Annotated in this window: 58 protein-coding genes and 1 pseudogene (2 of these 59 cut by a window edge); 31 read left to right on the top strand and 28 right to left on the bottom strand. The window is 69.9% G+C overall.

Annotated features, from left to right (window positions below; translation table 11 throughout):
- A protein-coding gene (locus AC5Y5B_RS02200) for a lysophospholipid acyltransferase family protein (protein ID WP_205869017.1) crosses the window boundary here: on the top strand, nt 1–165 show its 3' end. It extends 924 nt beyond the left edge of the window; only the last 165 of its 1089 coding nucleotides appear in the window; its start codon lies off the left edge, out of view; the stop codon is at nt 163–165.
- Nucleotides 166–227: 62 nt separating this feature from the next.
- Here the strand turns inward: AC5Y5B_RS02200 and AC5Y5B_RS02195 are convergent, their stop codons facing one another.
- The 7 genes from AC5Y5B_RS02195 to AC5Y5B_RS02165 form a co-directional block, all read right to left on the bottom strand.
- Nucleotides 228–1157 (bottom strand): cyclopropane mycolic acid synthase family methyltransferase, encoded by a 930-nt coding sequence (locus tag AC5Y5B_RS02195; protein ID WP_112631600.1) that lies wholly within the window; start codon nt 1155–1157, stop codon nt 228–230.
- Nucleotides 1158–1679, bottom strand: coding sequence for an FAS1-like dehydratase domain-containing protein (locus AC5Y5B_RS02190; protein ID WP_112631599.1), 522 nt, complete (start codon nt 1677–1679; stop codon nt 1158–1160).
- Between the two features lie 43 nt (nt 1680–1722).
- Nucleotides 1723–2631 carry an HAD family hydrolase gene (locus tag AC5Y5B_RS02185; RefSeq protein WP_112631598.1) on the bottom strand — a complete coding sequence of 303 codons (909 nt, stop codon included), beginning with the start codon at nt 2629–2631 and terminating at the stop codon, nt 1723–1725.
- A 125-nt stretch (nt 2632–2756) separates the two neighbouring features.
- The gene (locus tag AC5Y5B_RS02180) at nt 2757–3434 is read right to left on the bottom strand and encodes a hypothetical protein (RefSeq protein ID WP_500003161.1); all 678 of its coding nucleotides are present in this window, start codon (nt 3432–3434) and stop codon (nt 2757–2759) included.
- Nucleotides 3435–3531: 97 nt separating this feature from the next.
- Entirely contained in the window at nt 3532–3705 is a 174-nt protein-coding gene (locus tag AC5Y5B_RS02175) for a hypothetical protein (RefSeq protein ID WP_500003867.1), read from the bottom strand.
- Nucleotides 3706–3709: 4 nt separating this feature from the next.
- Nucleotides 3710–4000, bottom strand: a complete 291-nt coding sequence (locus tag AC5Y5B_RS02170; RefSeq protein ID WP_112631597.1) for a WXG100 family type VII secretion target — start codon at nt 3998–4000, stop codon at nt 3710–3712.
- Nucleotides 3993–4301, bottom strand: coding sequence for a WXG100 family type VII secretion target (locus AC5Y5B_RS02165; protein WP_112631596.1), 309 nt, complete (start codon nt 4299–4301; stop codon nt 3993–3995). The genes AC5Y5B_RS02170 and AC5Y5B_RS02165 overlap by 8 nt, the downstream gene beginning before the upstream one ends.
- Nucleotides 4302–4360: 59 nt before the next feature.
- On the opposite strand from AC5Y5B_RS02165, the gene AC5Y5B_RS02160 reads away from it, so the two are divergent.
- The 7 genes from AC5Y5B_RS02160 (at nt 4361) to AC5Y5B_RS02130 (ending at nt 10567) form a co-directional block, all read left to right on the top strand.
- On the top strand, nt 4361–4630 hold the full coding sequence (locus AC5Y5B_RS02160; RefSeq protein ID WP_112631730.1) for a glutaredoxin family protein: 270 nt from the start codon (nt 4361–4363) through the stop codon (nt 4628–4630).
- Between the two features lie 124 nt (nt 4631–4754).
- Complete coding sequence (locus AC5Y5B_RS02155) at nt 4755–6125, top strand: glutamyl-tRNA reductase (RefSeq protein ID WP_112631595.1); 1371 nt, start codon at nt 4755–4757, stop codon at nt 6123–6125.
- Nucleotides 6126–6138: 13 nt separating this feature from the next.
- Nucleotides 6139–7086: a hydroxymethylbilane synthase gene (gene hemC / locus AC5Y5B_RS02150; protein WP_112631729.1), complete on the top strand. Its 948-nt coding sequence runs from the start codon at nt 6139–6141 to the stop codon at nt 7084–7086.
- 23 nt (nt 7087–7109) lie between these two features.
- Nucleotides 7110–8771, top strand: a complete 1662-nt coding sequence (locus AC5Y5B_RS02145) for a bifunctional uroporphyrinogen-III C-methyltransferase/uroporphyrinogen-III synthase (RefSeq protein ID WP_112631594.1) — start codon at nt 7110–7112, stop codon at nt 8769–8771.
- Complete coding sequence (hemB, locus tag AC5Y5B_RS02140) at nt 8771–9751, top strand: porphobilinogen synthase (RefSeq protein ID WP_112631593.1); 981 nt, start codon at nt 8771–8773, stop codon at nt 9749–9751. Before AC5Y5B_RS02145 ends, hemB begins: the two co-directional genes overlap by 1 nt.
- A gap of 13 nt (nt 9752–9764) precedes the next feature.
- Complete coding sequence (mce1N, locus tag AC5Y5B_RS02135) at nt 9765–10310, top strand: transport-regulating membrane protein Mce1N (protein WP_112631728.1); 546 nt, start codon at nt 9765–9767, stop codon at nt 10308–10310.
- Nucleotides 10307–10567: a hypothetical protein gene (locus AC5Y5B_RS02130; protein WP_500003148.1), complete on the top strand. Its 261-nt coding sequence runs from the start codon at nt 10307–10309 to the stop codon at nt 10565–10567. Before mce1N ends, AC5Y5B_RS02130 begins: the two co-directional genes overlap by 4 nt.
- Here the strand turns inward: AC5Y5B_RS02130 and AC5Y5B_RS02125 are convergent.
- Complete coding sequence (locus tag AC5Y5B_RS02125; protein ID WP_112631591.1) at nt 10551–10991, bottom strand: STAS domain-containing protein; 441 nt, start codon at nt 10989–10991, stop codon at nt 10551–10553. The two genes, AC5Y5B_RS02130 and AC5Y5B_RS02125, sit on opposite strands and share 17 nt — an antisense overlap.
- Before the next feature lie 367 nt (nt 10992–11358).
- On the opposite strand from AC5Y5B_RS02125, the gene AC5Y5B_RS02120 reads away from it, so the two are divergent.
- Nucleotides 11359–12594 (top strand): acyltransferase family protein, encoded by a 1236-nt coding sequence (locus AC5Y5B_RS02120; RefSeq protein WP_500003142.1) that lies wholly within the window; start codon nt 11359–11361, stop codon nt 12592–12594.
- Between the two features lie 90 nt (nt 12595–12684).
- Nucleotides 12685–13371 (top strand): Rv0518 family GDSL lipase, encoded by a 687-nt coding sequence (locus AC5Y5B_RS02115; RefSeq protein ID WP_112631589.1) that lies wholly within the window; start codon nt 12685–12687, stop codon nt 13369–13371.
- A gap of 258 nt (nt 13372–13629) precedes the next feature.
- On the opposite strand, the gene AC5Y5B_RS02110 is transcribed toward AC5Y5B_RS02115, so the two are convergent.
- Nucleotides 13630–15753 (bottom strand): acyltransferase family protein, encoded by a 2124-nt coding sequence (locus tag AC5Y5B_RS02110; RefSeq protein WP_500003817.1) that lies wholly within the window; start codon nt 15751–15753, stop codon nt 13630–13632.
- A gap of 51 nt (nt 15754–15804) precedes the next feature.
- Nucleotides 15805–16668 carry an alpha/beta hydrolase gene (locus AC5Y5B_RS02105; RefSeq protein WP_500003138.1) on the bottom strand — a complete coding sequence of 288 codons (864 nt, stop codon included), beginning with the start codon at nt 16666–16668 and terminating at the stop codon, nt 15805–15807.
- 445 nt (nt 16669–17113) lie between these two features.
- Between AC5Y5B_RS02105 and AC5Y5B_RS02100 the strand changes: the two genes are divergently transcribed.
- The 3 genes from AC5Y5B_RS02100 to AC5Y5B_RS02090 are packed head-to-tail and all read left to right on the top strand — an operon-like array spanning nt 17114 to nt 21023.
- Nucleotides 17114–18259: an LLM class flavin-dependent oxidoreductase gene (locus tag AC5Y5B_RS02100; protein ID WP_112631586.1), complete on the top strand. Its 1146-nt coding sequence runs from the start codon at nt 17114–17116 to the stop codon at nt 18257–18259.
- A 7-nt stretch (nt 18260–18266) separates the two neighbouring features.
- Complete coding sequence (locus AC5Y5B_RS02095) at nt 18267–19622, top strand: MFS transporter (protein WP_500003133.1); 1356 nt, start codon at nt 18267–18269, stop codon at nt 19620–19622.
- A 42-nt stretch (nt 19623–19664) separates the two neighbouring features.
- The gene (locus AC5Y5B_RS02090; protein ID WP_500003131.1) at nt 19665–21023 is read left to right on the top strand and encodes an amino acid permease; all 1359 of its coding nucleotides are present in this window, start codon (nt 19665–19667) and stop codon (nt 21021–21023) included.
- A 50-nt stretch (nt 21024–21073) separates the two neighbouring features.
- Here AC5Y5B_RS02090 and AC5Y5B_RS02085 read toward each other — a convergent pair whose 3' ends face one another.
- The 3 genes from AC5Y5B_RS02085 to AC5Y5B_RS02075 are packed head-to-tail and all read right to left on the bottom strand — an operon-like array spanning nt 21074 to nt 23586.
- Nucleotides 21074–21994: a ketopantoate reductase family protein gene (locus AC5Y5B_RS02085; protein WP_500003128.1), complete on the bottom strand. Its 921-nt coding sequence runs from the start codon at nt 21992–21994 to the stop codon at nt 21074–21076.
- Nucleotides 21995–22007: 13 nt separating this feature from the next.
- The gene (locus AC5Y5B_RS02080) at nt 22008–23180 is read right to left on the bottom strand and encodes an enolase C-terminal domain-like protein (protein ID WP_500003124.1); all 1173 of its coding nucleotides are present in this window, start codon (nt 23178–23180) and stop codon (nt 22008–22010) included.
- Between the two features lie 10 nt (nt 23181–23190).
- Nucleotides 23191–23586, bottom strand: coding sequence for a nitroreductase family deazaflavin-dependent oxidoreductase (locus tag AC5Y5B_RS02075; protein ID WP_500003120.1), 396 nt, complete (start codon nt 23584–23586; stop codon nt 23191–23193).
- A gap of 197 nt (nt 23587–23783) precedes the next feature.
- Here AC5Y5B_RS02075 and hemL point away from each other — a divergent pair, with 197 nt between their 5' ends.
- From hemL to AC5Y5B_RS02040, 7 genes are all read left to right on the top strand, one after another.
- A complete protein-coding gene (gene hemL / locus AC5Y5B_RS02070) occupies nt 23784–25133 on the top strand; it encodes a glutamate-1-semialdehyde 2,1-aminomutase (RefSeq protein WP_500003118.1) in 1350 nt (449 codons plus the stop codon).
- The gene (locus AC5Y5B_RS02065) at nt 25133–25741 is read left to right on the top strand and encodes a histidine phosphatase family protein (RefSeq protein WP_500003116.1); all 609 of its coding nucleotides are present in this window, start codon (nt 25133–25135) and stop codon (nt 25739–25741) included. The genes hemL and AC5Y5B_RS02065 overlap by 1 nt, the downstream gene beginning before the upstream one ends.
- Before the next feature lie 70 nt (nt 25742–25811).
- Complete coding sequence (locus tag AC5Y5B_RS02060; RefSeq protein ID WP_165821745.1) at nt 25812–26399, top strand: TlpA disulfide reductase family protein; 588 nt, start codon at nt 25812–25814, stop codon at nt 26397–26399.
- Nucleotides 26396–27175: a cytochrome c biogenesis CcdA family protein gene (locus AC5Y5B_RS02055; protein WP_500003114.1), complete on the top strand. Its 780-nt coding sequence runs from the start codon at nt 26396–26398 to the stop codon at nt 27173–27175. The genes AC5Y5B_RS02060 and AC5Y5B_RS02055 overlap by 4 nt, the downstream gene beginning before the upstream one ends.
- Before the next feature lie 47 nt (nt 27176–27222).
- A complete protein-coding gene (locus tag AC5Y5B_RS02050; RefSeq protein ID WP_165821744.1) occupies nt 27223–28872 on the top strand; it encodes a cytochrome c biogenesis protein ResB in 1650 nt (549 codons plus the stop codon).
- Nucleotides 28869–29852: a c-type cytochrome biogenesis protein CcsB gene (ccsB, locus tag AC5Y5B_RS02045; protein WP_112631573.1), complete on the top strand. Its 984-nt coding sequence runs from the start codon at nt 28869–28871 to the stop codon at nt 29850–29852. Before AC5Y5B_RS02050 ends, ccsB begins: the two co-directional genes overlap by 4 nt.
- 61 nt (nt 29853–29913) lie before the next feature.
- Nucleotides 29914–31221 (top strand): MinD/ParA family ATP-binding protein, encoded by a 1308-nt coding sequence (locus tag AC5Y5B_RS02040; RefSeq protein ID WP_112631571.1) that lies wholly within the window; start codon nt 29914–29916, stop codon nt 31219–31221.
- Here AC5Y5B_RS02040 and AC5Y5B_RS02035 read toward each other — a convergent pair.
- Entirely contained in the window at nt 31218–31379 is a 162-nt protein-coding gene (locus AC5Y5B_RS02035; protein ID WP_085977768.1) for a hypothetical protein, read from the bottom strand. The two genes, AC5Y5B_RS02040 and AC5Y5B_RS02035, sit on opposite strands and share 4 nt — an antisense overlap.
- Nucleotides 31380–31425: 46 nt before the next feature.
- Here AC5Y5B_RS02035 and AC5Y5B_RS02030 point away from each other — a divergent pair, with 46 nt between their 5' ends.
- Nucleotides 31426–31809, top strand: a complete 384-nt coding sequence (locus AC5Y5B_RS02030; protein WP_430917771.1) for a DUF4229 domain-containing protein — start codon at nt 31426–31428, stop codon at nt 31807–31809.
- On the opposite strand, the gene AC5Y5B_RS02025 is transcribed toward AC5Y5B_RS02030, so the two are convergent.
- Nucleotides 31806–32813, bottom strand: a complete 1008-nt coding sequence (locus AC5Y5B_RS02025; RefSeq protein ID WP_112631569.1) for a beta-ketoacyl-ACP synthase III — start codon at nt 32811–32813, stop codon at nt 31806–31808. The genes AC5Y5B_RS02030 and AC5Y5B_RS02025 overlap by 4 nt on opposite strands.
- 97 nt (nt 32814–32910) lie before the next feature.
- Entirely contained in the window at nt 32911–33783 is an 873-nt protein-coding gene (locus AC5Y5B_RS02020; protein ID WP_112631726.1) for a 1,4-dihydroxy-2-naphthoate polyprenyltransferase, read from the bottom strand.
- A gap of 83 nt (nt 33784–33866) precedes the next feature.
- On the opposite strand from AC5Y5B_RS02020, the gene AC5Y5B_RS02015 reads away from it, so the two are divergent.
- Both AC5Y5B_RS02015 and AC5Y5B_RS02010 read left to right on the top strand, forming a co-directional pair.
- Nucleotides 33867–34643, top strand: coding sequence for an S-methyl-5'-thioadenosine phosphorylase (locus AC5Y5B_RS02015; RefSeq protein WP_500003103.1), 777 nt, complete (start codon nt 33867–33869; stop codon nt 34641–34643).
- Nucleotides 34640–35668, top strand: coding sequence for an NAD-dependent epimerase/dehydratase family protein (locus AC5Y5B_RS02010; protein WP_500003102.1), 1029 nt, complete (start codon nt 34640–34642; stop codon nt 35666–35668). The genes AC5Y5B_RS02015 and AC5Y5B_RS02010 overlap by 4 nt, the downstream gene beginning before the upstream one ends.
- Before the next feature lie 3 nt (nt 35669–35671).
- Here the strand turns inward: AC5Y5B_RS02010 and AC5Y5B_RS02005 are convergent, their stop codons facing one another.
- Nucleotides 35672–37390 (bottom strand): DUF7937 domain-containing protein, encoded by a 1719-nt coding sequence (locus AC5Y5B_RS02005; RefSeq protein WP_500003098.1) that lies wholly within the window; start codon nt 37388–37390, stop codon nt 35672–35674.
- A gap of 309 nt (nt 37391–37699) precedes the next feature.
- Between AC5Y5B_RS02005 and AC5Y5B_RS02000 the strand changes: the two genes are divergently transcribed.
- The 3 genes from AC5Y5B_RS02000 to AC5Y5B_RS01990 are packed head-to-tail and all read left to right on the top strand — an operon-like array spanning nt 37700 to nt 40784.
- On the top strand, nt 37700–39460 hold the full coding sequence (locus tag AC5Y5B_RS02000) for a DUF7159 family protein (protein ID WP_500003094.1): 1761 nt from the start codon (nt 37700–37702) through the stop codon (nt 39458–39460).
- A 2-nt stretch (nt 39461–39462) separates the two neighbouring features.
- Complete coding sequence (locus AC5Y5B_RS01995) at nt 39463–40125, top strand: glycosyltransferase family 2 protein (RefSeq protein ID WP_205869249.1); 663 nt, start codon at nt 39463–39465, stop codon at nt 40123–40125.
- Nucleotides 40122–40784 carry a TIGR04282 family arsenosugar biosynthesis glycosyltransferase gene (locus AC5Y5B_RS01990; protein ID WP_112635869.1) on the top strand — a complete coding sequence of 221 codons (663 nt, stop codon included), beginning with the start codon at nt 40122–40124 and terminating at the stop codon, nt 40782–40784. The genes AC5Y5B_RS01995 and AC5Y5B_RS01990 overlap by 4 nt, the downstream gene beginning before the upstream one ends.
- A gap of 4 nt (nt 40785–40788) precedes the next feature.
- Here AC5Y5B_RS01990 and AC5Y5B_RS01985 read toward each other — a convergent pair whose 3' ends face one another.
- The 10 genes and pseudogenes from AC5Y5B_RS01985 to AC5Y5B_RS01940 all read right to left on the bottom strand — a co-directional run bounded on the left by AC5Y5B_RS01985 (nt 40789) and on the right by AC5Y5B_RS01940 (nt 49067).
- The gene (locus AC5Y5B_RS01985; protein ID WP_500003089.1) at nt 40789–42174 is read right to left on the bottom strand and encodes a hypothetical protein; all 1386 of its coding nucleotides are present in this window, start codon (nt 42172–42174) and stop codon (nt 40789–40791) included.
- Between the two features lie 11 nt (nt 42175–42185).
- A complete protein-coding gene (menE, locus tag AC5Y5B_RS01980; RefSeq protein WP_500003812.1) occupies nt 42186–43277 on the bottom strand; it encodes an o-succinylbenzoate--CoA ligase in 1092 nt (363 codons plus the stop codon).
- Nucleotides 43278–43345: 68 nt separating this feature from the next.
- Nucleotides 43346–43648 carry a DUF3349 domain-containing protein gene (locus tag AC5Y5B_RS01975; RefSeq protein ID WP_500003808.1) on the bottom strand — a complete coding sequence of 101 codons (303 nt, stop codon included), beginning with the start codon at nt 43646–43648 and terminating at the stop codon, nt 43346–43348.
- Between the two features lie 56 nt (nt 43649–43704).
- On the bottom strand, nt 43705–44004 hold the full coding sequence (locus AC5Y5B_RS01970) for a hypothetical protein (RefSeq protein WP_112632255.1): 300 nt from the start codon (nt 44002–44004) through the stop codon (nt 43705–43707).
- A 40-nt stretch (nt 44005–44044) separates the two neighbouring features.
- Nucleotides 44045–45245, bottom strand: a pseudogene (locus AC5Y5B_RS01965) (inorganic phosphate transporter); the annotation flags it as partial.
- 97 nt (nt 45246–45342) lie between these two features.
- A complete protein-coding gene (locus tag AC5Y5B_RS01960; RefSeq protein ID WP_112632257.1) occupies nt 45343–45750 on the bottom strand; it encodes a VOC family protein in 408 nt (135 codons plus the stop codon).
- A gap of 52 nt (nt 45751–45802) precedes the next feature.
- Entirely contained in the window at nt 45803–46699 is an 897-nt protein-coding gene (locus AC5Y5B_RS01955) for an SDR family oxidoreductase (RefSeq protein ID WP_112632258.1), read from the bottom strand.
- Between the two features lie 40 nt (nt 46700–46739).
- Entirely contained in the window at nt 46740–47642 is a 903-nt protein-coding gene (locus AC5Y5B_RS01950; protein ID WP_112632259.1) for a 1,4-dihydroxy-2-naphthoyl-CoA synthase, read from the bottom strand.
- Nucleotides 47643–47655: 13 nt separating this feature from the next.
- Nucleotides 47656–48111: a nitroreductase family deazaflavin-dependent oxidoreductase gene (locus tag AC5Y5B_RS01945; protein ID WP_500003083.1), complete on the bottom strand. Its 456-nt coding sequence runs from the start codon at nt 48109–48111 to the stop codon at nt 47656–47658.
- Nucleotides 48112–48125: 14 nt separating this feature from the next.
- Nucleotides 48126–49067, bottom strand: coding sequence for an aldo/keto reductase (locus AC5Y5B_RS01940; RefSeq protein WP_500003079.1), 942 nt, complete (start codon nt 49065–49067; stop codon nt 48126–48128).
- 86 nt (nt 49068–49153) lie between these two features.
- Between AC5Y5B_RS01940 and AC5Y5B_RS01935 the strand changes: the two genes are divergently transcribed.
- Nucleotides 49154–49693, top strand: a complete 540-nt coding sequence (locus AC5Y5B_RS01935; RefSeq protein WP_500003077.1) for a TetR/AcrR family transcriptional regulator — start codon at nt 49154–49156, stop codon at nt 49691–49693.
- 69 nt (nt 49694–49762) lie between these two features.
- On the opposite strand, the gene fadD8 is transcribed toward AC5Y5B_RS01935, so the two are convergent.
- Nucleotides 49763–51364, bottom strand: coding sequence for a fatty-acid--CoA ligase FadD8 (gene fadD8 / locus AC5Y5B_RS01930; protein ID WP_500003075.1), 1602 nt, complete (start codon nt 51362–51364; stop codon nt 49763–49765).
- A 77-nt stretch (nt 51365–51441) separates the two neighbouring features.
- Between fadD8 and AC5Y5B_RS01925 the strand changes: the two genes are divergently transcribed.
- The 4 genes in view from AC5Y5B_RS01925 to menD are tightly spaced (at most 59 nt apart) and all read left to right on the top strand, a layout consistent with a single transcriptional unit that may run on beyond the window.
- Nucleotides 51442–53046, top strand: a complete 1605-nt coding sequence (locus AC5Y5B_RS01925; protein WP_500003073.1) for an amidohydrolase — start codon at nt 51442–51444, stop codon at nt 53044–53046.
- A 59-nt stretch (nt 53047–53105) separates the two neighbouring features.
- Nucleotides 53106–54023 (top strand): o-succinylbenzoate synthase, encoded by a 918-nt coding sequence (locus tag AC5Y5B_RS01920; protein WP_240631695.1) that lies wholly within the window; start codon nt 53106–53108, stop codon nt 54021–54023.
- A complete protein-coding gene (locus tag AC5Y5B_RS01915; RefSeq protein WP_112632266.1) occupies nt 54020–54805 on the top strand; it encodes an alpha/beta fold hydrolase in 786 nt (261 codons plus the stop codon). The genes AC5Y5B_RS01920 and AC5Y5B_RS01915 overlap by 4 nt, the downstream gene beginning before the upstream one ends.
- Before the next feature lie 56 nt (nt 54806–54861).
- On the top strand, nt 54862–55256 hold the 5' end (the start) of the coding sequence (gene menD, locus AC5Y5B_RS01910) for a 2-succinyl-5-enolpyruvyl-6-hydroxy-3-cyclohexene-1-carboxylic-acid synthase (RefSeq protein ID WP_112632267.1). It continues 1252 nt past the right edge of the window; the window shows 395 of its 1647 coding nt (coding positions 1–395); it begins with the start codon at nt 54862–54864; its stop codon lies beyond the right edge, outside the window.

The following is a 55256-nucleotide window of genomic DNA, read 5'->3' as shown; positions in this document are numbered from 1 at the left end:
AAATGGCACATCACCTTCGGTGAACCGATTTACACCGACGACTACGCCGCCTCCGACGCCGACGATCCGATGGTCACCTTCGAGCTGACCGACCAGGTGCGCGAGACGATCCAGCAGACGCTGTACCGGCTGCTCGCCGGCCGTCGCAACATCTTCTTCGGCTGAGCCGCGCAAAAGGAAACGCCATCGCGGAAATCCGCGATGGCGTTGACCTTCTGAGAAGCCGACTACTTCACCATGGTGAATTGGCAGACGTTGGTGTAGCCGTCGCGGAACAGGTCCGAGCAGCCCCGCAAGTACTTCAAGTAGATGTCGTAGGTCTCCTGCCCCTTCAGGGCGATCGCCTCCTCCTTGTGCGCCTCGAGGGCGTCCGCCCAGGCGGTCAGGGTCGGCACGTAGTTCTTGCCGATGAAGTGGTGGCGCTCGATCTTGAAACCCGCGTCGGTCGAGTACTTATCGACCAGGTCGACCTGGGGGAGCTTCCCGCCCGGGTAGATCTCCTTGAGGATGAAACTGATGAACCGCAGCAGGGTCATGTTCACCTGCAAGCCCAGCTTTTTGCCCTCTTCGGCGTTGGGCACCACGATGCTGTGCAGCAGCATCCGGCCGTCGTCGGGCAGCAGGTCGTAGTACTTCTTGAAGAAGGTGGCGTAACGCTCGTACCCGGCGTCGCCCGCGCCGTCGGCGAAGTGCTCGAACGCGCCCAGCGACACGATGCGGTCGATCGGCACGTCGCCCGGGAATTCCTCCCAGCCCTGGATCCGGACCTCTTTGCGGCGGGGGCTGTCCATCTTGTCGAACTCGGCCACGCAGTGGGCGTACTGGTTCTCGCTCAGCGTCAGACCGATGACGTTGACGTCGTACTCGGCCACCGCGTGCCGCATCGTCGACCCCCAGCCGCTGCCGATGTCCAGCAGCGTCATGCCGGGCTCGAGGTTCAGCTTGTCCAGGGCCAGCTTGCGCTTGGCGTATTGCGCCTCTTCCAGCGTCTTGGTCAGATTCTGCGGGTCCGGATTCTCGTCGAAGTAGCCGCAGCTGTAGGTCATCGACGGGTCAAGCCACAGCTTGAAGAATTCGTTCGATTTGTCGTAGTGGGATCGGACCGCTTCGACCGGCGGTTTGAGTTGCGTGCTTCCCGTTTCCCCCTGAGCAGTCATTTACAACGCCCCTAACTTTCCTGCTGATATGGATGCCACTGCCGCGGCGGTAGCTTCGACGTCCTCCTGGTTTGAGGACTCTCCCAACATCGTGACGACACTCGTGACGATCGGCTGTCCGTCGGCGTCGGTCACTTCGCTCCGGATCTCCGCAAGCACGGTGCCGTGCGACTCAATCACCGAGTCGAGGTAAGTGTCGAAGTACAGCCTATCGTGCGCCAGGATCGGCCGGTGGAACTTGAATTTCTGGTCGCGGTGGATGACCCGGGCGATGTTGATGGGGATGCTGAACTTGGTGAAGATCTCCAGCTGCACACGGCGCCCGGCGATCGCGAGGAACGTCAGGGGCGCCACCATGTCGGTGTACCCCGCGTTCGCGGATTCACTCTCGTCGAAGTGCGCGGGGTGGTCGTCCTTGATCGCCCGGGCGAATTCGCGGATTTTCTCGCGACCGACCTCGAAGTAATCCGGCGCGCGGTAATGGCTGCCGATGAGTCCTTCGGCTTCCTTGGGGGTCGTCATGGCGCTATGCCCTCCGTCGATTGTGCCTGCGCGGCGCAGCCTATCAGCGTGATTGTCGCCGAGAGGCCAGCGCGGCCAGCGCACCACCGGCGGCGCCCAGCGCCAACGCCGACGGCACCCCGATCCGGGCCGCCTTGCGGGCGGTGCGGAAATCGCGGATCTCCCAGCCGCGCTCGCGGGCCAGCGCGCGCAGGCGGGCGTCGGGGTTGATGGCGACGGCCGTGCCCACCAGCGACAGCATGGGTACGTCGTTGTAGCTGTCCGAGTAGGCGGTGCAGCGTTTCAGGTTGAGCCCCTCGCGAATTGCCAGCGACCGCACCGCGTGCGCCTTGCCGGTGCCGTGCAAGATGTCGCCGACCAGCCTGCCGGTGAAGACGCCGTCGACCGATTCGGCGACGGTGCCCAGCGCGCCGGTCAGGCCGAGGCGTCGCGCGATGGTCGCGGCGAGCTCGTAGGGCGTCGCGGTGATCAGCCAGACCTGTTGGCCGGCGTCCAGATGCATCTGCGTGAGCTCGCGGGTGCCGGGCCAGATCTTGTCGGCGATGATCTCGTCGTAGATCTCCTCGCCCAGCGCGACCAGCTGTTCGACCGACCGGCCCTCGATGAAGGCGAGCGCCTTGCGCCGGCCGGCGGCGACGTCGTTGCTGTTTTCCGTCCCGAGGATCTGAAACTTGGCCTGCGCGTAGATGAATCCGACGACGTCGCGGTAGGTGAAGTAGTTGCGCGTGGCGAGCCCGCGCCCGAAGTGCACGGCCGACGAGCCCTGCACCAGGGTGTTGTCCACGTCGAAGAAGGCGGCCGCGGTCAGGTCGATCGGCGGCTGGGGGCGGTCCTCGGAGGCGGCGGCTTCCTGCATGCCCTCGATCGCACGCGCGGCGCTGGCGTCCGCGGCCAGCGACTCCGGATCAACATAACCGGCGTGGTCTGCGTTGACCGGGTCAGAGGAAGTCATCGCCAAACCTCCTAGATCGCTGTGGTGCCTGGCGACCCAGCGGGTGCCCGGTCTTCAACCCTATCGGGCAGATGGCGTGCGGGCGTTGACGTGTCCCGGGCCGGCGAGCGTGACGCTGGCAGCTCTTACTCTCGCCAGCGCGTGACCTCAGAGGCGATGCCGTCCGGCATGCCGTCCAGTAAAGCCGTGGTCAGTTCGTCGAACGACAGCGCGAGAACTTCCATAGTGGTTTGTTCCCCGGGTAAGGCGAAACCGTATGAATTGGCGTCATCTTGCAGAACAAATGTTTTTAGATGCGTTTCCGCGTATTTTCTCTGAAGTCCTGGGCTTTCGTGCAACATTAACTCGACAACGTTTTGTTTGGGTGGCGCGATCTTTATGCGGGGATTGAGACCGCGGGCCTCCCATTTGACAGACAGTGTGTCTAAGCCCAACCGATACCGGAGAGAATCGCCAATCTGCAAGATGATGTATTTTCCGGCATCTCCAAAACGCGAGAACACCGCTTGAATGTCTTCGGAGCGCTGTGCTGCTCTCTCGTGTAGTAGCGAATGAACAACACAAAAATATTCATCCTGCGCAGGCGAAATGATCCAGGCTCCCCAATAGCCAGATTCGGCCCACTCGGGCCACTTTTTAACCTTCTCCGAATAATCTGAGCGGAAGTAGAGTCGGCCACCCTGCCAGTCGGGTTCGTCGTAGGGTCCGCCACTCCCTGCCATGTTGGCGACGGTGCGCCACATGTTGTAATTCGAAATTACCTCGGCCTCTAAGTCGCGGGGACCTAGGTGACCATCGCTCATATCCCGAGCCTCTCGTGAATTGATAGCCGCTACCCTAAAGCGAGGTAACCCTTTTTAAGCAAAAAGTCGATCATCACAAATTGGCCGTTAGCATCGACTACTGCCCACTGAGTTCCAGCGCCGCGCCCACCGGATCGTCACCGGCCATCCCCGCAGTGCCGGCCAATGCCGTGGTCAGCGTCGAGATCACCGAGCCCAAGGAAACGCCGGTGGTCAGGATCGTGGCACCGGCGCGGTCTAGGGCAGTCGGGTCACACGCCAGCGGCGCCATGGATTCACGACCACATGCCGAGATTCGTCGACATTGCGCCGGTGTAATTGCCGTGCGCGGTCGTGGCTACCTTCTCCAGTTGCGTCAGCGCTTGGCGCATCATCGCCTCGCCGCGAACCCAGTGCTGATGCGCCTCGGCGTGCGCCGCCGCGGCTTCGCCCGTCCACGATGCGTGCAAACGCGTTACGCGCGAATCGATTTCGTTGATCATGTCTTCGGCATAGCGTTGGAAAGCCGCCATCCGCTGCACCGCATCGGCCAGCGCCTGCGGATCCACCCGAAACGCCTCAGCCACCGCGCACCGCCCGCTCCGCCTGAGTGGATCCGGCCTCGTTGGCCTGATACGCCCCGCCGGCCTGGCCCACCAGATGCGCCAGCATCGACAGCCCCAGCTCTACCTCGCGGGCGCCTTTGTGCCACAGCTCCCACGCGGATCCGTACGCGGTGCCGGCCGCGCCCTGCCAACCGCCCAACAGCTGGCCCACCTGGTCGTCGAGCTGGGACAGCTGGGCCGAAAGCTGCTCGGCCGCACCGGCGAGCGAGACGGCGGCGCCCTGCATCACGACGGGATCGACCCGGAGCGTCTCATCGGCCATAGTCGGAACATAACGCCTGGTAAATGGGCCCACAAGTCACCGATGCCACACTGGTGCCCATGACTGAGGCGACCGGCCGGCCACAGGTGGAGCTGTTGACCCGCGACGGCTGTGCCATCTGCGAGCGGGTGCACGCCCGGCTGGTCGAACTGGCCGCGGAGTTGGGCTTCGAGTTGTCGACGACCGACGTCGACGCGGCCGCCGCGGCGGGTGATCCCGCGCTGCGGGCCGAGTTCGGCGACCGCCTCCCGGTGATCCTGCTCGACGGCCGCGAACACAGCTACTGGGAGATCGACGAGCCGCGGCTGCGGGCCGATCTCGCCCGCTGACCGGTCAGCAGCTGGCCGCCGGCCGGCGGCGGGCAATTATTTGGTAGCCCAGCTGATAAACGTTTACCGTGGACAGCAGTTCAGTTACTGGAGGAAGCAAGGGAGCTGGCCAGGTGATGCTGCCGTGAGCGTCTTGCTCTTCGGGGTTTCGCACCGCAGTGCGCCGGTCTCCGTCCTGGAACAACTCAGCATCGACGAGGCCGATCAGGGCAAGATCGTCGACCGGGTTTTGCAGTCGCCGCTGGTGACCGAGGCGATGGTGCTGTCGACATGCAACCGCGTCGAGGTCTACGCGGTGGTCGACGCGTTCCACGGGGGGTTGGCCGTGATCGGGCAGGTGCTGTCGGAACAGTCCGGCATGTCGATGGCCGACCTCACCAAATACGCGTACGTGCGGTACAGCGAGGCCGCCGTCGAGCACCTGTTCGCGGTCGCCAGCGGCCTGGACTCCGCGGTGATCGGCGAGCAGCAGGTGCTCGGTCAGGTCCGTCGCGCGTACGCCGACGCCGAGGCCAATCGCACCGTCGGCCGGGTGCTGCATGAGCTGGCCCAGCGGGCCCTATCGGTGGGCAAGCGGGTGCACTCCGAGACCGCCATCGACGCCGCCGGCGCCTCGGTGGTGTCGGTCGCGCTGAACATGGCCGAACGCCGGCTGGGCGGGCTGTCCGGCAAGAAGGCGGTCCTGGTCGGCGCCGGAGCCATGGGCGCCCTGGCCGCGGCGCACCTCTCCCGCGCGGGCATCGGGCACGTCCACGTACTCAACCGGTCGCTGTCCCGGGCCCAGCGCCTGGTCCGCAAGATTCGCGACACCGGGATACCGGCCGACGCGTTGCCGTTGGACCGGCTGGCCGACACCCTGGCCGGTGCCGACCTCGTCGTCAGCTGCACCGGCGCGGTGACCCCGGTGGTCTCGCTGGCCGACGTGCACCACGCGCTGGCCGCCGGGCACCGCGACGAAGAGGCGAACCCCCTGGTGATCTGCGACCTGGGCATGCCGCGCGACGTCGACCCGGCGGTGGCCGGCCTGCCCGGCGTCTGGGTGGTCGACGTGGACCGCGTCCAGCATGAGCCCTCGGCGCACGCCGCGGCCGCGGACGTCGACGCCGCCCGCAACATCGTCGCCACCGAAGTTGCTGCCTATCTGGCCGGCCAGCGGATGGCCGAGGTCACGCCGACGGTCACGGCGCTGCGCCAGCGCGCCGCCGACGTCGTCGAAGCGGAACTGCTGCGCCTCGACAACCGGCTGCCCGGGCTCGAGAGCGCCCAGCGCGAAGAGGTGGCCCGCACCGTGCGGCGGGTGGTGGACAAGCTGCTCCACGCGCCGACCGTGCGGATCAAACAGCTCGCCAGCGCGCCCGGCGGTGACAGCTACGCCGAGGCGCTACGCGAACTCTTCGAGCTCGACCAGACCGCGGTGGATGCCGTGGCCGCGGGCGAATTGCCAGTCATCGCAAGCGGATTCGACGCGGGCACTCCGCAGCAAACCGCCGAGTAGCCGATTGCCGAACGTGATCCGGATAGGCACCCGGGGCAGCCTGTTGGCCACCACCCAGGCCGGAACGGTCCGAGACGCTTTGATCGCGCTGGGGCATCCGGCGGAACTGGTGACCATCACCACCGCCGGGGACCGCTCGTCGGCGCCCATCGAAGACCTCGGGGTGGGCGTCTTCACCACCGCGCTGCGTGAGGCCATGGAAGAGGGCCGTGTCGACGCCGCGGTGCACTCGCACAAGGACCTTCCCACCGCAGAGGACCCGAGGTTTGCTCTGGCGGCCATACCGGTGCGCAACGACCCGCGCGATGCAGTGGTCGCGCGCGACGGGCTGGTGCTCGCGGAGTTGCCAGCGGGTTCGCTGGTGGGCACTTCGTCGCCGCGGCGGGCCGCGCAGCTTAGAGCATTGGGTCTCGGTTTGGAAATCCGCCCCCTACGAGGCAACCTAGATACCAGGTTGAACAGGGTAAGCAGTGGTGATCTCGACGCGATCGTGGTAGCCCGGGCGGGACTGGCCCGGATCGGTCGCCTCGACGACGTCACCGAGACGCTAGAGCCGGTGCAGATGTTGCCAGCACCGGCTCAGGGCGCGCTCGCCGTCGAATGCCGTGCCGGTGATAGCCGGTTAGCGGCAGTGCTGGCGGAACTGGACGACGCCGACACGCGGGCGTCGGTCACTGCGGAGCGAGCCCTGCTGGCCGAACTGGAGGCCGGTTGCTCCGCACCGGTGGGCGCGATCGCCGAAGTGGTCGAGTCCATCGATGAGGAAGGCCGGATCTTCGAAGAGCTGTCGCTGCGCGGATGCGTGGCGGCGCTGGACGGGTCTGACGTGATCCGCGCGTCCGGGATCGGCAGTCCCGGCCGGGCACGAGAGCTCGGGCTCTCGGTAGCCGCCGAGCTGTTCGAGCTGGGTGCCCGAGAGCTGATGAGCGGCGCGCGTCAAGACCCGGCGCGAGGAAATTAAATGCGAGTTACGTGGGAGCGACAATGACGACGCGAGGGCGTAAGCCGACACCCGGCCGCATCACGTACGTGGGCTCCGGTCCGGGTGACCCGGGATTGCTGACGACCCGGGCCGCCACGGTGCTGGCGAACGCCGCCCTGGTGTTCACCGACCCTGACGTGCCTGAGCCGGTGCTGGCGCTGATCGGCAAAGACCTGCCACCGGTTTCCGGCCCGGCTCCAGCGGAGCCCGCCGCCTCCACCGGTGACGGCGGTGCCGACCAGGCCAAGGCTCAGCCGGCCGTGATCTCCGGTGGCCCGGACATCCGCCCGGCGCTGGGTGACCCCGCCGAGGTGGCCAAGACGCTGACCACCGAGGCGCGGACGGGCGTGGACGTGGTGCGGCTGGTTGCCGGCGACCCGTTGACGGTCGACGCGGTCATCACCGAGGTGAACGCCATCGCGCGCAGCCACCTGCACATCGAGATCGTGCCCGGGCTGGCCCCCACCGATGCCGTCCCGACCTATGCCGGGCTGCCGCTGGGCTCCTCGCACACCGTCGCCGACGTGCGCGACCCCCAGGTGGATTGGGAGGCGCTGGCCGCCGCACCCGGTCCGCTGATCCTGCAGGCCACGTCGTCGCATCTGGCCGACGCGGCGCGCACCCTGATCGAGCACGAGCTCGCCGAGAACACCCCGTGCGTGGTCACCGCGCACGGCACGACCTGCCAGCAGCGCTCGATCGAGACCACGTTGCACGGCCTGACCGACTCGGCGGTGCTGGGCGGCACCGACCCCGCCGGTCCGCTGACCGGACCGCTGGTGGTGACCATTGGCAAGACGGTGGCCAGCCGGGCGAAGCTGAACTGGTGGGAGAGCCGGGCGCTGTACGGCTGGACCGTGCTGGTGCCGCGGACCAAGGACCAGGCCGGCGAGATGAGCGAGCGCCTGACGTCCTACGGCGCCCTGCCCATCGAGGTGCCGACCATCGCCGTGGAGCCACCGCGCAGCCCCGCTCAGATGGAAAGGGCGGTCAAGGGATTGGTCGACGGCCGCTTCCAGTGGGTGGTGTTCACCTCCACCAACGCGGTGCGCGCGGTGTGGGAGAAGTTCGGCGAATTCGGTCTGGACGCGCGCGCGTTCTCCGGAGTGAAGATCGCGTGCGTGGGCGAGTCGACCGCCGACCGGGTGCGGGCGTTCGGGATCAGCCCCGAACTGGTGCCGGCCGGTGAACAGTCCTCGCTGGGTCTGCTCGACGACTTCCCGCCCTACGACAGCATTTTCGACCCGGTCAACCGGGTTCTGCTGCCGCGTGCGGACATCGCCACCGAGACGCTGGCCGAGGGTCTGCGCGAACGTGGTTGGGAGATCGAGGATGTCACCGCGTACCGGACGGTGCGGGCCGCCCCGCCACCGGCGGAGACGCGGGAGATGATCAAGACCGGCGGCTTCGACGCCGTGTGCTTCACGTCCAGCTCCACGGTGCGAAACCTGGTCGGCATCGCCGGCAAGCCGCACGCGCGGACGATCATCGCCTGCATCGGTCCCAAAACCGCTGAGACCGCAGCCGAATTCGGTCTGCGGGTGGATGTCCAGCCCGAGACCGCCGCGGTTGGTCCGCTGGTCGACGCGCTGGCCGAACACGCCGCGCGGTTGCGCGCCGAGGGTGCGCTGCCGCCGCCGCGCAAAAAGAGCCGCAGGCGCTAGTGTCGTACCCGCGGCAGCGCCCGCGTCGGCTTCGCACCACCCCGGCATTGCGCCGATTGGTGGCGCAAACCTCCTTGGAGCCAAGGCATTTGGTGCTGCCGATGTTCGTTGCCGACGGCATCGACGAACCACGGCCGATCACGTCCATGCCGGGCGTGGTGCAGCACACCCGTGACTCGTTGCGCAGCGCGGCCGCCAGTGCGGTCGCCGCGGGGGTGGGTGGGCTGATGCTGTTCGGCGTGCCACGCGACGAGGACAAGGATTCGATCGGGTCGGCCGGCACCGACGCCGACGGCATCCTCAACGTCGCGCTGCGGGACCTGGCCAAGGACCTCGGCGAGGCCACCGTGCTGATGGCCGACACCTGCCTGGACGAGTTCACGGACCACGGCCACTGCGGCGTCCTCGACGACCGGGGCCGGGTCGACAACGACGCCACCGTGGCCCGGTACGTGGAACTCGCTGTGGCGCAAGCTGAATCGGGCGCTCACGTGGTGGGGCCGAGCGGCATGATGGATGGACAGGTGGGGGCGATCCGCGACGGGTTGGACGCCGCGGGCTTCACCGACGTGGCGATTTTGGCCTACGCCGCCAAGTTCGCCTCGGTGTTCTACGGCCCGTTTCGTGAGGCCGTGAGCTCCAGCCTCTCCGGTGACCGCCGCACCTATCAGCAGGAGGCGGGCAACGCACGCGAGGCGCTGCGCGAGATCGAGCTCGATCTCGACGAGGGCGCCGACATCGTGATGATCAAGCCGGCGATGGGCTATCTCGACGTGGTCGCGGCCGCGGCCGACGTCTCGCCCGTGCCGGTCGCCGCCTACCAGGTGTCGGGGGAGTACGCGATGATTTGTGCTGCCGCCGCGAACAATTGGATCGACGAGCGCGCCGCGGCGCTGGAGTCACTGACCAGCATCCGGCGCGCCGGGGCCGATATCGTTCTCACCTATTGGGCCGCGGATGCGGCAGGGTGGCTTTCGTGAGATGGGGCTTGCGATGACCAGCGACACTGCAGCCAAGCCGTTGTTCTACGAACCCGGCGCTAGCTGGTGGTGGCTGGCGTGCGGCCCGCTCGCGGCGGTCGCGATGATCCTCATCGAAATTTGGAGCGGCGCCCCGGTGTCGCTGGTGGTCCCCGCGATCTTTCTGGTGCTCGTCTCGGCGTTCCTGGGGATACAGGTGAAGGCCGCGCGGATCCACGTGTCGGTCGAGCTGACCGAAGACGCCCTGCGCCAGGGCACCGAAACGATTCTGGTGCGCGAAATCGTCAAGGTGTATCCCGAGCCCGAGAATCACGAAGCCTCCGGGAAAGACCTGGCGCGCTGGCAATCGGCCCGGGCCCTGGGCGAACTGGTCGGGGTCCCGCGCGGGCGCGTCGGCATCGGCCTCAAGCTCACCGGCGACCGCACGGCCCAGGCCTGGGCGCGCCGTCACCGTCAGCTGCGGGACGCGCTGACCCCCCTGGTGCAGGAGCGGGTGGAGCCGACCGGCTCCGACGTCGTCGACGGGGATCGCGACGACGACGCCGGGGCGGCGCAATGAACGCCCGCTACCGCGCGATCGTCGAGCTCGGCCTGGCCTGCGCCGCGTTCGTGTGCTCGGGGCTGTCGTGGTGGCACTCGCATCACACCGTGTCGGTGGCGCCGATCGCGGACGGGCAGCCCTCCACCACGTCGGTGGTCTATGACCCTCAGCTGCTGCTGCTGACGCTGGTGTTGTTGACGACGGCCGGGGTGCTGGCGGTCATCGGCGGTGCCAGGCTGCGGCGCGCGCGCTCGCGCGCTACGACGGCTTCCTGACGAGCGGCAACGCCATCCGGCGGCGCAGAACGATGGCGTCGGCCCGGTCCTGCAGCGCCTCGTGAACCGAGCGCATGATCGGGAAGTTGGCGTCGTGACCGGTGTCGTCGAGCACCTGGGTCACCGCTGAACTGGCGACCAGGGTCCAATCCACCCCGGCGGCGCGACAATCGGCGTCGAACGCGTACAGCAGCGAGATGCCCGCCTCAGCAAATTCGCTGACGTCCGCCACGTCGAGCACCACGGGGTTTTCTCCGAGCGTGAAGCGCGCGATGTGATCGCTGAGGCGGTCGACGTTGTCGTCGTCGATCTCGCCGCGAATGTGCACCACCGTCGCCAGGTGGCGGTAGTGCGCCCGGACCTGTGCGCCGTCGCAGTCGAACACGCAGTTGTCGTGGCCAGTCTGGTTGCCTGCGACCGTCATGCAGACCCCTCACTCTCCGTGGCGTTCGCGCCGGCTTCGGGGGGCGCCTCCACGCTCACCAAAGTGTGATTAAAACGTTACGCCGCAAGCCTAAGGGGACCGGAAGCCGCGTCTAACGCTTTGCTAAGAAGCGGTGGCGGCCCCGCCCCGAATGGGGCGCTGAGCAAACGCCCAGCGGGCCGTCGGGCCCATGTAGTACCCCGGAACCCGGTATGCCACACCACAACCGTCCACCCGTGCCGACGATTGCGCTGCTAGGCTGCCAAAGCTGCCGGTTCTAGTCGGGGGGCTTGTGAAAAGGCGAGGTTTCCCGCTCGGCCGAAGTAGCGGGAGACGGAACGGCCACGATTCAAACGGGAAGAGCAGCGTGCGGGGCGTAGAGATCAGGGGCGAGATCACGGCCCTGACGGGGCTCCGTATCGTCGCCGCCCTCTGGGTGGTGCTGTTCCACTTCCGGCCGATGCTCGGCGACGTGTCGCCCGATTTCCGCGACGCCCTGGCCCCGGTGCTCAACTGCGGCGCCCAGGGCGTCGACCTGTTCTTCATCCTCAGCGGGTTCGTGCTGACGTACAACTATCTCGACCGCATGGGGCGGTCCTGGTCGACCCGCGCGACGCTGCATTTCCTGTGGCTGCGGCTGGCCCGGGTGTGGCCGGTGTACCTGGTTACCCTGCACCTGGCCGCCCTGTGGGTGATCTTCACCCTGCACGTCGGTCATGTGCCGTCGCCGGATGCCACGTCGCTCACCGCCATCAGCTACGTGCGCCAAATCCTGTTGGTGCAGTTGTGGTTTGTCCCGTTCTTCGACGACTCGAGTTGGGACGGGCCGGCCTGGTCGATCAGCGCGGAATGGCTGGCCTATGTGCTCTTCGCCGTCCTGGTGCTGGTGCTGTTGCGGATGAAACAGGCGACCAGGGCGCGCAGCCTGATGATCCTGGCCTTCGCGGCATCGCTGCCGCCGGTGGTGATGCTGCTCGCCAGCGGCCACTTCTACACGCCGTGGAGCTGGCTGCCGCGAATCGTCACCCAGTTCACCGCCGGCGCCCTGGCCTGTGCCGCGGTGCGCAGGTTACGGCTGAGCGACCGCGGCCGCCGCGCCGCCGGATACGTCTCTTTGCTTCTACTGGCCGCGATGGTGGGCGTGCTGTATTGGTTTGGCGCGCACCCGATCTCGGGGGTCGTGGAGAATGACAGCGGCGGCGTCGTCGACGTGTTGTTCGTTCCGCTGGTGATAACGCTGGCCGTCGGGCTCGGAAGCCTACCGCGGGTGCTGTCGACCCGAGTGATGGTGTACGGCGGCAAGATCTCGTTCTGCCTGTACATGGTGCATGAGCTCGTGCACACCTCCTGGGGATGGGCCGTGGAGCAATTCGAGCTCCCCACCCTGGATAACCCGTGGAAGTGGAACATCATCGGCCTGCTCGCGATCGCCCTGGGCGCCTCGGTGCTGCTGTATCACGGCGTCGAAGAGCCCGCCCGCCGCTGGATGCGCAAGATGGTCGATGTCAGGGCCATCAACGCGAGAAGCGATCCCGGCGAGCCGAACAGTAAGCTGCATCCGATCGACCGTCCGCTGGAAGCGGTTTCGGCCCGCGCGGTGTGATGGCCGCCTCAGCGGCCGGCCACGACTCACGGGGAATACTTGATGAGGACGCGGCGGCACCCGACTATGCCGTTGACAGTGGAGGTGAGAGTGAGTCGTCTGGCCACCTTTCTCATTGGGGTGAGTTTTCTGGCGGGCGTAGGCTTGGCATACCCGGCGCAGGTGCGCACCTACGAGACACTGACGCTCGACTTCCGGCTGAATCATGTGGCGGTGGTGGGGGATTCGTATACCACCGGAACCGATGAGGGCGGTCTGGGCTCTCGATCGTGGACGTCGCGCGCTTTTCAGGTGCTCGGCTCACGCGGTTCGCGGATCTCGGGCAGCGTGGCGGCCGAAGGCCGGGCCGGTTACGGCACGCCCGGGGACCACGGCAGCATCTTCGAGGATCTGACCCCCAGGGCGGTGCAGCCCGATGACGCGCTGGTGGTCTTCTTCGGCTCCCGCAACGACCAAGGGGTCGATCCCGGGTACCTGACCGAAAAAACGCACGCCGCTTTGGATCTGGCGCGCCGGCTGGCGCCGGCGGCGCGGCTGCTGGTGATCGGTCCGCCCTGGCCGACCGCCGACGTCCCGCCCTCGATGTTCTTGATCCGCGACATTCTCGGCGCTGCGGCCGGGGCGGCGGGGGCGACGTTCATCGATCCGATCGCCGAACACTGGTTCGTCGGCCGGCCCGATTTGATCGGTGCGGACGGCGTGCATCCCAATGACGCGGGGCATCAGTACATGGCGGACAAGATCGCTCCGCTGATACGCACGCAGCTGTCGACCTGACTCGGATGTGGCGGGCGGCTTGCCGGGCAGGCTGAACCCGCGAGGACACAGCGACTTTGGCCCAGACGTGGGGCTCAGTCGTCCGCGTGCCGCTCGTAGTCCCAGCGCTCCAAGCGGTCCTGCACATGCAGGAAGCCGATTCCGGCGAAGGGCGCGGCTACTGCGATGCAGACCAGCAACAGCGGAGACATGACCCTAAGACCTCCAAAAACCCTTCACTGATTTGACGTTGGTCAGCCATGAGAAGTTCATTGCTTTTCACCCGTTCGTCAGTGCGCGGTCCGCGAGTGCACCCAAAAGCGGTGCCACCAACTGCGCGTACTCGGTTGTCACGTGGTTGTCGTCGCGGAAAACCAGGGTGTTGCCGACGACGATCGGGCACCGGTCGGGGGTGCAGAACATGTCGGTCAGGTCGGCGTAGTGGCCACCGCTGCGGGCCGTCACCGCCTGTTCTGCGGCGATCCCGTCGCCATCCACCGCGGCGACTTTCGTTGGCGTACAGGCAGTTACGTCGTCAAGGTGGGCGGACAGGCAGGCCGGCGCGGACGAATGCGGGTCGGGTGCCGGCCCGAGCACCAGGACGGTCGCGCCGGTGCCGCGCAGCTGGACCACGGTGCGTCCGAGGGTGTCGATCCACGCCGGGTCGTAGGAGGTGAAGCCGAAGTCTCCGCCGTAGCGGCGGCTCATGTCCAGCACGATCAGGCGTGGGTGTTCGGCGTTCATCCGGCCCATGATCTGGGCGCGCCACTGTTCGCATTCGGTGTACTCGCGCCCCAGATACGGGCTCACGATGTGCAGGTCCTGCAGGGGGCAGGTCACCTTGGCCAGCGTCTCCAGTCGCCAGTGCCGTTGCTCGGCGAGCTGCTCGAACGCGGGATTCCACATGGCGGCGTGCGAGTCGCCGATCAGGGCGACGGTGGTCGGCGAGGCGGTGTCGCCCGTCGCGCATTCGCTTTGCCCGACATCGCGCCAGGACCGCACGCAGCCGTTGACGAACACCGCGGCCTTGTCGGCGGGCGCCTTGGCCAGCGGCGGGTCCAGGTTCGACGGGACCGCCCGCAGGCCGACGGCCGCCGCCAACGCCACCCGAGCCTGGTCGAACGCCTGACGGACCGCCGCTTCCTGCGGGCTGACGGCGGGCACGCTGGCCGGAGGAGTGGCGATGATGTTGGCGCGGGGAGCGGCCACCCCGTGGCCCACCGGCGCCGGTATCACGTTGAGCAGCAACATGCATGCGCACGCGGTGGCGGCACTCGCGCCGCCCGCCACCACCAGGCTGACTTTCGCCGACCGGCGCAGCGCGGCGGCGAAGCGGCCGGGATTCTCCACCAAGTGCAGCGTGATGACGGCGAGCCCGGCCGAGACGGCTGTCGCGCTCAGCCGGGCCGGTAGCCCCGCGGGCTCGCCGAGCAGCGCCGGCATCAGCAGCAGCACCGGCCAGTGCCACAGATACCAGGAGTAGGAGATCCGGCCGATCGCGCGCATCGCCGGGCGGCACAGCAGGCGGCCGGGCCCGAGCCCGCCCGTGACGGCGCCGCCGCCGAGGATCAGCGCGGTGCCCAGCACCGGCAACAGCGCCTCGGTGCCGGGATAGGGGGTGTGGGAGTTGAGCTGGGTGCAGGTCAGCAGGATCAACGCCAGCCCGCCCCACCCGACGATCGCCGCCGTTCGCAGCGACAGGCGCCGCCACTGCTGGATCGACAGGGCCACCAGGCCGCCGGCCGCCAGCTCCCAGGCGCGGGTGGGCAGCGAGAAGAACGCCCACGACGGCGAGGTGCGGGTCCACACCGCGCCCGCCGTCAACGACGCCGCCGCCACCACCGCGAGGACCACCGCGTACGGTGTGGCGCGCGTCGCGGCCGCGCGAACGCGTGGAATGCGACGCAGCGCCCAGGCCGTGGCGATGATGAGCAGCGGCCACAGCAGGTAGAACTGCTCCTCCACGCCCAACGACCAGTAGTGCTGGAACGGCGACGGCGCGTCGGCGGTCAGGTAGTCGGTGCCGCGCAGGGCGAACCGGTAGTTGCCGACGTACAGGGCGCTGGCGATGCCGTCGAGAAACACGCTGCGCGCCTGCAGCGGCGGCAGCACCGCGGCCGCGGCGATCGCCGTGATGGTGCCGACGATCGCCGCGGCCGGCAACAGCCGTCGGGCACGCGCACCGTAAAACCGGCCCAGCGCAACGGTATTCGTGGCGCTCGCCTCGCGAAACAGCAACCCGGTGATGAGGAAGCCGGAGATGACGAAGAAGACGTCCACGCCGATGTAGCCGCCGGTGACGCCCGGGACGCCGGCGTGGTAGAGCACCACGGCGATCACCGCGACGGCGCGCAATCCCTCGATGTCGGGCCGGAATCCCCTTCGGGAGGTCCGCCGCTCCACCTGTTGTGGGCTGCTGGCGACCGATCGCTCCCGAAGTGTCATCTGCGTGGGCTAGGTCGCCATCCAGGCCAGCTCGCCGGGCAGTTGACTTCGCCAGAAGGCGATGTCATGGCCGCCCAGCGAGAAGCTGCCCGCCGGTGGGGTCTTCAACTGGTAGACGAATTGCTTTGTGGCGAAATAGAAGCGGTCGAAGTTGCCGCAGTCCACCCGCAGCGGAATCGAATTCAGCGCCGGCAGCCCCAGCACACTGTTCTGCACGAAGTCGTCGTTGCTGTCGAACGCCCCGGGGGCGCTGGTCGCATACGAGGTGTACAGCGCCGGGCTGATCGCGCAGATGCCGGCGGTGCGCGCGGGCCCCAGCTTGGCGCCCAGGCGAAGCGCCCCGTAGCCACCCATCGACCACCCCATGAAGCCGACCCGGGAGGTGTCGAAACCCATCGTCGAGAGCATCGGCAGCAACTCGTCGAGCACCATGGCGCCGGAGTCCTCACCGGAAGTCCGTTTGTGCCAATAGGTGTTGCCGCCGTCGACGCCGACCACCGCGAACGGCGGCCTGCCCTCCTTGACCAGCTGGGCCAGCGCGTCCGGGACGCCCATGTCGAGCATCTGGTTGGCGTCGCCGTCCACGCCGTGCAGGGCGATGACGGGGCGCAGCATCCCGGTCTGACCCGGCGGCACCGCGATCACGTAGTTGGTCTTGATGCCACCCCGGGCGGCGGAGACGAACGAACCGGTCAGCTTGGTCGGCAGGGTCTTGCCCGCCGTCGGCGGCTCGAACGGCGCGGGAGCCTGCGGCAACGTCGCGGCGCGCGACGGGCCGGGGGCCAGCAGGGAGCTGAACGCGAGCACGCCGGCGGCCCCGAGGGTGCCACCGGCGCCCATCCGGAGCACCGCTCGGCGTGTGAGGTCAGGCATGATCGCAATGATGCCGCGCTGACCGGGGATTACCCGCCGAGCCACGCCGTATTGGAAGCATTGTGTGATCCGGCGTGACCTTCCGGTCACGAAGCGGTGATCTTTTTCGCGTGTCGGGTCCGCGCCGGCCGGGGCGATCGTGGCGCCGGGTTGCGGCCTCGCTCGGGGTCGTTGTCATCGTAGCGCCGATGTCGCCGATTGCCGCCGGTCGAATCATTGCGATCGTATTGCCTTCTGGGACAGCCCAGATGCGGTGCGCGCGCGGCGTCGATCCGGTGCCTCCAGGTCGGCGTCCCAGCGTCCGGTGCCGCGGGCCGCCGTGCCGATCGCGGTGTCCGGACGGGGATGCAATCTCGCAGGTTTCAACCCTCGCCTCCCGGCGGCGATTTCAGCAGGATGGGCGATTGCTGCACAGGGCGAAAGCGGAGCGAAAGAGGATTGTGAAGTGAGTCTCGCGTTTCATTGGTTTCTGCCGACCTACGGCGATTCGCGCAATCTCGTGGCGGGCGGGCACGGCACGCCGATGTCGGGCAACCGGCCCGCGACACTGAAATACCTGCACCAGATCTGTACGGCCGCCGAAGACAACGGTTTCGAAGCGGTCCTCACGCCGACGGGATTGTGGTGTGAGGACGCGTGGTTGACCACCGCGATGCTGGTCGAATCGACCGAGACCCTGAAATTCCTGGTCGCGTTCCGTCCCGGGATGCTGAGTCCCACCCTGGCCGCCCAGATGGCCGGGACCTTCCAGCGGCACTCGGACGGGCGGCTGCTGCTCAATGTCGTCACCGGCGGTGAACCGCACGAGCAGCGCGCCTACGGCGACTTCCTGGACAAACAGGCCCGGTATGCCCGCACCGCCGAGTTCTTGCACGTGGTGCGCCAACTGTGGACCGCCAACGAGCCGGTGACCTTCACCGGCGAACACATTCAGGTCGAGGGTGCGCAACTGAACAACCCGCCCGACCCGATACCGGCGGTGTTCTTCGGTGGGTCCTCGGCATCCGCCGGACCGGTCGCGGCCAAACACGCCGACGTGTACCTCACCTGGGGCGAACCGCTGACCGCGGTCGCCAAGAAGCTGGACTGGATTCGCGGGCTGGCCGTCGACGCAGGCCGAATCCTGCAGTACGGCTTGCGGATTCATGTGATCAGCCGAGATACGTCCGCCGAGGCGTGGGCCGAGGCCGATAGGTTGCTGTCCGCGATCGACCCGGCCGACATCGAGCGGGTGCAACACAGCCTGGCGCGCAGCGAATCCGAAGGCCAGCGCCGCATGCGGGAGCTGCATGGCGGTGACAGCAGCAGATTGCTGGTCGCGCCCAACCTGTGGGCCGGGGTCGGCCTGGTCCGTGGGGGAGCGGGCACCGCCCTGGTCGGATCGCACGCCGAGGTCGCCGAAAGACTGTCCGAATACGCCAAATTGGGCATCTCCCACTTCATCTTGTCGGGATATCCGCATCTGGAAGAGGCCTACTGGTTCGGCGAGGGCGTGCTGCCGATTCTGGAGCGAATGGGGTTGTGGCGCCACCCCAATCGCCAGTCGCACCCGGTCGCGGGAACGCCGTTCGCGATCGCCTCGGCGCACTAAACGGATCATGGCAGCCATCCTGCCCGCGTCCGCGCCCGCCGGCCGGGCGCCCGACGCGGACCCGCCTTTGCATGAATCCACCGAGCAGCGGCGCCGCCGGTTGCGCATCGTGGTCGCGGCGAGCCTGCTGGGCACCACAGTCGAGTGGTACGACTTCTTCCTGTACGCCACCGCGGCCGGCCTGGTATTCAACAAGGTCTTCTTCCCCAACGAGAGTTCCTTGGTGGGAACGCTTTTGGCGTTCGCGACCTTCGCCGTCGGGTTCGTCATGCGGCCCATCGGCGGGCTGGTGTTCGGCCACATCGGCGACCGGATCGGCCGCAAGCGCAGCCTGGCGCTGACCATGCTCATCATGGGCGGCGCGACGGCGCTGATCGGGGCGTTGCCGACCGCCGCCCAGATCGGGGTGTGGGCGCCGGTGCTGCTGCTCGCCCTGCGGGTGCTGCAGGGTTTCGCGCTCGGCGGCGAGTGGGGCGGCGCGGTGCTGCTGGCCGTCGAACACAGCCCCGGCGACCGGCGCGGCCGCTACGGGGCCATTCCGCAAGTCGGGTTGGCCCTGGGGCTGGCCTTGGGCACCGGCGTGTTCGCCTTCCTGCAGTTTGTCCTGGGCCAGACGCGTTTTCTGTCCTACGGCTGGCGCATCGGCTTCCTGCTGAGCGTGCTGCTGGTGGCGATCGGTGTGGTGGTGCGGCTGCGGGTCGAAGAGACCCCGGCGTTCCGTGAGTTGGGCGAGCTCGAGGCGGCGTCCACCGTCCCCATCCGGGAGATCGTCCGTGAACCCCGATCCCGGCGAAACACCTTGCTGGGGTTGTTGTCTCGCTGGGCGGAGGGTTCGGCGTTCAACACCTGGGGCGTCTTCGCGATCAGCTACGCCAGCGGCGCCCTGGGCTTCGACAAGGTCTCGGTTCTGGTCGTGGTGACGATCGCAGCCCTGCTGATGGCGGTGCTGCTGCCCGTGTCGGGAGCATTGACCGACCGGTATGGCGCACGCCGGGTGTATCTGGTCGGTGTCGCCCTCTACGGCGTGGCGGCCTTTCCGGCGTTCGCCTTGTTCGGCACCAGGAACCTGGTCTGGTTCGGGCTGGCGATGGTCCTGGTGTTCGGTGTCGTGCACGCGGTGTTCTACGGCGCCCAGGGCACCCTGTACTCGTCGCTGTATCCCACCGGCACCCGCTACACCGGTTTGTCGTTCGTCTACCAGTTCTCCGGGGTGTACGCGTCCGGGGTGACGCCGATGATTCTCACCTCGCTGATCGCGGCCGTCGGCGGTGCGCCGTGGCTGGCCTGCGGGTATCTGGTTGCCACGGCGGTGATCAGCGTGATCGCCACGGCGCTGATCCGCGATCGCGACCTCTACCTGTAGGTCGTTGTTGCTGCGGGCACCAAAGCCCGCTAGCGTCCGGGCATGGCTAGCAATCCGCAACTGCGCCAAGGACTGTCGCAGCGGCAACTCGGCATGATCGCCCTCGGCGGCGTGATCGGCGCCGGCTTGTTCGTCGGATCCGGAGTGGTGATCAAGGACACCGGGCCGGCCGCGTTCCTCACCTACGCGCTGTGCGGTCTGCTCATCGTGCTGGTGATGCGGATGCTGGGCGAGATGGCGGCCGCGAACCCCTCGACCGGATCGTTCGCCGACTATGCGGCCAAGGCCCTGGGCGGCTGGGCGGGATTCTCGGTCGCGTGGCTGTATTGGTACTTCTGGGTGATCGTGGTGGGCTTCGAGGCGGTTGCCGGCGGCAAGGTGCTCAACTACTGGTTCCACGCACCGCTATGGCTGCTGTCGTTGTGCCTGATGGTGTTGATGACGGCCACCAACCTGTTCTCCGTGTCGTCCTTCGGCGAATTCGAATTCTGGTTCGCCGGAATCAAAGTCGCGACCATCGTGATCTTTCTGGCCGTGGGAACGGTCTACGTGCTGGGACTGGTGCCGGGACATCGCGGCGGTCTGGCCAATCTGGAGTCGCACGGCGGGTTCTTTCCGCATGGCGTCGGCGCGGTGTTCGCCGCCATCGTGGTGGTGATCTTCTCGATGGTGGGCGCCGAGATCGTCACCGTCGCGGCCGCGGAAAGCCGCGACCCGCAGCTCGCGGTCCAGAGGGCGACCCGATCGGTGGTGGCGCGCATCGGGATCTTCTTCGTCGGTTCGGTCTTCCTGCTCGTGGCGCTGTTGCCGTGGGACTCCGTGGAACTCGGTGCCTCGCCGTACGTGGCGGCGCTCAAACACATGGGGCTCGCCGGTGCGGATCAGGTGATGAACGCGGTGGTGTTGACCGCGGTCCTGTCCTGCCTGAACTCCGGTCTCTACACCGCGTCGCGGATGCTGTTCGTGCTCGCCGAGCGGGGCGAGGCGCCGATGCGGTTGGTCAGATTGAGCGGGCGCGGCGTTCCCCACGTCGCGATCCTGTGCTCGTCGGCCGTCGGATTCGGATGCGTCATCATGGCGCGGGTCGCGCCCAACACGGTGTTCTTGTTCCTGCTCAACTCGTCGGGCGCCATCATCTTGTTCGTCTACTGGCTGATCGCCTGCTCGCAGATCATCCTGCGCCGCCGCACACCCGCCGAAAAACTGACGGTGAAAATGTGGTGCTACCCGGTGCTGTCGATTCTCACGCTGGCCGGAATCACCGCCGTGCTGGTGCAAATGGCGTTCGACCACGCGGCGCGCAGCCAGCTATGGCTCAGCCTGCTGTCCTGGGCGGTGGTGATCGGCCTGTACTTCCTTGCCCGCTCCCGCGGCCGCATCCGGGTCGCTTCGGGGGATTAGGGTCCTCCCCGCGCCGGTGTGGCCCTTAGCGGTCCGGGCCGCGGCAAAGCTCAGCTGCGCCACTGCCGTTCGATCGACTTGATCAGCGCGGTCAGCGTCGCGTTCACCGGCGCCGCAACCCCGACCCGGGCGCCCTGACGGGGCACCGCGCCGTTGATGACGTCGATCTCGCTCACCCGGCGCGCCTCGTGGTCCAGCAGCGCCGACGGTTTCGCGTCGGGCATCTGCGCGCCGAACGCGCGGACGTGTGCGACGGGGTCGGCGACGGCGATGGCGATGCCCGACGCCCGCGCGACGGTCCACGCCTCCGTGGCGGCGGCCTGGCTGACCGGCGCCATCTCGGGGTCGTCCATCACCTGCCCGACAGTCATGCCGGTGAGCGCGCACGGCGCGCTGTAGGCGGCGTTGCAGATCAGCTTCTCCCACTGCATGGCGGCGATGTCGGTGACCGCGGCCGCGTCGAATCCGGCTTCGGTCCACGCCCTCGCGATCGTTTCGACCGCCGCGAGCGGCAGCGACGAGTGCGCCCCGAACCGCATGGCCTTCATGGCGTTGTGGCGCACGTGCCCGGGCGCCACCGTGGCCGCGCCGAAACCGCTGGCGATGCCGACAACGACCCGCTGGTGGCCGACGACGCCGGCCACGGTCTCCGCCGAGCCCAGGCCGTTCTGGATGGTCAGCACCGGCGTGGCTGCCTCCAGCATCGGAAGCGCTTGCTGCGCACCGGTTGTCACGTCGGCCGCCTTCACGGCGAGCACGATCAGATCCATCGCCTCGGCAGGGGCGGTGGTGCTCGCCCGCAGCGGCACCACCTGGTCGTAACCGGGGCCGGTGACCCGCAGCCCGTGCCGGGCGATCTGATCGATGCTCGGCTGGTAGCGGTCGATGGCCAGCACGTCGTTGCCCGCCGCGGCCAGCCGGGCCGCGTAGATGGAACCCATTGCGCCGCAGCCGATTACCGCGACTCGCATCCGCACTCTCCCGTCAGGTGGTCAGCTCGGCGATCAGGTCGGCCAGGCCGGTCTTCTGCTCGAGCCCGAACCCGGCTGCGTCGGTCGGAGAGATCCGGCCGGCCGTCGGCGCGCAGGCCTCGGGGTAACCGCCGAACGGCGCGAACACGCCGGGATAGGCCTCACAGCCGCCGAGGCCCAACCCCGCCGCGACGTGCAGGTTGATCAGGTGACCGCCGTGCGGGAACGCGAAGGCGCGATCGAAGCCGTGGGCCGCCGCGACGTCGAGCATCCGGAGGTATTCGGTCAACCCGTAGCTCAGGCCCGGATCCATCTGGAAGACATCATGATTGGGCCGCATCCCGCCATAGCGCACCAGATTGGTCACCTCCGGCACCGAGAACAGGTTTTCACCGGTGGCCACCGCGCCGTCGTAGCACTCCGTCACCACCCGGTTCAGCGCGTAATCCAGCGGATCGCCCGGCTCTTCGTACCAGCGCAGCCCGTAGGGAGCCAGCGCGGCCGCCCACCGGGTGGCCGCGTCCCGGTCGAAGCGGCCGTTCGCGTCCACCGCGACCCGGCCCGCGTCGCCCACGACATCGATGACGGCCTCGATCCGCTCGAGATCCTCGCCCAGCGGGGCGCCGCCGATCTTCATCTTGACCGCGTCATAGCCCGCGTCGAGATACCCGCGCATTTCCCGGCGCAGCTGTTCGACACCGCCCTGGGCGTAGTAGTAGCCGCCGGCGGCGTACACCGGCACCGACGGCGCCGGTGTCCGTCCGGCGTGGCGGGCGATGGTCACGCAGACCGGCTCGTCGCGCAGTTTCGCGTTCAGATCCCAGCAGGCCAGTTCCAGGGCGGCGGCGGCCGCGGCCCGGTCCCCGTGGCCGCCGGGCTTCTCGTCGGCCACGGCGCACGCCAAAACCGCGGCGGGATCCACACATCCGGAGCCGTGCAGCAGCTCGTCGGGGCGGGCCGCCAGCACCCGCGGGATCATCCGGTCGCGCAGGATCCCGCCCTGGGCAAACCGCCCGATCGAATCGAACGCCACGCCCACCACCGGCCGTCCGCGCCGGATCACGTCGGTGATCACCGCGACCAGTGAGACGGTGTGGTGGGAGAAGTCGACCACCGCGTTGGCGGGCCCGCCGCGCCGACCGCCGTCCAGGCCGACCGATCGTTCGACGATCGACGTGATCCGCATCACCCGGTAGTCAGGAAGTCCGGGTGAGCAACACCGCCTGCTCGAACGGCAGCCTCGCGAAAACCGGTCGCATCCTGCGTGTTACGTGCGCCGCGGCCTCGTCCTTGGTGACCACGCGCGGATCGGCGATGCCGAATTCCTTGGCCTTGGTGCGCAGTCGGCCGCCGCCAGCGGCTTTCAGGTTCTTCAGCCAATCCCGGTCCGGGCCATAGGTCAGCAGGATGGCCACCCCGGGTTTGCCCCCGACAGTGGTGTTGAACACAGTGACCGGTGTGCGGTACGGCTTGCCCGAGCGCCGCCCGACGTGCTCGACGATCCCGAACGGCGGGAGCCACCCGGCCCACATCCGCTGGATCGGGTTCGTGACGTGCCGGTTGAACCGGGCAAGCCCTTGTGGGAATTGCATACGGCTATCCAACTCGCGGCGCAGGGCCAGGACAACCCACTTGTCGGCGCGGCCGCGCGCCGCCAGTTCATCGCGGCGCGGGAAGCCGGTGGGCAGGACGCCGAGTAACCGGCCACCGGGACCGCCTCGGCTTCGTTCAGCACGGTCTGCTACACCCTGTAGTGGAATGTCGCGCGCGGGCTGGGACACTGGTCGTCATGGGAAGCAGTGATCAGGCGACCGCGCACGCCGCCGGGGCCCGCCGGGCTACGGCGGCCTCGGCCCGGTTGTTCGAGGATGCCTGCGCCGTCATTCCCGGCGGGGTGAACTCCCCGGTCCGCGCGTTCACCGCGGTGGGCGGGACGCCGCCGTTCATCACCGACGCCCGCGGGTACCTGCTGACCGACGCCGACGGCAACCGCTACGTGGACCTGGTCTGCTCGTGGGGGCCGATGATCCTGGGGCACGCGCACCCGGCCGTCGTCGAGGCGGTGGCCAAGGCGGCCGCGTCGGGCCTGTCGTTCGGGGCGCCCACCCCGGCCGAGAGCGAGCTGGCCGCCGAGATGATCGGGCGGGTGGCACCGGTCGAACGGATCCGGCTGGTGAACTCCGGCACCGAGGCCACCATGAGCGCGGTGCGACTGGCCCGCGGCTTCACCGGCCGGGCCAAGGTCGTCAAGTTCTCCGGCTGCTACCACGGCCACGTCGACGCGTTGCTCGCCGACGCCGGCTCCGGGGTGGCGACGCTGGGGTTGCCGTCCTCGCCCGGGGTCACCGGTGCGACGGCGGCCGACACAATCGTGTTGCCCTACAACGACATCGACGCCGTACGACAGACGTTCACCCGGTTCGGCGATCAGATCGCGGCGGTGATCACCGAGGCCAGCCCCGGCAACATGGGCGTGGTCCCACCCGCGCCCGGTTACAACGCGGCGCTGCGCGCGATCACCGCCGAGCACGGCGCGCTGCTGATCATCGACGAGGTGATGACCGGCTTCCGGGTCAGCCGAAGTGGTTGGTATGGAATCGATCCCGTCGACGCCGACCTGTTCACCTTCGGCAAGGTGATGAGCGGCGGGCTGCCGGCCGCCGCGTTCGGTGGGCGCGCCGAGGTGATGGAGCGGCTCGCGCCGCTGGGCCCGGTCTATCAGGCCGGCACGCTGTCGGGGAACCCGGTCGCGATGGCCGCCGGGCTGGCGACCCTGCGCAGCGCCGACGCCGCCGCGTATGCGGCCCTGGACGCCAACGCCGATCGCCTGGCCGGGCTGTTCTCCGATGCGCTGACGAATGCCGGTGTGCCGCATCAGATTCCGCGTGCCGGCAACATGCTGAGCGTGTTCTTCTCCGACACGCCGGTGACGGACTTCGCGTCCGCGCGGGCCACCCAGACCTGGCGCTATCCGCCGTTCTTCCACGCCCTGCTGGACGCGGGCGTGTACCCGCCGTGCAGCGCGTTCGAGGCGTGGTTCGTCTCGACCGCGCTGGACGACGCCGCGTTCGACCGCATCGCCGACGCGCTGCCCGCCGCGGCCAGGGCCGCCGCGCAAGCAGAGGAGGGCAAGTCCTGATGGCCGAGCGCACCCGGGTGCACGTCGTGCGGCACGGCGAGGTGTACAACCCGAGCGGCATCCTCTATGGCCGGCTGCCCGGGTTCCACCTCTCGGAGAACGGCCAGGCGCAGGCGGCCGCGGTGGCCGGGGCGCTGGCTCACCGCGACATCGTCGCCGTGATCGCCTCGCCGCTGCAGCGGGCCCAGGAGACCGCCGCGCCCATCGCCGCCGCGCACGGGCTGGCCGTGGACACCGACCCGGATCTCATCGAATCGGCCAACTTCTTCCAGGGCCGCCGCGTCAGCCCGGGCGACGGCGCGTGGCGCGACCCGCGGGTGTGGTGGCAACTGCGCAACCCCTTCCGGCCGTCCTGGGGTGAGCCGTACGCCGAGATCGCGGCCCGGATGCAGACGGCGGTGGACAAGGCCCGCGCCCGTGCCGCCGGCCACGAGGTGGTGTGCGTCAGCCACCAACTCCCGGTGTGGACGCTGCGGCTGCACGTGACCGGCCGCCGGCTGTGGCACGACCCGCGGCGGCGGCAGTGCGGGCTCGCGTCGGTGACCACCCTGGTCTACGACGGCGACCGTCTTCTCGACGTCGAGTACTGCGAACCGGCGGCGCCTTGATCGCGCGCCGACGACGATGCAGAGCGAAGCGATGAGGAGGAGTGGCGCCTTGGCCCTGCGACCACAGGCGATGGCCGGGGTGGTGCTGGCGGCGCTGCTGCCGGCCCTGCTCGGCGGCTGCTCCGCCGGGCACGACGCCGTCGCCCAGGGTGGCACCTTCGAATTCGTCTCGCCCGGCGGCAAGACCGACATCTACTACGACCCGCCGTCGCGCCGGGGCCGCCCCGGACCGCTGTCCGGCCCCGACCTGGCCGACCCCGCGCACACGCTCTCGCTGGACGACCCGATCTTCGCGGGCCGGGTCGTGGTCATCAACATCTGGGGCCAGTGGTGCGGCCCATGCCGCGCCGAGGTCACCCAGCTGCAGCAGGTGTATGACGCCACCCGCGGCGCCGGGGTGTCCTTCCTCGGCATCGACGTCCGGGACAACAACCGGCAGGCGGCGCTGGATTTCGTCAACGACCGCCAGGTGACGTTCCCGTCCATCTACGACCCGGCGATGCGCACCCTGATCGCGTTCGGCGGCAAATACCCGACGACGGTGATCCCGTCCACGCTGGTCCTGGACCGTCAGCACCGCGTCGCGGCGGTCTTCCTGCGCGAACTGCTGGCGACCGACCTGCGGCCGGTGGTGCAGCGGATGGCCCAAGAACAATGACCGGATTCACCCAGATCGCCGCCGCCGGACCGCTTCTGGTGGCCCTCGGTGTGTGCCTGCTGGCGGGGCTGGTGTCCTTCGCCTCGCCGTGCGTGGTGCCGCTGGTGCCCGGCTACCTGTCCTACCTGGCCGCGGTCGTCGGGGTGGACGAACAGCCGCCGGCCGGTGCAACCAAGGCCCCACCGGGCGCCCGGTGGCGGGTCGCGGGGTCCGCGGCGTTGTTCGTCGCCGGGTTCACCACGGTGTTCGTGCTGGGCACCGTCGCCGTCCTCGGCATGACGACCACACTGATCACCAACCAACTGCTGCTGCAGCGGGCCGGGGGCGTGCTGACCATCGTCATGGGCCTGGTGTTCGTGGGCCTCATCCCGGCCCTGCAACGCCAGGCCCGGTTCAGTCCGCGGCAGCTGACTACGGTCGCCGGCGCGCCGGTGCTGGGCGCGGTGTTCGCGTTGGGCTGGACGCCGTGCCTGGGTCCGACGCTGGCCGGCGTGATCACCGTCGCCTCGGCCACCGACGGCGCCAGCGTGGCGCGCGGCATCGTGTTGGTGATCGCGTACTGCCTGGGGCTGGGCATCCCGTTCGTGCTGCTGGCGTTCGGCTCGGCGGGCGCGGTCGGCGGACTGGGCTGGCTGCGCCGGCACACCAGGGCCATCCAGATCTTCGGCGGCGTCCTGCTGATCACGGTCGGCGCGCTGCTGGTCACCGGGGTGTGGAACGACTTCGTCTCGTGGCTGCGGGACGCGTTCGTGTCCGACGTGAGGTTGCCGATTTGAGGCGCCTTCTCGCCGTGGCCCGCAACACCTGGCGCGCGCTGACCTCGATGGGCACCGCGCTGGTGCTGTTGTTCCTGCTCGCCCTCGGCGCCATCCCGGGCGCGCTGCTGCCGCAGCGCAGCCTCAACGCCGGCAAGGTCGATGACTACCTGAAGGCGCACCCGGTGATCGGCCCGTGGCTGGATCGGGTGCAGGCGTTCAACGTCTTCTCCAGCTTCTGGTTCACCGCCATCTACGTGCTGCTGTTCGTGTCCCTGGTCGGCTGCCTCACCCCGCGGATGATCGAGCACGTCCGCAGCCTGCGGGCCACCCCGGTGGCCGCCCCGCGCAACCTGGCCCGGCTGCCCAAGCACCACAGTCAGCAGATCCAGGCCGGCGCCGAGGAACTGAACAGCCTGGCCAACACGCTGGTCGCACGGCTGCGCGGCTGGCGCACCGCCATCCGGCACCGCGACGGCGACGAGGGGGGCGGCCCGGACGTCGTGGAGGTGTCCGCCGAGAAGGGCTACCTGCGCGAATTCGGCAACATCGTCTTCCACTTCTCGCTGCTGGGGCTGCTGGTCGCGGTGGCCGTCGGCAAGCTGTTCGGCTACGAGGGCAACGTCATCGTCATCGCCGACGGCGGACCCGGCTTCTGCTCGGCCTCACCGGCCGCGTTCGACTCGTTCCGGGCCGGCAACACCGTCGACGGCACGTCGCTGCACCCGCTGTGCATCCGGGTCGACGACTTCACGGCCCACTACCTGCCCTCGGGGCAGGCCACCTCGTTCGCCGCGCACATCGCCTACCAGTCCGGCGACGACCTGACCGCCAACCAGTGGCGGCGTTACCGGCTCGAGGTCAACCACCCGCTGCGGCTCGGCGGCGACCGGGTGTACCTGCAGGGGCACGGCTACGCGCCCACCTTCAGCGTCACCTTCCCGGACGGGCAGATCCGCACGTCGACCGTGCAGTGGCGGCCCGACAACCCGCAGACCCTGCTCTCGTCGGGCGTGATGCGCATCGACCCGCCCGCCGGCAGCTACGCAGGCGCCGCCGAACGCCGCAACCACGAAATCGCCATCCAGGGCCTGCTGGCGCCGACCGAGCAGCTCGACGGCACGCTGTTGTCGTCGCGCTTCCCGGCCCTGGACGCCCCGGCGGTGGCCGTCGACATCTACCGGGGCGACACCGGTCTGGACACCGGGCGGCCCCAGTCGCTGTTCACCCTGGACCCCCGCCTGATCGAGCAGCACCGGCTGACCAAGGAGAAGCGGGTCAATCTGCGTGCGGGACAGTCGGTGCGGATCGAGGCGGGGCCGGCCGCGGGCACGGTGGTCCGCTTCGACGGCGCCGTGCCGTTCGTCAACCTGCAGGTCTCGCACGACCCGGGCCAGACCTGGGTGCTCGTCTTCGCGATCACGATGATGGGCGGTCTGGTGGTGTCGCTGCTGGTGCGCCGCCGCAGGGTGTGGGTCCGTCTGACGCCCGACGCCGGCGGGTCGCCCGGTACGGTGAACGTCGAACTGGGTGGCCTGGCGCGCACCGACAACTCCGGCTGGGGCGACGAGTTCGAGCGACTGTCCGATCGGCTGTCCCCCGCAAGCGGGAGGTACCCCCGGACCGGGCTACAAGGCGCCGGCGCCGCGCCCACCGCGTCGGACGGCGACGCGACACCCGCTGCGTCCAAAAGGAGTTCTGAGGTGGACGTCAAATGAATACGGTGCACGTCAACATCGAGCTGGCCCGCTACTCCGACTGGGCGTTCACGTCCGCGGTGGTCGCGCTGGTGATCGCGCTGCTGTTGCTGGCCTTCGAGCTGGCCTACGCCGGCGGGCGCCGCGCCGATCAGCGCGCCCGGGTGCTGGCCGGCGCCGTCAGCGCCGATTCCGCCACCCCCGGCGTGGTGGAAGAGGCAACCCAGCGCCCGATCGACGAGCGCGTCGGTCGGTCCGGGCTGGCCGTGGTGTACCTGGGCATCGGACTGCTGCTGGGCTGCCTGGTGCTGCGCGGCCTGGCCACCCTGCGGGTGCCGTGGGGCAACATGTACGAATTCATCAACCTGACGTGCCTGTGCGGGTTGATCGCGGGGGCGGTCGTGCTGCGCCGCCCGCAATACCGGCCGCTGTGGGTTTTCCTGCTGCTGCCGGTGCTGATCCTGCTGACGGTGTCCGGTCGCTGGCTCTACACCAATGCCGCGCCGGTGATGCCCGCCCTGCAGTCCTACTGGCTGCCCATCCACGTGTCGGTGGTCAGCCTGGGGTCGGGGGTCTTCCTGGTCGCCGGCATCGCCAGCATCCTGTTCCTGCTGCGCACGTCGCCGCTGGCGGACCCCGACCGCGGGACGCACAGCGCGCTGAGCCGGCTGGTGCAACGGTTCCCCGACGCGCAGACGCTGGACCGCATCGCCTACCGGACGACGATTTTCGCCTTTCCGGTGTTCGGTTTCGGCGTCATTTTCGGGGCCATCTGGGCCGAGGAAGCGTGGGGCCGATATTGGGGCTGGGATCCCAAGGAGACGGTGTCTTTTGTCGCCTGGGTGATTTACGCCGCCTACCTGCACGCCAGGTCGACCGCGGGATGGCGGGACCGCAAGGCCGCCTGGATCAATGTGGCGGGGTTCGTGGCCATGGTCTTCAATCTGTTCTTCGTTAACCTGGTCACTGTCGGCCTGCATTCGTATGCGGGCGTCGGGTGACGGTGCACAACCGGCCCGAATAGGAACGAAACGGGAAAAACGCACGACAAGGGGGAGTGCAGTGACCGAGCATCCAACGACGGGCGTGGGGGCGCCCGAACAACCGACCACCCAGATTCCCCCGCAGACGCCGTCGGCGACGGACCAGCCGGAGGCCGCCCCACCGCAGGCCGACTCCGGCGGTGACGCCCCCACCCGTGCCTTCGCCGGATTCCGCACCGAACGCCGCGTCCCCGGTCCCGAACGTCAGCCCGCCGCGCCGCCCCCGGCGCCCAGGCCGGGCGGGATGCCGCCCTGGGACGCCACGCCGGTGACCGGCATCCCGCGCGTCGACCCGACGGCGTACGGCGCCTACTACACCGGCCCGGACGCGCCGCCGACCCAGATCAAGGGGGTGCCGCAGCGTCCCGAGCGCCTGCCGCACACCCCGTATCCGGAACTGTCCACCGGCATGTTGCTGCGGCCGGTCGCCCCACCGCCCTCCGACGGATGGCGGCTGCTGCTGTTCAAGCTGTCCGGCGGGCTGATCAACCTGGGCGAGAGCCCGCGGGCCACCCGGTACAACAACCTGGTCGCCCAGGTGAACCGGCCCCTGCGGGGTTCCTACCGGGTGGCGTTCCTGTCGCTCAAGGGCGGCGTCGGCAAGACCACGATCGCCGCGACGCTGGGCGCCACCTTCGCCTCGATCCGCGGTGACCGGGTGGTGGCCGTGGACGCCAACCCCGACCGCGGCACGCTGAGCCAGAAGATCCCGCTGGAGACGGCCGCGACGGTGCGCCAGCTGCTGCACGACGCCGGAACCATCGAGCGGTACAGCGATGTGCGCCGCTACACCTCCAAGGGGCCGAGCGGCCTGGAGGTGCTGGCGTCCGAGACGGACCCCGCCGTATCCGAGGCGTTCAGCGCGCAGGACTACGAGCGGATCCTCGACATCCTGGAACGGTTCTACGGCCTGGTGCTCACCGACTGCGGGCCCGGGTTGCTGCACTCGGTGATGAGCTCGGTGCTGCAGAAGGCGGACGCGCTCATCGTGGTCAGCTCGGCGTCCATCGACGGCGCCCGCAGCGCCTCGGCGACGCTGGACTGGCTGGACGCCCACGGCCACGAGAACCTGGTCCGCAACTCCATCGCGGTCATCAACGGGGTGAAGTCTCGCCCGGGCAAGGTCGACATGAACAAGGTGATCGACCACTTCTCCCGGCGCTGCCGGGCGGTTCAGCTGGTGCCGTTCGACCCGCACCTCGAAGAGGGCGCCGAGATCGAATTGGACCGGCTACGGCGCGGGACGCGCGAAGCGCTCACCGAGCTGGCCGCCGTCGTCGCCGACGGATTCCCCGGCGACCAGCACAACCCGGGAGTGCTGGGTTAGCGCGGGTTGTTGTCGCCGTGACCCAACCGCCGCAAGAAATCCGGATCGTCGTCGGGCCCGATGACGCGCGTCTTCGGCCGATGGGCCTGCGATCGCGCAGCACGCCAGCCAACGTAGATCAGCGTCCCCAAAATCACGACGAGCAGCAGGTAGAGCACGCAACACCTCCTGTGGGCGAATATACCCGCGCCGTAGGCTCAGCCTGTGTCACACGAAGCTAGCGACGACAGCACCGGGAACGCACCGAACGAGGGCGCGGCGCCACGCGCCGAAAACCGCGTCGCCGTGCCCGTGTTGGCGTACATGGCGGCGCGGGTGCTGCTGGCGGCCGCGCTCACCGGCGTGATCTACGGGGTGGCCCGCCTGGCGGGCATCAGCCAGTTCCCGATCGTGGTGGCCGTGCTGTTCGCGCTGATCATCGCGATGCCGCTGGGCATCTGGGTGTTCGCCCCGCTGCGCCGCCGGGCCACCGCCGCGCTCGCGATCGCCGGGGAACGACGCCGCCGGGAGCGCGAACTGCTCCAGGCCCGGCTGCACGGCGACGCGCCACCCGACGGGGGCGGCGACCAAGAATCAGGGCGCGGTTAGCCGCTCGGCAGCCGGACGACCTGGGCCGCGTAGCTCAGGCCCGCGCCGTAACCGAGCAGCAGGGCCAGGTCGCCGGCCTTGGCCGCGCCGGTCGCCAGCAATTCGGCCATCGCCAGCGGGATGGACGCGGCGGAGGTGTTCCCGGTGTGCTCGATGTCGTTGGCCACGACCGCTTCCGGGCGCAGATCGAGGCTCTTGGCCAGCACCTCGTTGATCCGGCTGTTGGCCTGGTGCGGCAGGAACACGTCGATCTCGTCGGGCCGCACACCCGCCGCGTCCATCGCCTGCCGGCCGACCTTGCCCATCTCGAACGCCGCCCACCGGAACACCGCGCTGCCTTCGAGGCGCAGGTACGGGCGCTCGCCGGTGCGGTTGTCCAGGAAGTCGATCCACTCGATGTCCTGTCGGATGGCGGAGGCGTGCGCGCCGTCGCTGCCCCACACGGTGGGTCCGATGCCCTGGTCGGGTGTCTCGCCCACCACCACCCCGGCCGCGCCGTCGGCGAAGATGAAGCAGTTGCTCCGGTCCGTCATGTCCACGGTGCAGGACAGCTTCTCCGAACCGAGCACCAACACCTTGGCGGCCGTCCCGCCGCGAATCATGTCGGCCGCCACGCCCAGCGCGTAGCCGAAGCCCGCGCAGCCCGCCGAGATGTCGAAGGCGGGCACGCCGGTGGCACCCAACGCCGTCGCGACCGCCGGCGCGCACGGCGGGGTCTGGGTGAAATGGGTGCTGGTGGCGACGAGGACGCAATCGATGTCGGATGGCTCGAGGGACGCCTTGGTGATCGCCTCCAGCCCGGCCTCGGTGGCCATGGAGGTGACGGATTCGTCGCGCCTGGCGAACCGGCGGGTCTTGATCCCGGTCCGCGTGAAGATCCACTCGTCGGACGAGTCGATGTTCTCGCAGAGCTCGTCGTTGGTGACCACCCGCTCGGGGCGGTATGACCCCACGCTGAGCAAGCCGATGTTCGTGGGCCCGCTGGTCGCGGCAATCTGGTTCATTGCGGTCCTCCGCTATCGCCGAGCAGACGCAAAGGTACCCCAGAAGCGCCGCGCTCGGGGGTCTTTGCCCGCACTGTGGGTAGCCCTTGCCTCGTCGTTAGGTAGCCACGGCCAACGCCGTTGCGACCGCGATCGCCCACACCACCATCGCCAGCCCGGTGTCGCGCAACACCGGGATCAGCTCCGGCCCGCCGCGACCGGCGCGCACCGGCGCCGCCGCCCGCAGGGCCAGCGGTGTGGCCACCAATCCAACGGCGCACCACGGCGTCGCCACCATGAGCACCAGGGTCAACACCCCGGCGGTCCCCAGCAGCGCCTGATACAGCATCCGCGTGCGGGCATCGCCCAGCCGCACCGCCAGCGTGATCTTGCCCGAGCGCGCGTCGGTCGGAATGTCCCGCAGGTTGTTGGCCACCAGCACCGAGGAGGACAACGCCCCGATCGACACCGCCAGCACCAGCCCCACCCAGTCCACCCGCAGCGCCTGGGTGTACTGGGTGCCCAGCACGGCGACGAGCCCGAAGAACAGGAACACCGCGATCTCGCCAAAACCGGCGTAGCCGTAGGGTTTCGACCCGCCGGTGTACAGCCACGCCCCGGCGATGCAGGCCGCGCCCACCGCGATCAGCCACGGCGCGCTGCACAGCGCCAGCGCGAGGCCGGCCAGCGCGCCGACGGTCAGGCTGGTGACCGCGGCGGCCAGCACCGCGCGCGGCGCCGCCAGCCGCGAGCCGACCAGGCGCACCGGCCCGGCCCGGTCGTCGTCGGTGCCACGGATGCCGTCGGAGTAGTCGTTGGCGTAGTTGACGCCGATGGTGAGCGCGAGCGCGACGGCCAGCGCCAGCAACGCCTTCCACCACACCGCGGACCCCAGCCACGCCGCCGCCCCGGTGCCCGCGACCACCGGCGCGACCGCGTTGGGCAACGTCCGCGGCCGCGCACCCGAAATCCACTGCCCGAAATTGGCCACACGAACATCCTGCCAGGGCGCGGGCCGCGGCCCGCGCGCCCGCACCGGCGATCGCCGGAGGCGTCATGCACCACAATGGTCGGATGCTCGGAGTCATCGGCGGCAGCGGCTTCTACACCTTCTTCGGATCCGACACCCACGACGTCACCGTCGACACTCCCTACGGGCCGCCCAGCGCCCCGGTCACCGTCGGCGCCGTCGGCGACCACGAGGTGGCCTTCCTGCCCCGCCACGGCGCCAAGCACGAATTCTCCGCGCACACCGTGCCGTATCGGGCCAACATGTGGGCGCTGCGCAAGCTCGGCGTGCGGCGGGTGCTCGCGCCGTGCGCGGTGGGCAGCCTCAACCCCGAACTCGGCCCGGGCGCCGTCGTGGTGCCCGACCAGCTCGTCGACCGCACCCGCGGCCGCGCCGACACCTATTTCGACTCCGGCGGCATCCATGTGGATTTCGCCGACCCGTACTGCCCGGCGCTGCGCGACGCGGTCACCGGCCTGCCCGACGTCGTCGACGGCGGCACCATGGTGGTGATCCAGGGACCGCGCTTTTCCACCCGCGCCGAAAGCCGGTGGTTCGCCTCGGCCGGTTTCTCGCTGGTGAACATGACCGGCTATCCCGAGGCGGTGCTCGCCCGTGAACTCGAAATATGCTACGCGGCAATCGCTTTGGTGACCGACCTGGATGCCGGGGTGAACGCGGGCGAGGGCGTGAAGACGGTCGACGTGTTCGCGCAATTCGAGAAGAACGTCGAAGTGTTCAAGACGCTGGTGCGCCAGGCGATCGCCCGGGTCGCCGCCGAGCGCAGCTGCACGCACTGCCTGCCGCACGCGGGCGTCACCTTGCCCATCGAGCTGCCGTGAGGGTGCTGCTGACCGGGGCGGCCGGGTTCATCGGGTCGCGGGTGGACGCCGCGCTGCGGGCGGCCGGACACGAGGTGGTCGCCCTGGACGCGTTGCTGCCCGCCGCGCACGGCCCGAATGCGGTGCTGCCGCGGGGATGTCACCGCGTCGACGTGCGCGACGCCGACGCGCTGGCACCCCTGCTGGCGGGCGTGGACGTGGTGTGCCATCAGGCGGCGATGGTGGGTGCGGGCGTGGACGCCGCCGACGCCCCCGCCTACGGCGGCCACAACGACCTGGCCACCACGGTCCTGCTGGCCCAGATGTTCGCCGCCGGGGTGCGCCGCCTGGTGCTGGCCTCGTCGATGGTGGTCTACGGGCAGGGGAGCTATCACTGCGAGCGGCACGGGCCCGTGGATCCGCTGCCGCGGCGGCGCGCCGACCTCGACGCCGGGGCCTTCGAGCACCGCTGCCCGCTCGGCGGGGAGGAACTGGACTGGCGCCTGGTCGGCGAGGACGCCTGCCTGCGGCCGCGAAGCCTCTACGCCGCCAGCAAGACCGCCCAAGAGCATTACGCCCTGGCCTGGGCGGAGGCCACGGGCGGCTCGGTGGTGGCGCTGCGCTACCACAACGTCTACGGCCCGGGCATGCCGCGCGACACCCCCTACTCCGGGGTGGCGGCCATCTTCCGCTCGGCGTTGGAAAAGGGCGATCCGCCAAGGGTTTTCGAAGACGGCGGCCAGATGCGCGACTTCGTCCACGTCGACGACGTGGCCGCCGCCAACGTCGCGGCCATGCAGCGACGCGACGGGTTCACTGCCGTCAATGTGTGCTCGGGACAACCCATTTCGATTTTGGAGGTGGCCCGCGCGCTGTGCGACGCGCGCGGCGGCTCGCTGTCCCCGGTGGTCACCGGGCAGTACCGCAGCGGCGACGTGCGCCACATCGTCGCCGACCCGTCCCGGGCCGCCGAGGTGCTGGGGTTCCGTGCGGCCGTCACGCCCGGGGACGGGCTGCGTGAATTCGCGTTCGCGCCCCTGCGGTGAGCGCTAGCCCTGCGGCGGACGGTAGATCTGCGGCTTCTGCGCGGCGATCTGCCGCGTTCCGGTGTCGTCGCCGCGGAAGATCCGGGGCCCGCCCGCCAGCGGCGGGATCTCGGTGGTCGGCGGTTCGTGGTCGGCGCCGGCGCCGCTGGGGATGCGGGTGGTCGCCGCGGCCGACGGCCCCGCCACGTGGGCGACGGGGACCCGGGTGGTCGGTGCCGCCGCGTTCGCCGCGGCGGCGCGCCGGCGGGCGGCGCGGCGGGCCAGCCGCCGACCGCGCAATTGCCCGGTGACGATGGCCGCCACCAGGATGCCCAGCGCCAGGCCGCACAACGTCACGTCGAACGTGCTGGTGATCTGCTGGGCCAGGTTGTTGCCGTAAACCGGGTGCAGCGCGGGCGAATTGGGCGAGTCCGCGAACCGCGGCGCCAGCTCGACGCCCACGATCACGCGGGCGACGCTGAGCGCGGCGACCAGCCCGCACAGCGACGTGACCATCCGCGCCGACATTGTGGCCAGCCTGCGGCGCAGCCAGAACGCCAGCACCGCCGTGATGAGATCGAACGCGGCCAGCACGATGCTGTCGTACCGGGAGAACGGGTAATTCAGAATCACGCCGACGACCAGGTCGGTGATCCGCATCGCCACCGACCCCACGCACCAGATGGCGATCAGCAGCAAGCCATTTCGGGCGGTCTCGCGCCACGCGGATTCCTCCGTCGTCGAAGCGTTGCGGTGCCCGAACAGCGCCCGCGGCGCGAACAGCGCCGCCCCGGCCGCCCACGCCAGGTAGCCCTCGAACCCGACTCCGGCGGTGGACGTGTTCTGCGCGATGCCGTGGAACGCGTCGAGGTCACGACCGGCGGGCAAGAACCACACCAGGATCCCGGCGGCCAGCGTCGAGGCGCCGAGCGCGGTGATGGTCAGCCGGCTCGCCCGGGCGCTGCGCAGCAGCCACCTGGAGGCGACCAGGACCGCGACCAATGCCACCACGCCATACACCACCGCGGTCACGATCACCGCGATGTTCTGCTTGCCGAATTCCTGCGCGCCGCCGGTGCTTTGCAGGGCGTACCGCACCCGCCAGTACAGGTTGAAACCGAAGCTGAGCACCGCCGCGATCATCGACAGCGCGCCGATGACCCGCGCCGATCTGTGCCAGCCGGTGGACTCGTCGCCCGCCGGAACCGGTCCGGCCAGTGCGCCGGCCGGCACCGCCTGGGCGCTCAACAGCGCGCCGGCGACCCCGGCCCACGCGCCCGGACCGACGCCGCCCGGCACGTTGACCGTGCCGCCCAAACGGACGGTCTCGTACGCGTCGAACACCACGAAGCCGAGCACCAGCAGCAGGTAGGGGACGTTGAGCGCCAGGCGAAGCCGGGCGGCCCGCGCGGGGTTGAACCGCGCGCCGCTCGAGCGCCAGGAACCCGCCAGGGCGACGGCGGCGACGGCCAGCACCGTCACCGCGATCAACACCGCGGCCCAGGTCGCGCTGCTGTTCGGGATTCCCAGGCCGAAGTAGAGGTTCCACGGCAGGAACAGCGCGAGCACCAGCAGGACCACCGCGGCCAGGTCGCCGGCGACGTGCCGGTAGCGCCCGCTCGCCGCGGGAGCCGGCACGCCGCCACCCGTGGCATGTGGGCGGATGATGCGGGTCGCCGGCGCCTGCTCGTCCTGACCGCGGATGGGGCCGGTAGGCGTGTCGTCGCTGCTCTGGCTCACCATGCCCCCAGGGATTCAAGGACCGACATTCGTGGCGCAGTTTCGGGTGTTCGGCCGGGGATCACCCCGCCGAGCCAAGTGCACTGCTCGCTTGCGAACATATTCTCCGTTCGGATGCCGTGGCAGTGGCTGGGAGCGACCGCTGGGGCGGAGACGATTCCGCGGCGACCGTCCTGTCGTTCGAAAAGCTGGTTACGCTGCGCTAGTAGGCAAAGCCTGTCGCCTGGGTGACTGACACTGCCAACGGTATCGCAAGTGTAGTGATGCCGGGACATGCTGGTTGCGGGGTAGCCAGGGTGAAGGAGAAGCGGGATGGACGTCGTTTTGGGGGTCGCGGTCACCGGCCCCGTCGCCCGCTTGGCGCTCGTCGGGCCGGGCGCGCAGGGGGAGGTGATCGACCAATCCGTCGTCGACCTCGCCGGCAATCCGATAGGGACGCTGACCGAGACCGTGGTCGGCACGAACCGGCTGCTGGCCGACGAGAACCACCGGCTGGTCGGCACCCGGGTGTGCTGGACCGACCACCCCGCCGCCGACCGGTTGCGGCGGGCCCTGGAGGATTCCGGCGTCCACAACGTGGCGGTGCTCTCGGAGTCGCAGGCGGTGGCCGCCCTGATGCGCGCGGCCGGGCGACCGGGCGCGGCGCTGGTGATGGATGAGGCGACGGCCACGCTGTCGATGGTGGGTTCGGGCGACGGCGATCCGGACGCGCCGCCGACCGTGCTGGCCACCCAGCCGCTGGCCGACGCCCCCGGCGGCGATGCGACCGCCGCGTTCCACACCATGATGGCCAGCCTCGGCGCCCACCCGGACGCCCCGCAGGACGTGTATCTGCTGGGCGCCTCGCCGGATCTGAACCGGGTCGCCGACGAGCTTCGCGACGGCTCGACCATGCGTGTGCAGGTCGCCGAGGACCCCACCTTCGCGCTCGCGCGCGGCGCGGCCATCGCCGCCGCGCCGGCGCTCGCGGCGGGAGCGGACGCGACGGGGGACGCGACGGCCCTGGCGCCGGCGGCCGGGCTGACCGGCGACGAGACCGCGATGGCCCCGGCGTTCGGGGATGCCACCGCGATGGCGCCCGCGGCCGGGGCCGCCGGGGACGAGACGACCATCGTGCCGGCGGCCGAGTTCGCCGATCCGGACGCCGAAGACCAACAGCTGGCCTACTCGATGGCCGATGACGGCGAGCAATATCCCGGCGAATTCGACGAGTACGACCCCGAACTCGACGATTACGAGTACGGCGACGTCGACGAGGCCGAGTCCAAGCTGTCGCGGCGGTCGTTGGTGATCGGCAACGCCGTCGTCGCCTTCGCGGTGATCGGGTTGGCATCGCTGGCCACCGCGATCGCGGTCGCCGTCGAGCCCACCGCCAGCCGGCAGCCGGTGGTGGGGGTGCAGAACGGCACCCCGGGCAAGTTCATGCCGATCCTGCCGAGCCAGCAGCAGGCGCGGCTGCCGCCGCCCCCGGCCGATGCGCCCAACGCCGGATTCCAGGGCGGCACCGTCCCGGCCCCGAACAACCCGGTTCCGCAGCAGGTCGCGCCGCCGTCAGGGGGCGGGGTCCCGGCCGGTCCGGTGCCCGAGGCCCCGGTCAACCCCGGCGTCGTGCCCAACCCCGAACCCGGTTGGGCGCCGCGCCCCAATCCCATTGTGCCGGTGCCCATTCCGATTCCCATCCCGATCCCTGGGTGGGGGCCGAACTACCCGCCCTACAACCCGCCGTACAGCCCTCCCTACACGCCGCCGACGACCACCTTCTCGCCGCCGACGACCACGTTCTCGCCGCCGACCACCACATACGAGCCGCCGACGACGACGTATTCGCCGCCGACGACGACGTATTCGCCGCCGACCACCACGCACGAGCCGCCGACGACGACGTATTCGCCGCCGACGACGACGTATTCGCCGCCGACCACCACGCACGAGCCGCCGACGACGACGTATTCGCCGCCGAGCACCAAGGCGACCACGCAGGCGCCGGCACCGACGCACACCCAGCAGACCGTGCCGCCGACGCATTCGCAGCCGCTGTTTCCGCAGGAGCCGCGCCCCCACCGCGGGTTCTGAGCGTGCCCGACGCCGACGGCCAGGTGACGGTGGTGCTGCCCTGCCTCAACGAGGAGGAGTCGCTGCCGGCCGTCCTGGCCACCCTTCCCGCCGGCTACCGCGCGTTGGTGGTCGACAACAACAGCACCGACGACACCGCCGGGGTCGCGAGCCGGCACGGCGCCCGAGTCGTCGCCGAACCGCGGGCCGGATACGGCTCGGCCGTGCACGCGGGCGTGCTGGCCGCGGCCACCCCGATCGTGGCGGTCATCGACGCCGACGGCTCGATGGACGGCGGCGAGCTGCCCCGGTTGGTCGCCGAGCTCGAGCGGGGCGCGGACCTGGTGACCGGGCGGCGCCGCCCCGTGCCCGGGCTGCACTGGCCCTGGGTGGCGCGGGTGGGCACCGTGGTCATGAGTTGGCGACTGCGCACCCGTCACGGCCTGCCGGTGCACGACATCGCGCCGATGCGGGTGGCCCGCCGCGATGCCCTGCTGCAGCTCGGCGTCGCGGACCGGCGATCGGGTTACCCGCTGGAGTTGTTGGTGCGCGCGGCGGCCGCCGGCTGGCGCGTCGTCGAACTCGACATCAGCTACGGCCCGCGCACGGGCGGCAAGTCGAAGGTCAGCGGCTCGCTGCGGGGCAGCATCACCGCGATCCTCGACTTCTGGAAGGTGATTTCGTGAGCGCCTTGCCGGTGACCCTGCTGGTGGTCGCCAAGGCGCCCGAACCGGGCCGGGCCAAGACGCGACTCGCGGCGGCCGTGGGCGATCGGGTCGCCGCCGAAATCGCCGCCGCCGCACTGCTCGACACGCTCGACGCCGTGGCCGCCGCGCCGGTTGCGGCCCGGGTGGTGGCGCTGACCGGGGACGTGGCCGGCGCCGCGAACGCCGCCGAGATCCGCGAGGTGCTGGCGCGCTTCACCGTGATCCCCCAGCGCGGCGAGGATTTCGCGGCCCGGCTCGCCAACGCCCACGCCGACGCGGCCGCCGGGCTGCCGGTGCTGCAGATCGGGATGGACACCCCCCAGGTCACCGCCGATCTGTTGGCGGGCTGCGCGCGCCGGCTGCTCGAAGCGCCGGCGGTGCTCGGGCCGGCCCGCGACGGCGGCTGGTGGGTGCTGGGCGTGCGGCAGCCGGCGATGGCCGACTGCCTGCGCACCGTGCCGATGTCGGTGCCCGACACCGGCGAACTCACGTTGAAGGCATTGCGCAACAACGGCATTGACGTGGTGACGGTGCAGACGCTGGCCGACGTGGACTTCGTCGACGACGTCGCGGTGGTGCGCGGGGACTGCGCGCCCGGCAGTCGGTTCGCGCGCGTCACCCGCGCGGCCGGCCTCTAGCGAGCTACCAGTGCGTCAGGATTATCGTGTTGAGCGCCAGCGCGCCGATCGCGTTGAGCGCCAACCAGATCCGGTGTGACCGCACCGGCAGCAGGGCGCCCGCCGCGGTGAGCCAGACGGTGAACGGCAGCCAGATGCGCTCCACCTCGGCCTTGCTGAGCATGCTCAGGTCGGCCAGGACAACGGCGGCCAGCACACCCAACAGCAGCAGAGGAAAACCGGAGCGGCGGCCGATGGCGGCCCGGTCGAACACCCGGCCGATCCCCGCGACGCCCCCCAGCCCGATCGCGCAGACCACGCACGCCAGGTTGGCCCAGCTCCAATATTGGAACGGCCGGTCCTTGGCGATGCCCTGCCAATAGCGTTGCTGCACCAGCGTATAGCCGTCGAACCAGAAGAACCCGGCGACCGCGAAGGCCACCGCCACCGCGATCGCGGCCAGCGCCGCCGGGCCCAGGGCCCGCAGGATCGCGCGCCAGTCCGCAAAGCGGCCGCCCGGCCGCCGCGCGGACGCGAGCACCGCCAGAGCCGGCAGCCCCATCAGCATCAGGCCGTAGTTGCAGAACACGCCCCAGCCCAGGAGCAGGCCCGCGCCCGCGGCCGTCAGCGCGGGGAAGCGGACCGGGCGGTGCACCGCCACGGCCAGCAGCGCGATGCCCCACGCCGCCACCCCGGCGAAATATCCGTCGGCCGAGACCGCCACCCAAATGGCCGTCGGCGCCAGGGCGACGAACGGGGCGACGCGCCGCGCGGTGGGCTCGTCGGCCAGCGCGCGCACGGCGATCACCACCGCGGCCGCCGCGCTCGAGCCGGCCAGCAGGCACAGCAGCCCGGCCCAGGCGCCGCCGTGCAGGCCGAGGCGGTCCAGCCAGACGAACGTCAGCAGCGCCCCGGGCGGATGCCCCGACACGTGGGTGGTCCACGAGCTCGGCTGGTAGTCCACGATCCGGCTGGAAAACGTGCGCAGCGCGGCGGGAATGTCGGTGATGCCCGGCACCTGCGACAGGTATTCGTCCCGGGTGGTCAGCCGGCCGGCGAAGCCGCGCTGCCAGCCGTCGATCATCGCCAGCGCGAACGCCCAGCCGCACGCGGTGGCCCAGCTGCCCAGCGTCAGCGCCCGCCACGAAAGGCGTTGCGCCAGAACGGGTCCCCACGCGACGACGGCGATCGCGATGGCGATGGCCGGCGCGGTTCCCCAGCCGGCGTGGATCAGCCATTCGCCGAAGATCGGCGCGGAGCCGGCATGGGTGGCGAATTTCTCCCGGCCGACGTCCAGGCGTGGCCGCACCCCGAGGTTCAGCCGCGGCAGCACGAAGGCCGCCGCCACCAACGCCACCCCGACCGTGACCGCTACCGCCTCGCGCGCTGCCTCCCGTCGAGCGATCCTCACGGACGAACAGCCTATTGATCGCTCGGGGCGGCGAACCGGCGCACCAACGCCGCGCGGTCGACCTTGCCGATGCCCCGAAGCGGCAGCGCGGCAAGGACATGCAGCTCGCGCGGGGCCGCGGTGGCGTCCAGGGTGCGGGTCACCTGCGCGCGCAGGTCGTCCAGGCCCGGCGCGGCGGATCCGTCGCGGACCACGATCGCGGCGACCACCCGCTGCCCCAGCCGGTCGTCGGGCACCCCGAACACCGCGCAGTCGCGCACGGCCGGATGGGCGCACAGGGCCGCCTCGACCGGTTGCGGCAGCACGGTCAACCCGCCCGTGCTGATCGCGTCGTCCGCGCGGCCCAGCACGGTCAGCACGCCGGCATCGCTGACGGCGCCGAGGTCCTCGGTGCGAAACCAGCCCGGCTCGGCGAAGGGGTCCGGGTCCACCGGGTTGCGGTAGCCCTTGGCCAGCGTCGCACCCCCGATGACGATGCGGCCGTCGACCGTACGCAGCCGCACCCCGTCCAGCGGGACACCGTCGTACACGCACCCGCCGGCGGTTTCGCTCATCCCGTAGGTGCGGACCACGGTGATGCCCGCCGCGGCCGCGTCGTCGAGGACGGGTCGCGGCGCGGGGCCGCCGCCGAGCAGCACCGCGTCCAGTTCGGCGAGCGCGGCCGCGGCCGCTCGATCACCCAGCGCCTTGGCCAATTGCGCGGCGACCAGCGACGTGTACCGCCGACCCGGGCCCAATTCCCTTATCGCACCGGGCAATTGGGCGACGTCGAAACCCGAGGTGACGTCCATCTCGACCGGCGCGGTTCCGGCGAGCACGCCGCGCACCAAGACCTGCATCCCGGCGATGTGGTGCGGCGGCAGGGCGAGCAGCCAGCCGCCCGGCCCGCCGAGGCGGTCGTGGGTGGCCGCCGCGCTGGCCGTCAGGGCGGCGGCGGTCAGCAAGGCGCCCTTGGGAATTCCGGTGGTGCCCGACGTCGCCACGACCAGGGCCACGTCGTCGTCGATGGATTCCCCGACGCGCAGGCCGGCCCGCAGCGCGGCCGACTCGCGATCGTCGCCCGCGGGCAGGGCGACCAGTGCGGGATCGCGCCCGTCGAGCACCCGTTCCAGGGCAGGCAACAGCGTCGAAACCGCCGCGCCCGGCGGGACGTGCAGCGCGCGCAGTCCGGCTATGCCGGGTCCCCGGCCTCGTCGGCTTCGTCGAACGGCCAGCCCTGGGCCGACAGCCGGACCCGCACGCGCTCAACGTCCTCCGGCGACGGCAACTCATCGGTGACCTGGGTGATCAACACGCCGATGTCGACATCGTCGAACTCACCGCGCCGAACCAGCTCGCAGGCCACCGCCTTGGCTTCGTCGTTGGACAACCGGCGGGCCAGCAGCGCGAGCACCGGGAAGGTGTCGGTCGCCGGGACGCCTTCGGGGTATCCCGCGCGCAGCCAGGAGACGATGGAATTGAGAAATCCGTTCACGCTGACACAGCTCCCCCCGGTGTCCGGTTCGGTAACTCGGTGGGCATTAACCGATGCTACTTGGGTTTCGCCCCGAGGAACGCGGTGCCGGTTTGGTGGGCGATGAAGTCGCGGGAGATGTAGGCCAGCGCGAAGGCGATCACCACGAATACCATGGCGAAGATCGCCCACGCGACCGCCAGCAGCATCGGGTTCTTCTGCGGCGAGCCGCCGTCGGTCCCGACCTCTCCGGCGCCGATCGCCTGGAACCGTAGCCCCAGGGCGAACAACCCCGGCAACGCGGCGCCGGCCAACATGGCGAAGAGCAGGATCTTGAGGGAGGCCTGGTAGTTGAACCAGTCGCTGAAGTGACTCATCACGCATTCGCCTTAATGGTGGGATCGTCGGAGCCGAATCGGGGGGTGGTGCCGCCGCCGGACGCGGTTCCGGCGCCCGAGTGCGGGTGCTGATCGTCGGACTCTTCGAGCCCGCTGGTCAGGTCGCCCTTCCATTCGGCGTTGACGTTGTGGTGGTCGACCTTGACCTTGCGCGACCGGATGTAGATGGTCGCCGAGACCGCGATCAGCAGCGAGAACCCGATGATCGCGCCGGGGTATCCGCCGATGATGTGGACGATCCAGTAGGTGACCGCGCCGACCAGCCCGGCCAACGGGAGGGTGACCAGCCAGGCAACGCCCATGCGGCCGGCCACTCCCCAGCGGACCTCGCCGCCGGGCTTGCCCAGCCCGCTGCCTAGGACGGAACCGGTGCAGACCTGCGTCGTCGACAGCGCGTAACCGAAGTGGGTGGACAGCAGAATGACCGCGGCCGAGGACGACTCGGCGGCCATGCCCTGCGGCGATTGGATTTCCACCAGCCCCTTGCCCAGGGTGCGGATGATCCGCCAGCCGCCCAGGTAGGTGCCCGCAGCCATCGCCAGGGCGCAACAGACGATCACCCACAGCGGCGGCGACGCGGCGGTCTTGCTGACCGCGCCGTAGGACATCAGCCCGAGGAAGATGATGCCCATCGTCTTCTGCGCGTCGCCGGTGCCGTGCGCCAGCGAGACCAGCGAGGCCGAGCCCCACTGGCCGTACCGGAATCCGGCCTCGGTGCGCTTCGTGTCGAGGCCGCGCGTGACGCGGTAGACCAACCAGGTCGCTATCGCTCCGACAGCGATGGCCAGGACGGCGGCAACGACGGCCGGGATGAGCACCTTGGATACGAGGCCCTTCCAGATCACGCCGTGTGCGCCGACGGCCGCGATGGTGGCGCCGACGATGCCGCCGATCAGGGCGTGTGAGGAGCTGGAGGGAATGCCGAGCAACCAGGTCAGCAGGTTCCAGACGATGCCGCCGACTAGGCCGGCGAAGACCAGTTCTAGCGTGACGATGTGCCCGTCGATGAGGCCCTTGGCGATGGTTGCGGCGACGGCGGTGGACATGAACGCGCCCACCAAGTTGAGGACCGCCGAGAGCGCGACCGCCACTTTGGGTTTGAGCGCACCAGAGGCGATGGAGGTCGCCATCGCGTTGCCCGTGTCGTGGAAGCCGTTGGTGAAATCGAAAGCGAGTGCCGTGATTACGACGATGATCAAGAGGAACAATTGGATGTTCACAGCGCCTGATTCTGGTGGTAGGAGGTTTCCATTGTCGAATGCTGGGGCACTCGAAACGCGGGTGTACCTTGACTCGTCGCCAGATGTTACCTCTCAGTTAACCGGAATTTCCCGGTCGTTCATTTCGGGTGTCGCGCCGTAGCGGGTGGTCGGAGGGTATTTCGAGGAATATCAGCGTGATCCCGTCCGGGTCGGTGACGTGCATCTCGTGCAGGCCCCACGGTTCCTGGCGCGCCTCGCGCGCGATCGTCACCCCTCGGCCGCGCAGCTCGGCCTGGGTGGCTTGGATGTCGCGGACCTGCAGCCACAGCGCGCCGGGGAAGGGGCCGCGCGAGTGGTCCGGGGAGCCGTAACCGGCCAGCTCGAGCAGCGACTGCCCGGCGAAAAAGACTGTGCCTCCGCCGTATTCACGAGCTATTGCCAGGCCGATCTGGTCGCGATAGAAGGTCAGCGACTTCTGATAGTCCGCCGGCCGGAGCAGCATCCGACTGGCCAGGATCTCCATAGCGTCGTGTCTATCACAATGCCGGGGTCGAACGGCCCGATGAGCGGCCGGATCAGCCGTCGCTGTTGCGGTTCGGCTGGATGCTCTGGCGCTGCATGACGGCGTTGACCCAGCGGGGGCCGAAGGTGTCCAGCGCCTTGGCGGCTATCGCCATCCGCGGGGCGATGCGCACCGGGCGGGTACGGGCGGCGGTGATCATCCACTCGCCGGCCTCCTCCGACGTCAGCGCCGGCATGCCCTCGTAGGCCTTCGTCGGCGCGATCATCGGGGTGGCCACCAGCGGGTAGTACAGCGTCGTCGAATGCACTCCCTTGTCGCCCCACTCGGTTTCCACCACGCGGCTCACCGTGGACAGCGCGGCCTTCGAGGCGTTGTAGACGGCGAACAGCGGTGAGGCCTCCGACAGCACGCCCCACGTCGAGACGTTGATGATGTGGCCGTCGCGGCGCTCGATCATTCCGGGAGCCAGCCCCCGGATCAGCCGCAGCGGCGCGTAGTAGTTGAGCACCATCGTCCGCTCGACGTCATGCCAGCGTTCCAGCGACTCGGCCAGCGGCCGGCGGATGGACCGGCCGGCGTTGTTGATGAGGATGTCGATTCCGCCGAGTCGCTGTTCGACGTCGGCGACAAGCGCGTCGACGGCGTCCATATCCGAGACGTCGCACGGGATCGAGATGGCGTCACCGCCCGCCGAGATGATGCGGTCCGCGAGCGCGTCGAGCAGTTCCTGGCGGCGGGCGACGACGACCACCGTGGCGCCCGCCCGGGCGAACTGTTCGGCCGCGGCCTCGCCGATGCCCGACGACGCCCCGGTCAGCAGGATCCGCTTGCCGCCCAGCTCGATCGGCTTGATCAGCGGACGGTTGACCAGCACTTGCGGCGCCATCGGAGGGCGCATGGTCGCCAGCACGAACTGGTCGGCGATCCGGCGAAGGGGACTCTTGCTCACGTGACGCGAGTCTAGGCGGTTGCCCGGCAGGCCCCTCGGCTCAGAAGTAGCGCGGGAACCGGCTCCAGTCCGGGTCGCGCTTTTCCAGGAAGGCGTCGCGGCCCTCGACGGCCTCGTCGGTCATGTAGGCCAGCCGGGTGGCCTCGCCCGCGAACAGCTGCTGGCCCACCAAGCCGTCGTCGAGCAGGTTGAACGCGAACTTCAGCATCCGTTGCGCCTGCGGGGATTTGGCGTTGATCTCGCGCGCCCACTGCACGCCGACGCGTTCGAGCTCGGCGTGGTCGACGACCTCGTTGACCGCACCCATCTGGTGCATCTGCTCGGCGGTGTAGGGGCGGCCGAGGAAGAAGATCTCGCGGGCGAACTTCTGGCCGACCTGACGGGCCAGATATGCGCTGCCGTAGCCGCCGTCGAAGCTGCCTACGTCGGCGTCGGTCTGCTTGAAGCGGGCGTGTTCGCGGCTGGCCAGGGTGAGGTCGCACACCACGTGCAGGCTGTGCCCGCCGCCGGCCGCCCACCCGTTGACCAGGCAGATGACCACCTTGGGCATGAACCGGATCAGCCGCTGGACCTCGAGGATGTGCAGCCGGCCGGCGCGGGCGGTGTCGACGGTGTCGGCGGTCTCGCCGCTGGCGTACTGATAGCCGCTGCGCCCGCGGATGCGCTGATCGCCACCGGAGCAGAACGCCCAGCCGCCGTCCTTGGGCGACGGGCCGTTGCCGGTCAGCAGCACCACGCCGACTCCCGCGGACATCCGGGCGTGGTCGAGCACCCGGTAGAGCTCGTCGACGGTGTGCGGCCGGAACGCGTTGCGCACCTCGGGCCGGTCGAACGCCACCCGCACCGTGGCGTCGTCGACATGCCGGTGATAGGTGATGTCGGTCAGGTCGCCGAACCCGTCGACCGGTCGCCACTGGTGGGCGTCAAAGGGGTTGTCACTCAAGGTCTTCGAACTCCTATGCCGGGTCAAGCCGAAATACCGGACATACGCCGGCCAGCGCCTCGAACTCTTCGGGGCGGCCGTCGGTGACCAGCCCGGAGCGTTTCATGAAGCCGACGCCGGTGGGCACCTCGGTGGGAAACGCCCGCAGGAACGGGCGCGCCGCGTCCGCGGACAGCTCCACCATCCGCACCCGCTCGCGGTGCCGGCCGCGGGCCAGCGTCGCGTATTCGGCGGCGCGGACATTGCGGATCCAATCCGCGCCCGGAAATCCGCCCACCACATAGCGTTTGCCGTCCACGGTCATCGGTGTCACCGGCGTCGACCGGGGCGTCCCGGACTTGCGGCCGGGCACCGTCAACACGACCGGGCTTTCCCCGCCGAAGCTCAGCCCCAGCCGGGAGAGCTGAATGAGCACCTTGTTCGCGGGTTTCAGCCACCAGGGCGGCTTGAGCCCGTCAGCGCTTGCCATGCCTGACACAGTAGTCAGGCGGGCGGCCGCTCCAGGAAGGGTTCGACGCCCTGCGCCCAGGGGTCGGCGCCGGGGGTGGCGACGGCGTCGAGCCGAGCGATCGCCTCGGCGCTCAGTGTGACGCCGGCCGCGGCGATGTTCTCTTCGAGGTGCGCGACGGAGCGGGTCCCGGGAATCAGCAACGTGTTCGGGGCGTGCGCCAGGATCCAGGCCAACCCGACCTGGGCGCCGGTGAGGCCCAACTCGCCGGCGATGTCGGCCACCACCGGGTTGTCGGCGACCTTCGGAAATCCGGGGAAGGCCGAGCCGAGCGGGAAGTAGGGCACCCATGCGATGCCCTCGTCCACGCACAACTCGAGCGTGGCTTCCTGGGAGCGGTCCAGCAGGCTGTAGGCGTTCTGCACGCAGACGATGCCGGCGGGCAGCGCGCGCCGCAGCACGTCCAGCGTCACACTGCTGATCCCGATCGCGCCGATCTTGCCCTCGTCGCGCAGGGCGATCATCTCGGCCAGCTGGTCGTCGAGGTCCACGATCTGGTCGCCCTCGGCGGTCATCCCGATCCCGGCGTCGAGCCGGCGCAGGTTGACCACCGGGACGCGGTCTAGGCCGAGCTGGCGCAGGTCGTCCTCGACGGCGGCGCGCAGCTCGGCGGGCCGTTGTGCCGGAGCCAGCGGGATCGGCTGTTCGCCGGTGTAGCGCGCGCCGACCTTGCTGACGATGACGAGGTCGTCGGGGTAGGGGGCCAGCGCCGCGCGGATCCGGCGGTCCACCTCGCCGGGGCCGTAGAACGACGCGGTGTCGATGTGGTTGACGCCCAGTTCGACCGCGCGACGCAGCACCGCGGCCGCGTCGTCGACCGTTGTCGCCTCGAACAGTTGCATTGCGCCGTAGCCCATGCGGGCGACGGGCGTGGTGCCCAGTGTGCCGATGCCGCCGGGCCGGTGTTGGTCTGTCATGGTGCTCCTGAACGATTTGGTGACACACTGGTGAAAGCGGAGGGGCCTCCGCCTTCCAGCGTAACAGAACCGGAGGAGCCTCCGCTTTGGTCGGACGGTCGGACGCGCGCCGCAATCGCGAACGGCTGCTGGCGGCCGCCACGGCGGCGTTCACCGCGCACGGGGCGTCGGTCCCGCTCGAGTCGATCGCCCGCGACGCGGGGGTGGGGATCGGCACGCTGTATCGCCATTTCCCGAACCGGGAGGCTCTCGTCGAGGCCGTGTACCGCGCCGAGCTCGCCGAGGTGGCCGCGGCCGCCGACCAGCTGCTCGGGCGCCATCCACCCGCGATCGCGCTGCGGCGCTGGATGGACCGCTACGCGAGCTTCGTGGCCGCCAAGCGCGGCATGGCCGAGTCCCTGCAGGCGATCTTCGACTCCGGCGCTCTTGCGCCCAGCCAGACCCGCGACAGCATCGTGGGCGCCGTCGAGTCGCTGTTGCGGGCCGGCGCCGACGACGCGAGCCTGCGCGCCGACGTGCACGCCGACGACGTGGTGTCCAGCCTGATCGGCATCTTCTTGGTCAGCGGGTCACCGGAGCAGACGGGGCGCATGCTCGACCTGCTTGTCGCGGGCGTGACCACGTAGCCGCCGAGTGTGAAGTTACTTTCACGCTCGGGCGCGAGCGTGAAGTTGGGTTCACGCTCGCGAACGAACTCAGCCCACAGAGCGGGCGGCGCCCTCCCAGAACTGCGCGCGCACGGCCTTCTTGTCCGGCTTGCCCAGCGCGGTCACCGGCACCGACTCGACGACGATCACCTGCTTGGGCGACTGCACCGAACCCTTGCGCTCCTTGACCGCGGCCTGGATCTCCGCGGTCACCCGCGCCACCGCCTCGTCGTCGGAGGGATGGTCGGGCCGCAGCACGATCACGGCGGTCACGGCTTCGCCCCACTTCTCGTCGGGCGTTCCGATCACGCACACCTGCGCCACGGCCGGGTGCTCGGCGACCACGTCCTCGACCTCGCGCGGAAACACGTTGAACCCACCGGTGACGATCATGTCCTTGACCCGGTCGACGATGAACCAGAAGCCGTCCTCGTCCTCGCGGGCCATGTCGCCGGTGTGCAGCCAGCCGTCCTTGAACGTCTTGGCCGTCTCCTCCGGCAGGTTCCAGTACCCGCCGGAAAGCAGCGGCCCGGACACGCAGATCTCGCCGACCTCGCCCTGCGGCACCCGGTTACCGTCGGCGTCCAACAGCGCCGTGCGGGCGAACAGGGTGGGCCGCCCACACGAGGTGAGCCGCTTCTCGTCGTGGTCCTTCTTGGCCAGGTACGAGATCACCATCGGGGCTTCGGACTGCCCGTAGTACTGGGCGAAGATCGGCCCGAAGCGACGGATGGCCTCGGCCAGCCGCACCGGGTTCATCGCGGAGGCGCCGTAGTAGACCGTCTCGAGCGAGGAGAGGTCACGGGTGTGCGAATCCGGATGGTCCATCAGCGCGTAGATCATCGACGGCACCAGCATGGTCGCGGTGATCTTCTGCTCCTCGATCACCCGCAGCACCTCGGCCGGGTCGAACTTGGTGAGCACCACCAGCTCGCCGCCCTTGATGATGGTCGGCACGAAGAACGCCGCCCCGGCGTGCGACAGCGGGGTGCACATCAGGAAGCGCGGGTTCTCCGGCCACTCCCATTCGGCGAGCTGGATCGTGGTCATCGTCGTGATCGACTGCGCGGTGCCCAGTACGCCCTTGGGCTTACCGGTGGTGCCGCCGGTGTAGGCCATCCCGCCGATGTGATCGGGCGGAAGGTCGGCCGCCACCAACGGCTTTGGCGAAAACTTCGCGGCCTCGGCCACCAGGTCCACCGCGGAATCGCCCAGCTCTTCGGGGACCGGGCCGATGGTCAGGACCTGCTTGAGGCCGGGCACCTTCTCCAGCAAGCCCAGCGCGCGCTCGACGAACATCGGGTTGGGGTCGATGATCAGTGACGTCACGCCGGCGTCGCCCAGCACGTACGCGTGGTCGTCCAGAGAGCCGAGGGGGTGCAACGCCACGCGCCGGTATCCCTGGGTCTGTCCGGCGCCGATGATCATCAGGACCTCGGGCCGGTTCAACGACAGCAACCCCACGGTGGCGCCGGTGCCCGCACCGAGCGCCTCGAACGCCTGAATGTATTGGCTGATCCGCTCGGCGAGCTGACCACCGGTCAGCGTGGTGTCACCGAGATACAACACCGGCTTGTCCTTGTTGCGCTTGAGCGCACCGACGGTCAGGTGTCCGGAATGAATGGGATGGCGCAACAGATCGTCACTCATACGGCCAGACTAGAACGTGTTGCAATTTGGGTCAGCCGCACCCTCGATGACCCCGCGGATCACTACGATCCCTACCCATGGGGCAGGCAGATCTCGTCGTCACCGGAACCATCCTGACCGTCGACGAGGCGCGGCCCACCGCCGAGGGGCTCGCCGTCGCCGACGGCAGGATCGTCGCCGTCGGGACCCGCGCTGAGGTCGCCGAATTCGCCGGCCCCGACACCCAGACCGTCGACGCCGGTGACGGCTGCGTGATGCCGGGTTTCGTTGAGGCACACGGGCATCCGTTGATGGAGGCGGTCGCGCTGTCGGACCGCATCGTCGACATCCGCCCCGTCACCATGCGCGGCGCCGACGCCGTCGTCGCGGCGATCCACGCCGAGGTCGCCCGCCGCGGCTCCGACGGCGCCTTCCTCAACGGCTGGGATCCGCTGCTGCAGAACGGCCTTCCCGAACCCACGCTGGGCTGGCTCGACGGCATCGCACCGGACACCCCGCTGGTCATCCTGCACAACTCCGGGCACAAGGCCTTTTTCAACTCCCGCGCCGCCAAGCTGCACGGGCTGAGCCGCGACACCCCCGACCCCAAGGGCGCGCGATACGGCCGCGACGCGAACGGCGAGCTCGACGGCACCGCCGAGGAGACCGGCGCGGTGTTCCCGCTGCTGGGCGGGGCCATCGACTTCGCCGACTATCCGCGGATGCTGCTCGCCGAGTGCGCCCGGCTCAACCGGGCCGGCCTGACCACCTGTTCGGAGATGGCGTTCGACCCGAACTTCCGGCCGGTGGTCGAGCAGCTGCGCGACCGGCTCACGGTGCGGCTGCGCACCTACGAGATCTCCAACCCGCAGATGTCGACGGCCGCCACGCCCGGGCAAGGCGACGACATGCTGCGCCAGGTCGGCATCAAGATCTGGGTCGACGGCTCGCCGTGGATCGGCAACATCGACCTGTCGTTTCCGTATCTGGACACCGAGGCCACCCGGATCATCGGCGTCGCGCCGGGTTCGTGCGGCTGCGCCAACTACACCGCCGACCAGCTGCGCGAAATCGTCGGCGCGTACTTCCCGCTGGGTTGGCCGATGGCCTGCCACGTGCAGGGCGACGCCGGTGTGGACACCATCCTCGACGTGTACGAGGAGGCGTTGCGCCGCCACCCGCGCGACGACCACCGGCTGCGCCTCGAGCACGTCGGCGGCATCCGCCCCGAGCAGCTGCGCCGCGCCCATGACCTCGGGGTGACCTGCAGCATCTTCGTCGACCAGATCCATTACTGGGGCGACGTCATCGTCGACGGCCTCTTCGGCGAGGAGCACGGAACCCGTTGGATGCCAGCGGGATCCGCGGTGGCCACCGGGATGCGCATCTCGCTGCACAACGACCCGCCCGTCACGCCCGAGGAGCCGCTGCGCAACATCAGCGTGGCCGTGACCCGCACGGCGCCGAGCGGCCGGGTGCTCGGACCCGAGGAACGCCTGACGGTCGACCAGGCGATCCGCGCCCAGACCATCGACGCGGCCTGGCAGCTGTTCTCCGACGACGTGATCGGCTCGCTGGAGGTCGGCAAGTACGCCGACCTGGTGGTCCTTTCGGCCGATCCGCGCGCGGTGCCGCCCGAGCAGATCGCCGACCTCGAGGTGCGGGCGACGTATCTGGCGGGCCGCAGGGTCTACAGCGCGTGACGCCGCGCCCGCCCCGGCTGGAAGACCTGCTGGACCGCCTGCATGTGGTGGCCCTTCCCATGCGGGTGCGGTTTCGCGGCATCACCACCCGCGAGGTCGCGCTGATCGACGGCCCGGCGGGCTGGGGCGAGTTCGGTGCGTTCCTCGAATACGAGCCGCGCGAGGCCGCGCACTGGCTGGCCTCCGGGATCGAGTCCGCGTATCGCGGCCCGCCGCCCACCCGCCGCGACCGCGTGCCGATCAACGCGACCGTGCCGGCCGTGCCCGCGGCCGCCGTTGTCGAGGTGCTGGCCCGCTTCCCCGGGGCCGGCACGGCCAAGGTCAAGGTCGCCGAGCCGGGACAGACGCTGGCCGACGACGTCGCCCGGGTCAACGCCGTGCGCGAACTGGTGCCGACCGTGCGGGTGGACGCCAACGGCGGCTGGAGCGTCGAGGAGGCGCAGGCCGCCGCGGCGGCGCTGAGCGCCGACGGCCCGCTGGAGTACCTCGAACAACCCTGCGCGACGGTCGCCGAACTCGCGGCGCTGCGCCGCCGCGTCGAGGTGCCGATCGCCGCCGACGAGAGCATCCGCAAGGCCGACGACCCGCTGGCCGTGGTCCGCGCCGGCGCCGCGGACATCGCGGTGCTCAAAGTCGCTCCGCTGGGCGGGATTTCGGCCATGCTGGCGATCGCCGCGCAGATCGACATCCCGGTGGTGGTCTCCAGCGCGCTGGATTCGGCGGTGGGCATCGCCGCGGGCCTGACCGCCGCGGCGGCCCTGCCGCGGCTTCGTCACGCCTGCGGGCTGGGCACCGGCGGGCTGTTCGTCGACGACGTCGCCGAGACCGCCGGGCCCGTCGACGGGGCCCTGCCGGTGGGGCCGGTCACGCCCGATCCGGCGCGCCTGCACGCGCTGCGGGCGGCGCCGGAGCGGCGGCAGTGGTGGATCGACCGGGTCAAGGCCTGCCATCAGTTGCTTGTACCGTCGTCCGGGTGATCAACCTGGCTTACGACGACCGCGGCTCCGGTGAGCCCGTGGTCTTTATCGCCGGCCACGGCGGCGCCGGACGAACCTGGCACCCCTATCAAGTCCCCGCGTTCCTGGCGGCCGGATACCGCGTCATCACCTTCGACAACCGCGGGATCGGCGCCACCGAGAACGCGGAGGGCTTCTCGACGAAGACGATGGTCGACGACACCGCGGCGTTGATCGAAGGCCTGAACGCGGCCCCGGCACGCATCGTCGGGATGTCGATGGGCGCGTTCATCACCCAGGAGCTCATGCTGGCCCGGCCCGAGCTGGTCAGCTCGGCGGTGCTGATGGGCACCCGCGGCCGGATGGACCGGGCCCGGCAGTTCTTCCGTGACGCCGAGGCCGAACTGGCCGACGCCGGCGTCGCGCTGCCGGCCGCCTACGAGGCGAAAATCCGCCTGCTGGAAAACTTTTCCCGCAAGACGCTCAACGACGACACGGCGGTCGCGGACTGGATCGCCATGTTCTCCACCTGGCCCGTCAAGTCCACCCCGGGCATGCGGGCCCAGCTCGATGTCGCGCCGTACACCAGCCGGCTGACCGCCTACCGCAGCATCGCGACGCCGGTGCTGGTGATCGGCTTCTCCGACGACGTGCTCACCCCGCCGTACCTGGGCCGCGAGGTCGCCGACGCGCTGCCCAACGGCCGCTACGTGCAGATCCCCGACACCGGCCATCTCGGCTTCTTCGAGCGGCCCGACGCCGTCAACGCCGCGATGCTCAAGTTCTTCGCCGAGCAGAGGTAGGCGCCCAGCAACTCCGCGTTGGGCGCGTGCTCCAGGTGCTATGACACCCTGTAGGAGTGAACCCCTCGACGACACAGGCTCGCGTCGTCGTTGACGAGCTGATTCGCGGCGGCGTCCGCGACGTCGTGCTCTGCCCCGGTTCGCGCAACGCCCCGCTGGCCTTCGCGTTGCAGGACGCCGACCGGGCCGGCCGGGTCCGCCTGCACGTCCGCATCGACGAGCGCACCGCCGGCTACCTGGCGATCGGACTGGCCATCGCCGCCGGCGCGCCGGTGTGCGTCGCCATGACGTCCGGCACCGCCGTCGCCAACCTCGGCCCGGCGGTGATCGAGGCCAACTACGCCCGGGTCCCGCTGATCGTGCTGTCGGCCAACCGGCCCTACGAGCTGCTGGGCACCGGGGCCAACCAGACCATGGAGCAGCTGGGCTACTTCGGCACCCAGGTGCGGGC

This window comes from Mycobacterium sp. NGS33 (assembly GCF_059812885.1).
Note: the sequence above shows the minus strand (reverse complement) of the source record. Positions and strands in the feature narration are given on the sequence as shown.

Excerpts from the sequence above, each read along its gene's own strand:
- AC5Y5B_RS01970 (WP_112632255.1), bottom strand. The coding sequence starts at position 44,004 with ATGAGTCACTTCAGCGACTGGTTCAACTACCAGGCCTCCCTCAAGATC.
- hemL (WP_500003118.1), top strand. The coding sequence starts at position 23,784 with ATGGGAAGCAGTGATCAGGCGACCGCGCACGCCGCCGGGGCCCGCCGG.
- AC5Y5B_RS02060 (WP_165821745.1), top strand. The coding sequence starts at position 25,812 with ATGGCCGGGGTGGTGCTGGCGGCGCTGCTGCCGGCCCTGCTCGGCGGC.
- AC5Y5B_RS02130 (WP_500003148.1), top strand. The coding sequence starts at position 10,307 with ATGAACGCCCGCTACCGCGCGATCGTCGAGCTCGGCCTGGCCTGCGCC.
- mce1N (WP_112631728.1), top strand. The coding sequence starts at position 9,765 with ATGACCAGCGACACTGCAGCCAAGCCGTTGTTCTACGAACCCGGCGCT.
- AC5Y5B_RS01945 (WP_500003083.1), bottom strand. The coding sequence starts at position 48,111 with ATGGCAAGCGCTGACGGGCTCAAGCCGCCCTGGTGGCTGAAACCCGCG.
- AC5Y5B_RS02165 (WP_112631596.1), bottom strand. The coding sequence starts at position 4,301 with ATGGCCGATGAGACGCTCCGGGTCGATCCCGTCGTGATGCAGGGCGCC.
- AC5Y5B_RS02080 (WP_500003124.1), bottom strand. The coding sequence starts at position 23,180 with ATGCGGATCACGTCGATCGTCGAACGATCGGTCGGCCTGGACGGCGGT.
- AC5Y5B_RS02055 (WP_500003114.1), top strand. The coding sequence starts at position 26,396 with ATGACCGGATTCACCCAGATCGCCGCCGCCGGACCGCTTCTGGTGGCC.
- AC5Y5B_RS02085 (WP_500003128.1), bottom strand. The coding sequence starts at position 21,994 with ATGCGAGTCGCGGTAATCGGCTGCGGCGCAATGGGTTCCATCTACGCG.
- AC5Y5B_RS02175 (WP_500003867.1), bottom strand. The coding sequence starts at position 3,705 with ATGGCGCCGCTGGCGTGTGACCCGACTGCCCTAGACCGCGCCGGTGCC.
- AC5Y5B_RS02185 (WP_112631598.1), bottom strand. The coding sequence starts at position 2,631 with ATGACTTCCTCTGACCCGGTCAACGCAGACCACGCCGGTTATGTTGAT.
- AC5Y5B_RS01960 (WP_112632257.1), bottom strand. The coding sequence starts at position 45,750 with ATGGAGATCCTGGCCAGTCGGATGCTGCTCCGGCCGGCGGACTATCAG.
- AC5Y5B_RS02160 (WP_112631730.1), top strand. The coding sequence starts at position 4,361 with ATGACTGAGGCGACCGGCCGGCCACAGGTGGAGCTGTTGACCCGCGAC.
- AC5Y5B_RS01925 (WP_500003073.1), top strand. The coding sequence starts at position 51,442 with ATGGGGCAGGCAGATCTCGTCGTCACCGGAACCATCCTGACCGTCGAC.
- ccsB (WP_112631573.1), top strand. The coding sequence starts at position 28,869 with ATGAATACGGTGCACGTCAACATCGAGCTGGCCCGCTACTCCGACTGG.
- AC5Y5B_RS02105 (WP_500003138.1), bottom strand. The coding sequence starts at position 16,668 with ATGCCTGACCTCACACGCCGAGCGGTGCTCCGGATGGGCGCCGGTGGC.
- AC5Y5B_RS02195 (WP_112631600.1), bottom strand. The coding sequence starts at position 1,157 with ATGACTGCTCAGGGGGAAACGGGAAGCACGCAACTCAAACCGCCGGTC.
- AC5Y5B_RS01920 (WP_240631695.1), top strand. The coding sequence starts at position 53,106 with ATGCGGGTGCGGTTTCGCGGCATCACCACCCGCGAGGTCGCGCTGATC.
- AC5Y5B_RS02180 (WP_500003161.1), bottom strand. The coding sequence starts at position 3,434 with ATGAGCGATGGTCACCTAGGTCCCCGCGACTTAGAGGCCGAGGTAATT.
- AC5Y5B_RS02015 (WP_500003103.1), top strand. The coding sequence starts at position 33,867 with ATGCTCGGAGTCATCGGCGGCAGCGGCTTCTACACCTTCTTCGGATCC.
- AC5Y5B_RS02190 (WP_112631599.1), bottom strand. The coding sequence starts at position 1,679 with ATGACGACCCCCAAGGAAGCCGAAGGACTCATCGGCAGCCATTACCGC.
- AC5Y5B_RS02005 (WP_500003098.1), bottom strand. The coding sequence starts at position 37,390 with ATGGTGAGCCAGAGCAGCGACGACACGCCTACCGGCCCCATCCGCGGT.
- AC5Y5B_RS02125 (WP_112631591.1), bottom strand. The coding sequence starts at position 10,991 with ATGACGGTCGCAGGCAACCAGACTGGCCACGACAACTGCGTGTTCGAC.
- AC5Y5B_RS02145 (WP_112631594.1), top strand. The coding sequence starts at position 7,110 with ATGACGACGCGAGGGCGTAAGCCGACACCCGGCCGCATCACGTACGTG.
- AC5Y5B_RS01940 (WP_500003079.1), bottom strand. The coding sequence starts at position 49,067 with ATGACAGACCAACACCGGCCCGGCGGCATCGGCACACTGGGCACCACG.
- AC5Y5B_RS02050 (WP_165821744.1), top strand. The coding sequence starts at position 27,223 with ATGGGCACCGCGCTGGTGCTGTTGTTCCTGCTCGCCCTCGGCGCCATC.
- AC5Y5B_RS02075 (WP_500003120.1), bottom strand. The coding sequence starts at position 23,586 with ATGCAATTCCCACAAGGGCTTGCCCGGTTCAACCGGCACGTCACGAAC.
- AC5Y5B_RS02090 (WP_500003131.1), top strand. The coding sequence starts at position 19,665 with ATGGCTAGCAATCCGCAACTGCGCCAAGGACTGTCGCAGCGGCAACTC.
- fadD8 (WP_500003075.1), bottom strand. The coding sequence starts at position 51,364 with ATGAGTGACGATCTGTTGCGCCATCCCATTCATTCCGGACACCTGACC.
- AC5Y5B_RS02065 (WP_500003116.1), top strand. The coding sequence starts at position 25,133 with ATGGCCGAGCGCACCCGGGTGCACGTCGTGCGGCACGGCGAGGTGTAC.
- AC5Y5B_RS02025 (WP_112631569.1), bottom strand. The coding sequence starts at position 32,813 with ATGAACCAGATTGCCGCGACCAGCGGGCCCACGAACATCGGCTTGCTC.
- AC5Y5B_RS02000 (WP_500003094.1), top strand. The coding sequence starts at position 37,700 with ATGGACGTCGTTTTGGGGGTCGCGGTCACCGGCCCCGTCGCCCGCTTG.
- AC5Y5B_RS02095 (WP_500003133.1), top strand. The coding sequence starts at position 18,267 with ATGGCAGCCATCCTGCCCGCGTCCGCGCCCGCCGGCCGGGCGCCCGAC.